Genomic DNA, 55,988 nt, shown 5'->3' with positions numbered 1-55,988 from the left:
ACGAGGCGCGCGCACATTTGATCGAGGCCGGCAGCGATCTGTTCTTGATGCCCTCTCGCTTCGAGCCTTGCGGGCTAAACCAGATGTACAGTCTGCGCTACGGGACGGTGCCCATCGTGCGCCGCACCGGCGGACTCGCCGACACCGTGGTTGATACCACGCCAGAGAGCCTCGCCAGCAATGAGGCGACCGGTTTTCTGTTCGATGACGCGGATTCCGAAGCGCTTTGGGGCGCCATCGAGCGAGCTCTGAGGCTCCATCGCGAAGAGCCCGCAACCTGGCGCCGCGTGGTACAGAATGGGATGACAAAGGATCTGAGCTGGGAAGCCAGCGCCAACTACTACCAGGCCTTTTATGAAGAGGCGCTCGAGTCGAGAACGCAGCAGGCGGTCGCGCTTTCCGCTTAAACGATCATGGCGCGGCGCCACGCCGGACGATCAATCGCGTGAGATTCAGGTTCATTGCTCAAGCCGCCTGTGCCGGGATCTGATGCCCGAGTCGAATCACCTCATTGTTCTCGTCGCAGTAGACCAGCGTTGGCTCGAAGTGTGCCGCTTCCTGCTCGCCCATCCCGACATAACAGCAGATGATCAACCGGTCGCCGGGGCTGGCCTTGTGTGCCGCGGCGCCGTTGACTGAGATGACCCGCGAGCCAGCCTCGGCACGGATCGCATAGGTACTGAAGCGCTCGCCATTGGCCACGTTGTAGATATGAAGCTGTTCATATTCGCGGATGCCAGCCTGACGCATTAGGTTCTCGTCGATGGCGCAGGAGCCCTCGTAATCGAGTTCGGCCTGCGTCACGCAGACGCGATGAAGCTTGCACTTGAGCAGAGTCAGTTGCATCGGTAGTCGTCTCCCGGGGCAGCCGCGATCAACCATGCTGCTACCCTCTCGGTAATTAGGTGACCGGGCGGAGGCCATTACAATTCGCCGTCAAGATGGGGGCATGCTCGCACCGGCAGCTGAGCCTGGCAAGCCTCTCTGCTGAGCGATCCATCGTGATGAGTCTCATGTATGCTGCAGCGCAGCAATCCGTTAGGGTCTCAGATCCTGGGCTCGCTCGGCAAGTGGCGCATCGAGATCGCAGGCAAGATTGTCGATCAGTCGCGCCCGGCCGAGCTGCGCAGCGGCAAGTATCATCAAGGCCCGGTCCTGCGCTGTGCCTGAGCCAAGCTGGGTATCAGGCGCAGGCTCAGCAAGGTCAGCACGGCGCCGGACGCTGACATAATCCGGCTCGAAACCAGCCGCGGCCAGGGCGTTCTGGGCATCCTGCTCCACCTCAGCGAAGTTGGCACCAGAGCGCAAACGCGCTACGGCGGTGATCAGGCAGGCCCGCAGCCGCGGCGCTATGGCCCGCTCAGCAGCGCTGAGATAGCCGTTGCGGGAACTCATCGCCAACCCGTCCGGCTCGCGCACGATGGGTGCCCCAACCACTTCGACCGGTAGATTGAGATCCTCGACCATGCGGCGGATCACGAGCAGCTGCTGAAAATCTTTCTCGCCGAAGATCGCCACCTCCGGCTGAACCATATTGAAGAGTTTGGCGACCACGGTCGCGACGCCGCGAAAATGACCTGGCCGGCTCGCGCCGCACAGCTGATCAGAGAGCCCAGGCACCTCGACAAAGGTCTGCTGATCGCGCCCGCGCGGATAGACCTCAGCATCAGAAGGCGCAAAGAGCAGATCACAACCCGCGTCGCGGAGCATGTCAGAGTCGCGCTCTAGGGTGCGCGGATAGGCAGCAAAATCCTCGCCAACACCAAACTGCAGGGGGTTCACAAACACCGTCGCGACGACGCGATCGGCCGCTTCAGAGGCCGCACGAATCAATGAGAGATGACCAGCATGCAGGTTGCCCATGGTCGGCACCAACCCGACCCTCAAGCCCGCCTGGCGCCATTCCGCACGCTGCCGCCGCAGTGCCCGCAGTTGATCGAGAAATTGCATGGGTTTGGACCTCAGGCCAAGGTGTGCTCGGGCGCTGGAAAGGCACCGGACTTAACCGCTTCGACATAACCCTTGATCGCGGCGTCAATGCCGAACGCAGCGCCGCTGCCGCCGTCAGCATCAACGCCACCAGACCCTGCAACAGCCGCAGGCGCGAGCTCGGCGAGAAAATTCTTGCTGAAGCGCGGCGCGGTTCCGGGCGTGAGTCCGAGCACATCATGCAGCACCAACACCTGCCCATCGCAGCGGTTGCCAGCGCCGATGCCAATCACAGGAATCCTGAGCCGCTGCGCCAGTGCTGCCGCAAGCGCGCTCGGCACACACTCCAGAATCAGCAACGAGGCGCCCGCATCCTGCAGCGCCAACGCCTCGGCCTCGATACGTTCGGCATCTGCGGCCTCGCGACCCTGAACACGGTAGCCACCGAGCTGATGCACCGATTGCGGCAACAAACCCAAATGCGCGCAGACCGGGGCACCGAACGCGGTCAAGCGGGCGACGATCTCCACCAGTGGCTCACCGCCTTCGAGCTTGACCATCGCCGCGCCACCTTCGCCCATCAAGCGGGCCGCCGCCGCCACCGCCCGCTCCGGCGTTGCATAGCTCATAAACGGCATATCGGCGATGACCAGGCTACGCTCGGCCGCTCGAGTGACACAACGGCTGTGGTAGACCATCTGATCCAAGGTCACCGGCACGGTCGTCGGTTGCCCTTGGATGACCATGCCTAGCGAGTCTCCCACCAACAACACCTCGACCCCAGAGCGCTCTAAGACCCTGGCAAAGGCGGCGTCATAACAGGTCAGGCAGGCGATGCGCTCGCCACGCTGCTTGAGCGCAAGCAAGCTCGTCGTGGTAATGGTTCTCGCTGACATCGAACTCAGAGGCTCCAAAACGGGCAGATGCGGAAAAATAAGAGCGGCCCGAGTCATCGGCGCGCAGCCGAACCATGGTGCCTGCTTCATCGGCAACGGCGGCAAGCAGGTCATCCAAGCGGCCCTGACCGGGGATCTCGAGTCCTGGCGGTGCAATCTCGGCCAGCGGGCCTAGGACGAAGGCCCGACAGTGCATCTGTGGATGCGGAACGCACAGCTGTGGCAGCGCCAACACCTGCTCACCGATGAGCAGGATATCGAGATCCAAGGTGCGCGGTCCCCAGCGCTGGCCATTACGGATGCGGCCGTGCTGACGCTCGATCTGCTGCAGCGCCGTCAGCAGCACCAGCGGCTCGAGCTGGGTATCGATCCGCGCAACCGCATTGATGAAGTCGGGCTGATCCGCTGGACCGACGGGCAAGGTTCGATACAGCGACGACACCGCCGTCACCTCAGATCCGGGCAAGGTCTGCAACTGCAGCAGGGCTTGCTCGACTTGGCGGCGGGGATCGCTGAGATTGGCCCCGAGCCCAAGATAGACGGTCACGCGCTGCGTTGGTGTTTCGCTGGACGACTCAACCATCTGCTTTCTCTCTGCGCTGCGCGGCCCGCCCCGGCTGGACATCGGCCGGTCCAGCATCCATCGAGCCCGGCTGAACGGACGCGATACCCGCGCCTTCAGCGCCAGCAGATGGGGTTGCGGTCGCCCCGGCAGCAGCCGCAGCTCCCGCCGCGAGCGGGGCCGATTTCGGCTTGCGCCTCCTTCGCTTACGCTTGCGCTGCTGCGGGGTGCTGCCGAGCATCTTCGCGCGCTCTGCCGCATCGACAGCCTGAAAGCGCGTCCACCATTGCGCAAGCTCAGGATCGGTTTCGCCGGCCTCAGCGCGCAACAGCAGAAAGTCATAGGCGGCACGAAAGCGGGGATGACTCAGCAGCAGCATCGGCCGCTTGCCCTGACGTCGCTCCAGCCGCGGCTGCAGGGCCCAGATCTCGCGCATCGGCAAGGCGAAGCGCTTTTGGATGGCGACCCATTGCTGTTGCGCCGAGGCGACCTCGTGCGAGGCCAAGGCCATGGCATCGGCCGAGGGCATCCCGTCATCGAGCAAGGCTTGATAGCGAAGACGCACCGGCTCCCACAGCAACACCGCGAACAAGAACGCGGGCGCCACCGGCTTGCCTTCGAGGATACGCTGGTCGGTATTGTCGAGCCCGCGGCTGACGAAGGTGATCGGGAACGCATGATCCTCGCGCGCAAGGCACGCATCGGTCTCCGGGAAGAGCTGCGCGAACAGGTCGAAGTGGCGCAGCTTCTCGAAGGCTTGGAGTGCATAACCGCTATGAAACAGCTTCAACGTCTCCTCGAACAGACGCGCCGGCGAGATCTCTCTGAGCAGCTCCGCAAGCGCGCGGATCGGCGCTGCGCAGTCGTCATCGATGATAAAGCCCAGCTTGCAGGCAAAGCGCACTGCACGCAGCATCCGCACCGGATCTTCGCGGTAGCGCGCCACCGGATCATCGCCGATCAACCGCAACCGTCCCTGTTCGATATCGGCGAGACCGCCAGCGTAGTCGACCAGCGAGAAGTCAGCGATATTGTAGTAGAGGGCGTTCACCGTGAAGTCGCGGCGCAGCGCGTCTTCAGTGATGCTGCCGTAGACGTTGTCGCGCAGGATCATGCCCTGCTCGGTGACCTGTGCATCGCTGCCGCCGTCGGCATTGCTGCCGCGGAAGGTCGCAACCTCAACGATCTCGCGACCAAAGAAGACGTGTGCGAGCCGGAAGCGCCTTCCGATCAGACGACAGTTGCGGAACACGCTCCGGACCTCTTCTGGCGTCGCGTCGGTCGCGATGTCGAAGTCTTTCGGCTCATGGCCGAGTAGCAGATCGCGCACGCCACCACCGACCAGATACGCCTGAAACCCGGCCTGTTTCAGCCGATTGAGCACCTTTAGGGCATTCGGGCTGATGTTGGCGCGGGAGATCGGGTGCTCCGGGCGCGGGATGATGAGAGGCTCGGTGAGGTTAGCGGGAAGGTTAGCGGAGAGCAATCGAACCAGGCTTCCTAAGGTTTGGAGACAACTGAACCGAAAACGCTGAAAGAGACTTGAGCGCGCCGGCGACCTGCGTATAATACGCGATTCTGCACAGCGCTTCTGCTCCCTTCGTCTAGTGGTTAGGACGTCGGCCTCTCACGCCGGTAACAGGGGTTCGAATCCCCTAGGGAGCGCCATCTGTTCGACACCCGCATCAGCATCAGCAACCCAGAGCCGTCATCGTCATCCAGGGCGCTTGCGGTCAGGTTGGCGCTAGATGCGGCTATCACCCATCGCCCGCAATTCATCGTCTAGCGGCTTCGACTCGCCAATGGTGGTCGGCTGACCACGTAACGCGCGGTAGCGATCGCGAATCTCCAGCAGGCTACGCGCGGGCTCGGTGCGGCCAGCGGGTGTCAGGAATGACTCCAGCTTCCTCGCCAGCTTGATGGTGTTGTGCTCCTGCAAGATCGCCATCACACCGTCGCTGATCAGCGTCTGCAGCATCAATTCCTTCTCGGTCTTCGCGCTGATGTTCTCGGCGATCGGCGTGAGCAGGAAATTGCCGATCACGATACCGTAAAGGGTCGAGGTCAAGGCGATCGGTATCGTACTGACGATCACTTCCGGGTCGCCAATACCCGCCACCATACCGATCAATCCAACCACCGAGCCGGCGACACCAAAGGCCGGCGCCAAGCGGGCCATGTGCCGAAACAGCTTCTCATGCTGAAAACGACGCTGGCGGAAATAATGCATCTCCGTCGAGAGGATGTCACGAACCTCAGCAGGCTTGTAACCATCGACCAGCATGCCGAGCGCGGAGCGTAAAAAACTGATCGTCGTCTGCTCCTCGATGACTTCCAACGCCAGGATGCCACTGTGCCGCGAACGCACGGCCAGATCGAGCAGAGAGTCGATAATCTCATGCTCCGTGGGTGGCCGTTGCGTATAGCTGTTGCGCGCGACAAAGAAGGCCGCACGGATATCACTGGCTGGATAGCTGAGAAAGGTCGCGCCCAGGGTGCCAGAGACGACGATCGAGATTGCGACCAGATTGAGAAAGAGAGCGACGTCGCTGCTGAGCATGAAGCTCGCGACAAAAATCCCGCCAAACAGAATAACGGCCAGGTAATTGACTCGGGTCATCTCCGCATCTCCGTGCTAGGCATTTCGCCGTTCGAGAAGCTGTCGCTCCGAATGTCGCCTGCCGGCAGATTGCCGTTCGGCAGGTCGCCACGAGGGATATCGTCGCTCAGCAAGGTTGCGGGAACGATCTCCATCGCAGAGGCCGTAGCGTCCGATGATCCGGTGCTCGGCATCAACGGACCGGTCACAACGCTAACAGGGTCCGGGGTCGGCAGCATCAGATCCCGCACCGGAGCCTCGCTAGCCGGCATGTCCGCATCAGCCGGCCCAGAGGGCTCCAAGGGCTCTATCTCGGTGCGGGTGATGATAATCTCCACGCGTCGATTGAGGGCACGGTTGGCGTCACTCGTGTTGCCCACCGCCGGCTCGAATTCGCCACGCCCCATCACCGTAAACCGACGCGGATCGATGCCGGCGCTGTCGATGAGATAGCGGGCCACACGGGCAGCACGCGCCGCGGACAACTCCCAATTGCTCGGGAAGACCTCGGTATCGACTGGATAGTCGTCGGTGTGGCCGATGACCTGCACTGCGAATGACGTCTGCCCGATGACGCGGGCCAAGCGGTCGAGAAACTCCCGCACCTCGGTCCGCAGCGTCGCTTCGCCGAGTTCAAAGAGCATGGGTCCTTGCACGCTGACCTTGACCGACTGGTCGCTCATGAGCACGATCTCGACATTGTCGATACGCGCATCACGCACGGCGTCTTGGCTGCGCTGAAAGACATTCACCCGCATCAGCGGCTCGAAGCTCGGCACGCGTGTGGGGGTCGGCTTTGGGCTCGGGGTTGGCACCGATATCGGGACCGGTTGTTGCCGCTCAGCAGCTTCGACCAGCTCGCGATTCTCACGCATCAGAATCGCCACCAGGACCGCGAACAGCACGAACATCACCATCATGAGATCGGACCAGGGCACCGCCCAATGGCTGCCGAGGTAGGCATCGGCCTGAGCGAGCGCCAACCCATCATCGCGGCGCCAGGCCAGTGGACCACCTGGCATCGGTTCTTGATGCACTGGCGGCGGAGCATCAGAGGGCTCAGGTTCTGCCGAGGACTCAGGCTGCGTCTCTACCTTAGGCTCCGCTTCTGCCTTAGGTTCCGACGCGGACTCAGGCTCAGCTGGAGCAGGCGCCGTGCTCGGAGCCGACTCGTCCACAATGTCGTCTTCGACCTCGGTCTGAGTGTCGGAATGTTTCAGCGTATCGGCCATACAAACAGACGGCCCTGCAAGCAGATCAAAGATCCAGACATCGACGCTTCACTGCGGGCACGCCTATGAGCTGTCGTTCTGAGGGGTTAGTATGCGTCAGAATTAGTGCTTACAGCCGGATACCGCAAGCGAAGAGGGAAGAAAATGGTGGGCCGTGTAGGATTCGAACCTACGACCAAGGGATTAAGAGTCCCCTGCTCTACCAGCTGAGCTAACGGCCCTTTGCAGCGTAAACATCGCTTTGCAGCGTCAGTGTCGACAGAGCAGGCTAACTTGATCTGCTCCCGACCAAGCCCTTTATGATAAATCAGCGTCATCCGTGGCGTCCACCCCAAAATCGCCCGATCAAAATCGTTAACAGACCAATCATTCGCATGATGTGCCACCGAACACCGCCACCAGCCGACCAGCAAGACACCATGCGTCACCATCGTTGCAGCCCTAAGGCCAGCGCACCGCGTCGAGGCTGCCAACGCCAGGAGGCAGGCGATGCATGAGCTTTCGATCTGCATGTCTTTACTCGACCAGGTCGAGCGTATCGCGAAGGAGCACCGCGCCGAGCGCGTTGAGCGCATCCTACTTCGCATCGGACCTCTGTCCGGCGTCGAGGCGCCGTTGCTCATGAACGCCTATCCGCTCGCCGCTGCTGGCACCATCGCCGAGCACGCGCAACTGGACATCGAACCCGCCTCGGTTCGGGTCCATTGCGTTGACTGCGGCGCGGAGAGCCCGGCCACACCCAACCGACTACTCTGCGCAAGCTGCAGCAGTTATCACACCAAGCTCATCAGCGGCGACGAGATGCTGCTTGCCAGCCTCGAAATGAGTCTTCCAGAAGACGCGAGCGAACCCCTCTAACCGAGCGCGTGGCTTAGCCCTTGCCGTCATGCGTTAGCTTGAAACAAGCCCATCATCGTTCAGATTGAGGTCGCGCTGCTATAGTCGTGCTTACACCGTTGGGCTTGCCCAATGCGACCATACCCAATGCTTGGAGACCATCATGTGCGAGACCTGTGGCTGCAACATCACGCCTGGCAATGAACATCTCGTCCGTGGCGACGGCAAACACAGCAAAACCACCGACGGCCGAGCCGCCGTCGAGGTGCTGACCGGCCTGCTCGACGAGAACGACCACCAAGCCTTACACAATCGCGAACATTTCGACCGCCACAACCTGCTTGCGCTGAATCTGATGTCATCGCCCGGAGCGGGCAAGACGAGCCTGCTCGAGGCCACCATCGAGGCGCTTCAGGGCGAGCTGCGTATCGCGGTGATCGAAGGCGATCTCGAGACCGAGAATGACGCCGAGCGCATTCGCGCCAAAGGCGTGCCGGCGATCCAGATCGCCACCGGCAGCGCATGCCACCTGGACGCACACATGGTCCACGATGCGCTGCACCAGTTAGATCTTGCCGACATCGACATCCTCTTCATCGAGAACGTCGGCAATCTCGTCTGCCCCGCCAGCTTCGACCTCGGCCAGCATCGCAACGTCACCCTGCTCTCGGTTCCAGAAGGCGACGACAAACCGGCCAAGTATCCCGTCATGTTTCGCGCCGCCGATCTCGTGCTGCTCAGTAAGGCGGATCTCTTGCCGGTGCTCGACGACTTCGATCCGGCACGGGCCGAGCGCTATCTGCGCCACCTCGCCAGTAGCGTTCCCTTCGAGCAGGTCGCGATCCGCGGCGAGCAGAAGGCACTCTCACCCTGGCTCGACTGGCTGCGAGCGGAAGTGGCCGCCCAGGGCCGGCGTCGCGCTGCTGGTAAGACCGCACGTCCAAGTGTGCAGCCCGACGGGGCGCGCCTGCATACACACCAACATGCGAGCACGTACTCGACTAGCACAGTCGAAACAGTCGAAGCGGGAGGCTGAATGCGACCCAGACAGACCGCGATGATCGCGCTAGTATCTCACTCAGCTCAACGCGACATCGGTTGCCGTGCTGAGCTGCCATAGACCAATAGCAGACCTCATGACCAAAACAATTCCAGCTCTGTGACTCAGATGGAGGATCTCGATTTGTTCACTGCAGTCAACCCTGTTCGCAAGGCTATCACGCTCGCCGCGCTCTTGACGGTGTCCAGCCAAGCCGCTCACGCGGTGGGCTTCGGCGACATGTTTAATCCCGGCCGCTGGTTTGGCGGCGACAGTAATGACTCCTACTACGACGAAGGTCCATGGGGACCCTATGCCCCAGGCCCTTACGGCGCTCCCGGCTACGTCCCCTATGGAGGTCCTGGGTACGGCTACTCTCCTTACGGCGCTCCGGCCTATGGCACCCAGGGACCAGCCTATGGGGCACCCGCCTACACGGCACCCGCACTGCCCCAAGCAAGCGAGTCGACACCCGAGACCAGCAACAGCGCCAAAGATCGCGAGATCGAGGCTCTGAAACGACGCATCGAACAGCTCGAATCGCGTAACCTGCCACCAAGCCGCTCCCAGCCACCCCAAGGTCAGGGTTCTGGCGAGGGTTGGCCGTCAGCGCCGGCCTTCCGTCCCATGGACCAATACTAAACCAGCCCAGAGACCCAGCCCGCGGCTGCTCACCACTGCGGGCTGATGACAGAGGAGCAGCACAGATGAAGAGGTTCCAGGCGTTCATATTGAGCCTGTTACTGCTATGCGCAGCCACGCAAACCGCGGCCGAAGACTACGTCGTATACGAAAGTGACAGCAGCTTTTCCGACGTCATGGACGGACTCAAGCTCGCGATCGAGCAACGCGGCATGTTCATCAACAACGTGATGCACATGAACGACATGCTCGAGCGCACTGGCACCGACCTCGGCCTCGGCGGCCCCCTATTCGGCCAAGCCGACTCGGTAGAGTTCTGCAGTGCGGTCTTATCACGCAAGATGATCAGCGAAGATCCACGCCGAATCGTGAATTGCCCCTTTATCATCGCTGTCTACACCCTGCCCGACGAGTCTGAGACGACCTATGTCGCGCATCGCAAGATTTCGGCCGCTGAAACCGAGCAGAGTCCGGCCATGCGGGAGGTTGCGGCCATGCTCGAACAGATCGCTGGGGACGCCGTGAGCTGGTAGATCAGCAGGCGCAGGATGCGCCAGCAAATCTAGGGCCACTGCGCAAGCATCCGACGGTCAATTGACTCAGATCCTGGTTTGCAGGGTTTCGTTATCGGAATATAGGGCTATATTTCCTTGACAGCCGAAAAGAATGCTGTTCCACGAACCACTAATACAACGATAAGCCGATATACCCATGGCGCCTTCAGACCCTGCCAAGGACTGAAGCCGTCATCAACGGCAAGCGCATACCGAGAAACCAGGATATCCACCGATCTTAAGGTGGAGGAGTAAACCAAATGACTGCGATGAATGTTGTTGGAGAGATCGCCGGGCGCGAGGTCCAGTTCAACAAGAAGGGCTTTATCGCCCGCTTCGAAGATTGGGACAACGACCTCGCCTATGCCATGGCGCAACAGGAAGGCCTCAGCCTCACCGAGTGCCACTGGACAGTGATTGAGTTCTTACGCGAGTACTATGCCTTTCACGAAATGCCTCCGTCGCCGAAGGTGATCATCCGCACCATCGGCGAGAAGGTCTCCGAGCACACCCCCTGCACACGCAAAAAGCTCGAAGGCCTATTCCCGAATGGCGGCTGCAAACAGGCTTGCCGCATCGCCGGCCTGCCTGATCATTACTGCCATTCCTGCTAAGACGTTTCTGCCCAACCGCATACCGCCTAGCTGGTCTGTTCACCTGCCGACCGCCTCGCCGGCGCGCCGAGATCAACACCTCGGTCGCCTGGCGAGGCATCACCGCGTACAATCCTGGCGAAGATCCAAACGAACGGACATGGCGCATCGCCACCCCAGACGATGAAGCGCCCATTTCACGGTCACCCTGTTTCACGGTCACCCTATTTCACGGTCACCTAGGCCACTTGACGCCCAATGACTCGCCTGCTTGCTACGATCGGCGCCTTGTTCGGACTCGGTGCCGTCATCCTGGGTGCCTTTGGCGCTCATGCGCTAGAAGGCCGCGTTACCCCAGAACGGGCCGAGGTCTGGACAACTGCGGCGTACTACCTCGGCTGGCAGGGCACTGTGCTGCTCGCGCTTGCCGCGCTGACCTGGTCAACAAACACGCCCGCCGCTGCGCTGCGCTTGCTCGGCATCGCCGGCTGGCTACTGGCAATCGGTACCTTGATCTTCAGCGGTAGCCTGTTCCTGCTCGTGCTCTCCGGGATCGGCGTCTTCGGGGCGATCACCCCGATCGGGGGGCTTCTCTTGGTCGCCGGCTGGGGCGTCGTCGTCGCCGCGGCCTTACAGCTCAAACCGAGCAACTGAAGACGATCCAGCCGATGCTGTCGGATATCGCCAACCCGAGTTCGCCCGGGCATGCGTGAGAATCGCCTTTACACCGACCAACCGCTCAGCGTCGGCGGGCAGATCGAACTCGAACCGCGGCCGGCCAAGCATGCCGCTCAAGTCCTGCGGCTTGGTGCTGGCGACCCACTGACGCTGTTCAATGGCGATGGCCATGACTATCGCGCCGAGATCCTGTCCAACGCGCGTCATCAGGTCAGCGTTCAGGTCCTCAGCGTCGGCGCGCCCGAACCAGCGCCGTCCTTGGCGATCAGCCTCGCACTCGGCGTCTCCCGTGGTGAGCGCATGGATCTGGCCCTGCAGAAGGCCGTCGAGCTTGGCGTCAGTGCGATCCAACCCCTGTTCACGAACCGCACCCTCGTGCGCCTGAGCGGCGAGCGCCTCGCCAAGCGCGCGCAGCATTGGCAAGGCGTGGTCATCGCCGCCTGCGAGCAAAGCGGCCGGCGGCGGCTGCCAACCCTGGCGCCCGTCGCAGACCTGCCCGACTGGCTCCAACAGCAGCAGCCTGGTGGCATTCTCCTGCATCACGAAGCTGCGAGAGCGATCACCGAGCTGCCGGCGCCAGTTGAACGCCTCAGCTTGCTGATCGGCCCGGAAGGCGGACTCGCACAGAAAGAGCGCGACCTTGCACAGGCACAGGGCTTCACGCCCGTGCGGCTCGGCCCCCGAGTGTTGCGCACCGAGACCGCCCCACTCGCCGCCATTGCCGCCATTCAGACCCTCTGGGGAGATTTTCGCGCAACCTAAGGCGCATGGCGCGGCGCCATCCTAGACAATGCAGCGCGTGAGATTCAGGTCAAGCAAGTACCCGCTGTCCCGACGCACCATGAACGTTAGCCTGACACCCGCAGTCGAAAGCCGTGCTAACGTTCCCGCTCAAGCCACCCTGCCGCATAGACCAACCTCCCCATCACCATCATGCAAGCTCAGTACGCTGTCGTCCTCGTCGATGCCTCCGGCTACCTCTTTCGCGCCTACCACGCGCTGCCCAAGCTGACCAATTCCAAAGGCGAGGCCACTGGCGCCCTGATCGGCGTGCTGAACATGCTGCGCAAACTCATCGACGAGACCGCGCCGGCCTATATTGGGGTCGTCTTCGATGCGCCGGGGCCGACCTTCCGCGAGGCGATCTACAGCGAGTACAAGGCCAATCGCCCACCGATGCCGGACGAACTGCGCGAGCAGCTCGACCCGCTCAAGGCCATCATTCGCGCGATGGGCCTGCCGCTGATCGAGATCCCCGAGGTCGAAGCCGACGATGTGATCGGCACCCTCGCCACCCGCGCCGCGCAGGAAGGCCTGAGGACGCTGATCTCGACCGGCGACAAGGACATGGCGCAGCTGGTCGAGGAGCGCATTACGCTGATCAACACCATGACCGACAGCCTGCTCGACCCCGCCGGCGTCAAGACCAAGTTCGGCGTGCCGCCAGAGCGGATCATCGATTATCTGAGCTTGATGGGCGACAGTATCGACAACATCCCAGGGGTGCCCAAGTGTGGTCCGAAAACTGCCGTGAAATGGATCAATGAATACGGCAGCCTCGATGGCGTGATCAGCCACGCCGACGCGATCAAGGGCAAGGTCGGCGAGAACCTGCGCGCAGCACTCGACCAGCTCCCGCTTGCACGCGAGCTGACCACCATCAAGCGCGATGTCGCGCTGGATCTGGCGCCGACCGACCTGCAGCCGAGCCCAGCCGATGAGGAGACACTGCGCGCCTGGTACGAGCGCATCGAGTCCAAACGGCTGCTGGCGACGCTCACTGAAGGCGAACGGCAAGACAGTGCTGGCGGCTCGGATGGAAACGGAAACACCTCGGGCCAGCCTTCAACGAATCAGCACGCGCTTGGCCGCTCACAACGATCCACGGCCGACTATCAGACCATCCTCAGTCAAGCCCAACTCGATGACTGGCTCGAGCGCCTGCGCCAGGCCGAGCTGTTCGCCTTCGATACCGAGACCAATGCGCTGGACTACATGCGCGCTGACATCGTCGGCGTCTCGGTCGCGGTCGACCCGCACCAGGCCGCATATATTCCGCTCGCCCACGATTACCCGGGCGCGCCCGATCAGCTCGATCGCAACCAGGTCTTGAACGCGCTGAAGCCGTTGCTCGAAGACCCCGGGCGCCCCAAGCTCGGCCAGAACCTGAAGTTCGATATGAGCGTTTGTGCCCGCACCGGGATCACGATGCAGGGCATCGCGCACGACACCATGCTGCAGAGCTATGTGCTCGACAGCACCGCCACCCGGCATGACATGGACTCGCTGGCGAAGAAATACCTCGACCAGGACACCATCAAGTTCGAGACCATCGCCGGCAAGGGCGCCAAGCAGCTGACCTTCAATCAGATCCCGCTCGAGACCGCGGCCCCCTATGCCGCCGAGGATGCTGACGTCACCCTGCGGCTGCACCAAAGCCTCTGGCCGCGCATCGAGGCGATACCGAGCCTAGCCCGCGTCTACCGCGAGATCGAGATCCCCCTCGTACCGGTGCTCTCACGCATCGAGCGCACCGGCGTGCAGATCGATAGCGACGAGCTCGGCGCCCAAAGCCGCGCCCTCGCCGAGCGCGCTGCTGAACTCGAGGAGCGCGCCTATGCCGAGGCCGGCAGCCGCTTCAATATGGGCTCGCCGAAACAGATCGGCGCCATCTTCTTCGATCAGCTCAAGCTGCCGGTCGTCGCCAAGACCCCAAAGGGCGCCCCCTCAACCTCCGAGGCCGTGCTCGAGAAACTGGCCGAAGACGGCTACGAGCTACCGCGCCTGATCCTCGAGCATCGCGGCGTGAGCAAGCTGCGCTCCACCTATACCGACAAGCTGCCAACGATGGTCAATCCGCAGACCGGCCGGGTGCACACCAGCTATCACCAGGCGGTCGCGGCAACGGGTCGGCTATCCTCCAGCGACCCCAACCTGCAGAACATCCCGATCCGCAGCGAGGCCGGCCGCCGCATCCGCCGCGCCTTCGTACCCGAGCCGGGCTTCCGCATGCTCGCCGCCGACTATTCGCAGATCGAGCTGCGCATCATGGCCCACCTCTCGGGTGACGAGCGCCTGCTCGCCGCCTTCGCCGCTGGTCAGGACATTCACCGCGCCACCGCCGCTGAGATCCTCGGACTGCAGCCCGAGGAGGTGTCCAACGAGCAGCGCCGCTCGGCGAAGGCGGTCAACTTTGGCCTCATCTACGGCATGTCGGCGTTCGGACTCGCGCGCCAGCTCGGCATCGAGCGGCAAGAGGCGCAGGACTATGTCGACGCCTACTTCGCCCGCTACCCCGGGGTGCGCGACTTCATGGACAAGACCCGAGAGCAAGCGCGCAAGGACCGCTATGTCGAGACCCTGTTCGGCCGCCGGCTCTACCTCACCAATATCGGCCACAGTAACCATCAACTGCGCAGCGCCGCCGAGCGCACCGCGATCAACGCCCCGATGCAGGGCACTGCGGCGGACATCATCAAGCGCGCGATGATCCAGGTCGACAGCTGGATTCAGACCGAGCAGCCGCCGGTGCGAATGATCATGCAGGTGCACGATGAGCTAGTGTTCGAGGTCGCTGAGGAGGCCGCGGATGCGGTCTCCTCGCAGATCTGTGCACTGATGCAAGGCGCCGCCGAACTGGCAGTCCCGCTGCTGGTTGAGGCCGGCATCGGCGACAACTGGGACGAGGCGCACTGATACCAGTCCCAGCGCCGCCGCAGTCGGTTGACTCGCTCGACCTCGAGACCCCGTCACTGGAGTGACAGGCGAGTCAGCAAACGACCTAACGTGCATGGCGCCGCGCCACCCCGGCAGATGAATTGCGCGGGATTCACGTTAAACCACCAACGAGGAAGCGATTGCAATGAAGCAATCATCAACTGCCGACAGAACCGGCGACATCATCGCCGACACCATCGCTGATAACACCCCAGGGCGCCCCTGCCAATGCATCCGATCGTTGCCTTTGACAGCCAAGGGAGCAACTACTGCTCCGTCGTTAGCGAGCGTCGCACCAGCCAGATTGCGGATGGCTGCTCCGCAGCTGGTGATGGTCATGCTGCTAGCGACCATCGCCGCAGCGACGACAAACGCCGATGAAGCGCTGGTCGACGTGCCCGACCCGCTCAGCCTAGAACAGGCGCTTGGCTTCGCCGAGACCCATCCGCGCGTACGCGCCGAGCAGGCTTCAACAGCCCCCACAGTCGACCTCCCACGCGCTCAGCCCCTCTATCTCGGTTGCCATTCACTCGCCTTCAGTGGCGCACGCGGCAACGACGCCGAGCGCGATGTCGCCTGGTCCGCGTTGCTGAGCAGCGCCGATGCCCAACGTCTTGAGATCATGCAGCGTTTCTATGATGTGCTGCTGGCCGACCTCAGCTTCGCGCGCGACAACGAGGCGATGGCCGTCGCCTTCATTCAGTTCGACCGCGCCGAAGCGCGCGAAGCGCTTGGGCAATTCTCACCACTGCGCACCGCCGAGCTGCAAGCCGATTATCAGCTGATCCGACGTCAGCGCGCCGCCAGCGAGGCCGCGCAGCGCGTCACCCGTGCCATGCTCGCAACGGCGATGGGACATCCAACTTCCTTGCCCCGCCAGCTGATCACACCCACGCTTGATACCTCTACGCCGGAGCCGATGGACCTGGAGGCAGTCGTCAACGCGGCCATCGAGCACAACCCAGAGGTCAAGACCTTGATGCAGGGCCGCAGCGATGCCGAGCAAGCCCTGGTGCGGATGGCCGTGCGCGAGCGCGCCCTTGAGCTGCTGACCCGTCTGCAACTTCTGCAGGTGATCGCCGAGCAGGCCCGCAGTGAGTCCGATTGGCGCGATCTGAAGCTCGACGAGAGCCGCACCATGTACGAACTCGAAGCCAAGGCCGACCTCGGCTTCTCGATGAGCCAGCAGACCAAGGCACGGCGGGATGAGCAGGAGACCGCCTTCTGCCGCGCGCTCACCCAGGCCGAGCTCAATGCACTTCGAGGGCAAACGCCATGATCGAGCGCCGTGACGCTTCACTCTCAAGCACTTCACTCTTAAGCGCTGCAAATCAAGCACCGACGCCGTCTTCCTGGTCGCGGCACGCACTGGCTCCGGCCCTGAGGCTGGCGCTCAGCGCGCTCCTGCTGTCGCTCCTGGCGAGCAATGCGGCGGCCGCGCTGCAGCTCAGCGGCCGACTTGAATGGGTGCGCAAGGTCGAGATGCGCGCGGTCGAGAATGGTGTCATTGCCGAGGTCCTAGTCGCGCCAGGCGAGCATGTCGATGAGGGCAAGCTGCTGCTGCGCATGGATCAGCGCGAGGCGCAGGCGACCAGCCTTGAGGCCAAGGCTGGCGTCGCCCGCCAGCAGATTGCACTCGACAGCGCCGAGCGCGAACTCGGGCGGGCGCAAGAACTGTTCGACCGCGGGCTGATCGCCAGCGAAGAGCTCAAAGACGCTGAGCTGCTGATGGCCGCCGCCGAGGCCGAGCTTGAATCGGCCAAGGCCAAGCAGGCTGCGGCCGACGTACTGCTTGAGCGCACCGAGCTGCGCGCGCCCTTTGACGGGATCATCGTCGCACAGAACGGTTATCAGGGCGCGGTGATCTACAAGACCCTGCAGCAGCAACCCTTGATCGCCGTTGCCCCAACGAGCCAGATGCTCGCGCGGGTGCTCGTCACCTCCGACATCCTGCGCCGTTATCGGCCTGGACAGTCGGCCAAGATCAATGTCCGTGGCCAGATGCGCACCGGCACCATCTACAGCCTGGGAGTCGAAGCGGTGCGCATCGACCCAGACGGCGCCGTCTATGAGTTGGACGTGATCTTCGACAGCAGGCCAGACGAGATTCTCAGACCCTCGGAATTTGTCCAGGTCACACTTCCATAAACTTGCCCTAGCGGAACTCCAATCAACTGCTACACTCTTAAATTGCAAGCGCAACAATGCGCTAGGCCGCAATGGGCCCCCCTCCCTAGCGGCTATGTCTCCCGGCTCCCCACAACCGGGAACAGTTACCCCGGTGCTTCCCCCGATCGCCGGGGTTTCTTTTGTGACAAGAAACGGCCTCGCAGACCAAAGCCGTCAAGGGGTACACTGGCGAGATGAAGTACAAGCTTGGTGTCGTCATGGACCCGATTGGGTCTATCAAGATCAGCAAAGACAGCAGTTTTGCCATGCTGCTCGCGGCGCAGGAGCGCGGCTGGTCGCTCTATTATCTAGAGATCGCCGACCTGTTCGTCGCTGGCGCAGAGGTCAGAGCCCGCATGCGCCGACTGCGAGTGAAGGATGATCCCGCCGGTTGGTTTGAGTTCGAGGACAGCGAAACACTGGCCCTCTCAGCGCTCGATGCGGTGCTGATGCGCAAAGACCCGCCGTTCGACATGGAATATGTCTACGCGACCTATCTGCTCGAACTTGCCGAGGCTGCCGGTTGCCTGGTGGTGAACGCACCGAGGACCTTGCGCGACGCCAACGAGAAGGTCTTTACCACCCATTTCCCACAATGCTGTCCGCCACTCGTGATCAGTCGCCATGCCGATGTGCTGCGAGAGTTCCTCGTCGAGCATGAGGAGATCGTGCTCAAGCCGCTCGATGGCATGGGTGGGCGCTCGATCTTCCGCGTCCGCCGTGGCGACCCCAACACCTCGGTGATCATCGAGGCGCTGATCGGCGTCAGCCGCGGCGCCGGTCAGCGCTTCTGCATGGCGCAGCGTTTTCTACCCGAGATCGCTGATGGCGATAAACGCGTGCTGATCGTCGATGGCGAACCGGTGCCTTATGTCCTAGCACGCATACCCGCCGCTGGCGAATCGCGCGGCAACCTGGCGGCAGGCGCCAGTGCGGAGGTCAGGCCGATCAGCGAGCGCGAGCGCTGGATTGCAACACAAGTGGCACCGGAGCTGAAGGCCCGCGGGGTGCTCTTTGCCGGGCTCGACGTTATCGGCGACTGGCTCACCGAGATCAATATCACCAGCCCAACCTGTATCCGAGAGATCGACCGTGCCGCTAGTACCGATATCGCCCAAGATCTGATGGCCGCCATCGAGAGCCGACTCGATGCGCGCTAATCGCTGCCCGCGGCAGGCACCTCGCCGGCCCACGCTGAGGACGCTCCGGCGCACGGCCGTCTTGCTCCTCATCACCGCGCTCACGGTCGCTTGCAACACCACGGAAGTCCCCGTCTATACGACCCAGTTTCCCGCCTTCGGCACCGCGGTCGATCTCAGCATCGTCGGCATCCAACGTGAACGCGCTGAGACAGCGGCAACGGATGTCGAACGCGACCTGCTCTTCTTCGACCGCGCCCTGTACAGCGACAACTCAGACCGATTGTTACGGATAAACGAACGGCTCGCCAGTGGCGAGCCATTTGCGGCCCCACCATCGCTGTTACCGCTGCTGACGCATAGCCAAGCGCTCTTCCACCTCAGCGATGGCCTATTCAATCCAGCCTTAGGCCGGTTCACCCGGCTGTGGGGGCTCGACCAGGCTCGCCCGCAATCAAACCCTCCACCCAGCCAGGCGGCGATCGACGCCCTACTCGCCGTGCAACCGAGCATGGACGATCTCTACCTGGACGGGATTCAGCTGCAGAGCGACAACCCTGCGGTCCAGCTCGACTTCGATCCGGTTGCAACCGCCTATGCGATGGAGGTCGCCATGGATGCGCTGCGCGCTCAAGCGGTTCGCAGTGCGCTGATCAACATCGGCGGCGATGTGCGCGCGATTGGCAGCCGCTCCGGACGCGCCTGGCGCCTTCCTGTGCCACGCGCCAGCGGAACCGGCGTGATCGGCATCATTGATGTTAGCGGCGATATCAGCCTGTTCACTGCGAGCACCCAACGCCGCAACTTTGTCTATCAGGGCGAGGTCTATCATTCAGTGATCGATCCACGAAGCGGCCGCCCAACCGACGATCTAGCCTCAGCAACGGTTCTCTACGAGGGTGATGCACTCACCGCTGCAGCTGCGGCAAACGCCTTGATGATCGCTGGCGCCCAGGACTGGCCACGCATCGCCGGGCGCATGGGCATCCGCTACGCACTGCTGATCGACACTCTTGGTCGGATTCAGATGACACCAGCGATGGCAGGGCTGATCGAACTGCTCGACACAAAAGCAGAGCAGATCATCCGCGTCCCGGAGGAGGACGAGCCAATCGCAACACCCTGAGACAAGCCATGACCACAGTGGCCGCGGCTGTTCGCGCATCATCCAGCCCCAACCCCGGACCAGCCCTCGAGGGCTGGTCGATGCCAGTCGCGATTGCCATTGCCATCACGATGCACGCTGCCCTTCTGATCGGCCTCGACATCAAACCACCAGGACCAAGCAAGAGCCCCACCCAATCGCTCGAACTGATGGTTGTGACCCAGCCTAGCCTCGACTCGCCCGCCGCGGTGACCGCACTGGTAGCCGCGCAAACCGACCGGGCTGGCGAAACCCAAGCCCTCCTGCCCGAGGTCGAGACCATTGCCGCCGGGGTCGCCGACACCGCCGAGCGACCGCAGCCGCCGGAACCCGCAGCGCAGGTCGCCCCCCCTTTAGAGGCAATCCCTGCCAACACAGCGACGGCGTCGCAGGTAACCGCGGCTAGCGTCGACGTGGACGCGGCGCCCGAGCCGGAGACGATTCAGTCAACCGCGCTATTGACGACAACACAAGACGGCACCGAACTCGACCTGCCGCAGCGCTCAGCGATCTCAGCTGCGGATATCTTTGCCAGCCGCAACGCCGAAATGGCCGACCTCAGCGCTCGCATCGAAGAGCGCAGCCATGCCTACGCAAACCGCACCCGACGCAAGGCGATCAGCACCGCAACCCGCGAATATCTCTACGCCAACTATATGGAGGCCTGGCGGCGCAAGGTAGAGCGTATCGGCAATCTCAACTACCCCGCCGAGGCCAGAAAGCTCGGCCTGTTCGGCAGCCTCATCCTGCATGTCGCCGTGCGCGCCGACGGCAGCCTGGAAGGCATTCGCGTGGTGCGCTCGTCCGGCCATGAGGTCTTGGATCAGGCCGCGATTCGCATCGTTGAGCTGGCGGCGCCGTTTGCCCCCTTCCCACCCAACATCAAACGCGAAACCGATGTCCTCGATATCACCCGGACCTGGCAGTTCCAACGCAACAATGCACTCGGCTGGGGCAACTGAGCAGGCCGCTCGAGGACGACAACCTAAATCAGCGATGACCTGACACCCATGCGCGCCCCAGCAAACCAAGGCCGAACAAAAAGCAATGGCTTGCCAGGCGCTCGAGCCGGCTTGATACTATCCCAATGACTCATACTACCTTGCTGACGAACCATTTCCTGATCGCGATGCCGGGTCTTCAAGATCCGAACTTTTCGCGCACGGTCACCTATGTCTGTGAGCACTCCGAAGAAGGAGCCATGGGCATTGTGATTAACCGGCCGATGGAGATTCAGCTCGGTGAGATCCTGGAACAGCTCGATATCGAGCCTGAGGTCAGCAACGTCAGCAATGCGCCCGTCTATCTCGGCGGGCCTGTCCAAACAGATCGCGGCTTTGTCATCCACGACGGCCATTTCAACTTTGACTCCACCCTCAGCGTCACCGATCAGATTCACGTCACCACCTCGCGCGACGTGCTCGAGGCCATTGCCAAGGGCCAGGGTCCGGCGAATCGGCTGATCGCTCTTGGCTATGCCGGCTGGGGCAGTGGCCAGCTCGAGCAGGAGATGATCGCCAACGCCTGGCTCAACGGTCCAGCCGATGCGCAGATCCTGTTTTCGACCCCCTCCGCCCACCGCTGGCAGTCGGCCGCGCAGCTGCTGGGCATCGATCTCAATCTCCTCAGCGGCCAAGCCGGCCACGCCTGATTCGGCATCGGGCAGACCGACAGGCAGCAGCAAGCGTGGCGACCCTGCTCGGCTTCGACTTTGGCCCGCGTAAGATCGGCGTTGCGGTGGGCCAAACCGTCACCGGAACGGCAACGGTGCTCGAGACGGTTCGCGCTCAGGGACAGCGTCCCAACTGGAAGCGACTCGAGGCCATCATTCGCGAATGGCAGCCGGATGCCGCGGTGGTCGGTCTGCCGTTCAATATGGACGACAGTGAGGAAGCCTGGAGCGAGCGCGTCCATCGCTTCGCGCGCCAATTGCAGGGCCGGTTTGGCCTTCAAGTCCATCTCATCGATGAGCGTCTGACCAGTCTTGAGGCGCGGCGTCAGCTCAAGGTCAGCCAACACACCGCAGACGACCGCATCGACGCGCAAGCCGCCAAGCTCATCTTGGAGACCTGGCTCGCCGATGCCCAATCATCCGCGGCGGCAGCTGCTCAAACAGCGGCACAAACAGCTGCTCAAGCAGCCGTTGAGCCGCCGTCACCATCCGCCTCCGGCGCATCCTAAGGAATCCTTCGCCATGACTAGCATGCATACCTGGCAGTCTGCCGACGAGGTTGATACCGCCATCGGCAAGATGGCCGATCAGCTCGGCGCCCTGTTGGCCGCCCGCGCCATCGACCACCCGCTGATGGTCGGCATCCACAGCGGCGGGGTCTGGGTCGCCGAGCGGCTGCACCAGCGCCTTGGCCTGCAAGAGCCGATGGGCCAGCTCGATATCTCCTTCTACCGCGATGACTTCACCCGCATCGGCACGCATCCGCAGGTGCGCCCGTCGGACCTCCCGGTGCCGGTCGATGATCGGCACATCGTACTGATCGACGACGTGCTGCAAACCGGGCGCACCATCCGCGCCGCGCTGAATGTGCTGTTCGATTACGGGCGCCCGGCCTCGGTCGTGCTTGCCATCCTCGCCGGTCGCGATGGCCGTGAACTGCCGATCGAGCCGGATGTGGTCGGCCTCTACGCCGAGCTTGAGCCGGGCGAGCAGATTAAGCTAACCGGCCCCGAGCCACTGACGCTGAAGCGTGGCCGGGTCGATCCCGGCAGTCATCAAGACGGCGCGGCCTTCGACGCTGATCCAACCATTCACTCAGGCCTCGACCCGAATGACCAGGCTAGCAGCCAGACGAGTGGCCATTCCAGCGGTCAGGCGAGCGGCGATTCCAACAGCCACGCGAATGACGATGGCAACGGTCACGGTCACGGCAACGTCAACGGCCCTACCAGCGGGGCCGGCTGATGGACCCCCGCCAGCTGCAACTCGACGACCAGGGCCGACTCAAACATTTCCTCACCATCGACGGACTCGACCGCGCCCTGCTCACCGAGATCCTCGATCGCGCCGAAGGCTTTCTCGGCGTCGCGCGGCAAGCGGTGAAGAAGGTGCCGCTCTGTCGCGGCAAGATCATCGCCAACGTCTTCTTCGAGAACAGCACCCGCACCCGCACCACCTTCGAGCTGGCGGCCAAGCGGCTCTCCGCCGATGTGCTGAACCTGAACATCAGCACCTCGGCCACCGCCAAGGGCGAGACGCTGCTCGATACCCTGCGCAACCTCGAGGCGATGAACGTCGACATGTTCGTCGTGCGCCATGCCGACAGCGGCGCCGCGCAGTTCATCGCCGAGCATGCCGCCCCCTTTGTCAGCGTCATCAACGCCGGCGACGGCAGCTATGCCCACCCAACCCAGGGCATGCTCGACATGTTCACCATCCGCCGCCACAAGGGCGCCTTCGAGCCGCTGATCGCGGTCATCGTCGGCGATGTCTTGCACTCGCGGGTCGCGCGCTCGCAGATCGGCGCCCTGCGCACCCTCGGTGCCGCTGAGGTGCGGGTGGTCGCCCCGCGTACCCTGATCCCGGCCCTGGCCGAAGAGGCGCTCGGGGTGCGGGTCTGCGCCAACCTCGACGAGGGCATCCGCGACGCCGACGTGATCATCATGCTGCGGCTGCAACGCGAGCGCATGAACGGCGCCTTCCTGCCCAGCGAGCACGAATACTTCCAGCTCTTCGGCCTCACCGAGCAGCGCATCGACAAGGCCAAACCCGATGCCATCGTCATGCACCCCGGGCCGATCAACCGCGGTGTCGAGATCGACTCCGCAATCGCCGACGGCCCGCGCTCGGTGATCCTGGAGCAGGTCAGCAATGGACTGGCGGTGCGCATGGCGGTGATGTCGATGTGCATCGGCACCCAGAATCTGGCGCTCGCCAGCGCCAACCGACCCGCGGAGATGGCCGAGGGCGGTACTGGAGCGGCGACAGCGACCGGCGCCAAGCTGGAGGCTGAGACCGCGGCGCAGATCGCGACTGACGCCAAGTTGCTCGAGCCTGGGCTCGACGCCGACCTGACCGGCCAATCGCGCCTGCAACGCTGGCGCCAGCTCGGCCCACAGCTCGCCGGCCAGTCGGAGCCAGACTCGGGGCGTGATGCCAGTCTCGACCAGACTGGTCTCGACCAGCCCCGCAACCAGACCAGCCCCGATCAGAACAGTCTCGATCAGACCAGCAACCAGACCAGCAGCAACCAAGACGGCACAGTGTATGGCTGAGCGGCGCCTGAGCATCCAGCACGGCCGGGTCATCGACCCCGCCAGCGGTCTCGACCAGATCATCGACCTGCATCTGATCGGCGGGCGTATCGTCGCCCTCGGCGCCATGCCTGAGGGGTTTGAGCCGCAACGCATCATCGACGCCAGCGGCCTCGTCGTCAGCCCCGGCCTGGTCGACCTCTGCGCCCGCCTGCGCGAGCCTGGGCTCGAGCACAAGGGCACCATCGAGAGCGAGACCCGCGCCGCAGTAGCCGGCGGTATCACCACCCTCTGCTGCCCGCCGGATACCAACCCGGTGATCGACACCCCAGCGGTTGCGCAACTGATCCGCCGCCGCGCCAAGACCCGCGGTCAAGCGCGCGTCTTGCCCGTCGGCGCCCTGACCAAGGGCCTAGCCGGGCTGCAGATCAGCGAGATGGCCGCGCTCAAGGAGGCTGGCTGCCCAGCCGTCGGCAACGCCGATCGCACCATCAGCAACACCCGCGTCAAGCGCCGGGCGCTGGAATACGCCGCCACCTTCGATCTCACCTGCTTTCTGCACCCGGCCGATGATGATCTCAGCGAGGGCGGCCTCGTCCACGAAGGCCGCGTCAGCACCCAACTCGGCCTACCCGGCATCCCCGAGGCCGCCGAGACCGTCGCCGTCGCCCGTGATCTGGCGCTCGCCGAGCAGACCGGCGCCCGTGTGCACTTTCGCGGCCTCTCCACCGCCCGCGCCACCGAGATGCTCGCCGAGGCCCGCAGCCGCGGCATCGCCGCCAGCGCCGACGTCAGCGCCCATCAACTCTTCCTGACCGAAGACGACCTCTACGGCTTCAACGCCAACGCCCACGTGATCCCACCGTTGCGCACTGCGCGCGATCGCGATGCCCTGCGCGCGGCAGTCGCCAGCGGCGCCATCTCAGCGATCTGCTCCGATCATCGCCCGCACGAGCCCGACGCCAAGCTCGCCCCCTTCCCGCAGACCCGCCCCGGTATCTCCGCGCTCGAGACCCTGCTCGCGCTGGTGCTTGAGCTGGTCGCGGATGGGGTGATGGACCTCAGCAGCGCCCTCGCCCGAGTGACCTGCAATCCAGCGGAGATTCTAGGCCGCGCAACGCTCGGTCGCATCGAGATCGGCGCCCGCGCCGACCTCTGCCTGTTCGACCTCAAAGAGCGCTGGCGTCCGACCCCCGAGCACTGGCTCAGCCAAGGCCGGAACACACCGTTCTTTGGCCGCGAACTGCAGGGCCAAGTCCATTACACGCTGAGCAATGGTCGGGTGGTCTACCAGCGCGATTGATTGGTGGGTGGGATCAGAGGTACGCCGCGCTCAACTTACTGAAAGCTCTCCTTATTCTGCGCCTTGCTGCGCGCATCCGACTTCGAGATCAGTCCGCGCTTGAGCAATTCACTCAGGTTCTGATCCAGCGTCTGCATGCCGTGCGCCTGGCCGGTCTGGATCGAGGAGTACATCTGCGCGATCTTGTCCTCGCGGATCAGGTTACGAATCGCCGGGGTGCCGATCATGATCTCGTGGGCGGCGACGCGACCGCCGCCGGTCTTCTTCAGCAGGGCCTGGGAGATCACCGCGCGCAGGGATTCCGAGAGCATCGAGCGCACCATGGTCTTCTCGGCAGCGGGAAAGACATCAACGATGCGGTCGATGGTCTTGGCCGCTGAGCTGGTGTGCAGGGTGCCGAAGACCAGATGGCCGGTCTCGGCGGCGGTGAGTGCCAGACGAATGGTCTCGAGATCGCGCATCTCGCCGACCAGGATGATGTCGGGGTCTTGGCGCAGGGCTGAGCGCAGCGCCTCGCTGAAGCCGAGGGTGTCGCGGTGCACCTCGCGTTGGTTGATCAGGCAGCGCTTGCTGATGTGGACGAATTCGATCGGGTCCTCGATGGTGAGGATATGGCCGTATTCCTTGTCGTTGACATAGTCGACCATCGCCGCCAGCGTGGTCGATTTGCCGGAGCCCGTGGGTCCGGTCACCAGCACTAGGCCACGCGGCACGTCGACAATGCGCTTGAAGATCTCTGGCGCCTTGAGATCATCGAGCGTCAGCACCTTCGAGGGAATGGTCCGGAAGACCGCGGCAGCACCGCGCTTCTGGTTGTAGGCGTTGACACGGAAGCGCGCGACGCCGGGGATCTCGAACGAGAAGTCGGTCTCAAGGAACTCCTCGTAGTCCTTGCGCTGCTTGTCGTTCATGATGTCGTAGATCAGTGCATGCACGGCACGATGATCCAGCGCCGGCACGTTGATCCGACGCATGTCGCCATCGACCCGAATCATCGGCGGCAGACCGGCCGAGAGATGCAGATCCGAGGCGTTGTTCTTGGCCCCGAAGGCGAGTAGCTCAGCGATATCCATGAAGTACACCCCAGCAGCGATGCGACCCGAGCATCAACATTCCTCGCGTCGCGGGAACAAGGCCATCGCCGGAAACTCGCTTAGGAGCTGTCAACATTCTACTTCCCGATGATCGCCTTACAGTGGTACTTAAATCGGGAAGAAGTTGATGGACAGTTTCTTACCGCGTAGCGGCCAACTTTCAGGCTCGTCAGGCGATGACAGCAATGACGCTAAAAAAGCCCTAACGGCGGGCGGCCCTGACCGTATCGGCGGTGATCTCGCCCGCTTCGAGCCGTTCCGCCTTGGTAAGTACCTCCGCCTCGAGGCGATCCTTGAACCGCTGCACGCGTTGGCGCAGCTCGAGGTCGGTGACACCAAGGATCTGGGCGGCCAAGAGACCCGCGTTCTTGGCACCATTGATCGCAACCGTGGCCACCGGCACGCCAGCCGGCATCTGCACGATCGACAAGAGGGAATCCTGGCCTGATAGTGCTGACGACCTGACCGGCACGCCAATCACTGGCAACGCGGTGATCGCGGCGACCATCCCGGGCAGATGCGCCGCACCGCCCGCACCGGCGATGATCACCCCCAAACCACGATCGGCCGCCTGTTCAGCATAGCTGTAGAGACGCCTCGGGGTTCGATGTGCCGAGACAATCGTCACCTCATAGGCCACGCCAAGCTCGCCAAGCACATCAGCAGCCGCCTGCATCACAGGCAGGTCAGAATCGCTACCCATGATGACGCCAACCCGTGGATTGCCTCTTGCCATCCCCATCACCCCGTCTCGCTTTCGCTTCCGATCTCGATCAATGCACGCACCTGCTCGGCCTTGCGCCGCGCAGACTCGATCTCGGCATCCAACACCGTGACATGGCCCATCTTGCGAAATGGCCGGGTGGACGCCTTGCCGTACAAGTGTACCGAAACGCCGGGGATCGCGAGCGCCGCGCGTAACCCGCGGATCACTGGCGGTCCTGATTGCCCCGACGCGCCGAGCAGATTGATCATGGCCGCCGGGATCAGCTGATCGGTGGCGCCGAGTGGCAACCCGGTAATCGCGCGCAGATGTTGCTCAAACTGGTCGGTGATGCAGGCCTCGATGGTGTAGTGTCCGGAGTTATGAGTACGCGGCGCGACCTCGTTGACCAACAGCGCAGCATCCTCGGTCAGGAACAACTCGACGCCGAAGATGCCAACACCCTCGAGACCAGTCACCGTCTCAACCGCCAGGCGCCGCGCAGCGGCGGCCGTTTCCGGCGATATCCGCGCCGGCGCAAGCAGCATGTCGAGAATATTCTCGCCCGAGCGGAAGCACATCTCCACCGGTTGATAGCTGCGCACCTCGCCATCTTGACCGCGCACCACGATCACCGCCAGCTCCTTCGCCGCGGGGACGAAACGCTCGATCAGCGACGGCACCGGTAGCGCTTGCGCCGCGTCCGCCGCGGACTGCATGACCACCACCCCACGACCGTCATAACCACCTCGCCGCGCCTTCTGTACTAGCGGATAGCCGAAACGCGCAAACTGCTCGGCATCCGACGCATCGACCTCAACGAAATCAGCGGTCGGGATACCCAAACTCGTCAGCAACTGCTTCTGCCGCAGCTTGTCCTGAATGTCACCCAAGAGGGTCGCGGAGGGCAGGATCTGGTGACCCGCTGCCGCAATCTCTTCGAGGATGCCAGCGTCGATATCCTCGATGTCGAAGGTGATCACATCGACCTGCTGCGCGAGCTGCTGCAGCGCATCAGGATCATGCGAATCAGCGACGATCTGCTGCCCGGAGACCTGGCCAGCCGGCGAGCCCGGGGTCGGATCGAGGACGACGCAGGTACAGCCGAGACGCTTGGCTGACTTCACCAGCATCCGCCCAAGCTGCCCGCCGCCGATGATGCCGATACGCGCGACGGGGTAAGAATACTGGTCCGGCCACGCATGCTGCTTAGACATAGTTTGAAAACCCTTGCAAGCTCCTTGAAGACAAGCGAAGTTCCTGCGCAATTCGGTACGCGATTTTCCGGCAATCGCCTTCACTTGGATCTCACGCGATGCATTTTCCGGGGTGGCGCCGCGCCATGAGCCTTAGGGCGACTGCGCAACCAGGCGATTGCGCAGGCTGGCAAAGTTTTCCTCAGCCTCCGCTAGGCGGGCGCGAATCTCAGGTTCGTAATCAATCGCGAAATCCAGAAAGGTGCGCGCCACCAGAGACAGTTCGCGCGCCCGCGAATAGACCAGATGCCAACGGCGCATGATGGGAAAACCCTCGACATCGAGTAGCGCAAGACGTCCACCCCCGCTCTCGAGGGTCAGCGAGTGCAGGGACAACACGGCAATCCCCAGGCCGCCGACAATGGCGCGCTTAATCGCCTCGTTACTGCCCAGTTGCATCCTCACGCGAGGCACCAATCCCGCCGTCGCAAACTGCGCCAGCACCGCATCACGGATACCCGAGCCAGGCTCGCGCAGGATAAGGTTCTCGTCTGCAAGAGCGCTCAAGGGTATCGAGCATCGCCCCGCGAGCGGATGCTCGACACTCGCAACCATCACCAGCGGGTTCGGAGCGAACGGGATGGTCTGGATCTGATCGCTGGTCTCGCGCGGCTGTCCCATCACATAGAGGTCATCGTCGTGACCCATCAGCCGTTCCAGGATATTCTCGCGATTCGTGACCTTGAGCGAGACATCGATGCCTGGATAGACCTGACAAAAGGCACCCAAGATCTCCGGTGCAACGTATTTCGCCGTGGTCAAGACGCCAAGGCGCAGACGGCCACGCTTCAGACCTTTTAGGTCGGCAAGCTTGATCTCGAGATTGGACAGTGTGCTCAGAATATCCCGACAGGCGGCATGCACCTCACGACCGGCGTCGGTCGGCTCGATGGCTCGCCCCACTTGTCGGAACAGCGGCGAGCCGATGGCCTCAGACAACTTCTTGATCTGCATCGAGACCGTTGGCTGAGTCAGAAAAAGCTCTTCGGCGGCGCGGGTAAAACTGCCGAGACGCACGATCGCTTCGAGCAGTTGCAACTGGCGCAGCGTGGTATGTCGGATCAGATAATCCGAGCCGTTGCTGCCCGTGCTGGTTCGGGTATCCGCGGCGTCTCTAGTCGGGATCTGCGGCATCGCGCTGTGACGGCTGCTTCCAGCCGGTACGCCCTTAGGCTTACGTCCGGCCATGTAACCAAGTCCCTAGTTTGATAAGCGCTGTGCCAAGTTTCGCCTGCTGGTTCATCGCGGGACTTGGACCAGCTGAACAGGATGCAACGGTTGCATCAACGGCTGGCACCGAGTCGCGGAATTGGGCACCCTGCCTTCAATACCGGAGACACCCCCGAGGGGGTTTAATCCGGCCAGATCCGTTGACCACTCTGGAAGGGATCATTGGTCGAGGGATTTTGCCTTCGCGACTCACTCTCCAGTACCGCCGCGCCAAAGCCTGCTGGCGTAGTGGCCGCAGATGACGGCCGGCTGCTGCGCCGCGCTGTCGCCGCAGCCTTGGTCGGGGCCTTCTTGCGGGCAGCAGAACCCGACGCCGTCGTGCTAGCACCACCCGCAGCCGAGGCTGACGGCTCAGCAGGCGCGGATACGATCGTTTCTTCACTCATCATCCATCCTCCAACGGATACAAGAGGGACCGCCGTTCGGCGCCAGAAAGGCCCCGGCGAGCAGACTGTGCGCTAAGAACTAGGTGGGCCTTCGAGCAAGGCGTCGACCTCTCGCGCAAACGCCTGCAGCGGCTCCTCGATCTGCTGTGCCCCTTCTTCAGCAAAGAGCGTCAGATTGGCATAGGTGCGACCAAAACTCAGGTTTGGATAGACCTCGGTCGCCTCGGATAGCTCCGCAAGGCGGTCGAGGAACTCTCGCAGCGGCTCATAGTCGCCGAACTCGACGCGTCGCTCGAGCCGCAATGGACGCCCGCGCTCGCGCCAAGGATGGCCGCCCGTCTCAGAAGCCGCTGCAGACATCAGAAATAGGCCCGCTCATTGGGTGCTTGCTGCCGCGGCACCCCAAGCGCCTCCAGCCAGGCCTCGATCTCGGCCGCGTGATGGAGTTCGTCCTGCAGCAGTCCGTTAAAGAATTCAGCGTTCTCGTGATCCTGAATTCGACGACAGAACTGCGTCGCCTCGTTGTACAGGGCAACGATCTCAGCCTCGAGCACGGCGTCTTGACGCAAGAGGTCGACCAGGTTGCGCGCGACATTCGCCGGCCGCAGTTGAGAGGCGTTCGGTGATACGCCCAGGCCCAGCATGCGCTTGACCAGGCGTTCCGCGTGCTGCATCTCTTCGACGGTTTCCCGACGGAATCGATCAGCCGCCTCGGCCAGGCCCCAGGCCTCGGTGAGCGCCGCCTGTGTCATGTACTGCTGGACGGCCGAATACTCAAGGCTCAAGGCTCGGCCAAGGTAACCGAGCGTGCGCGGATGGACGGTTGCGTGACGCATGCGTCGTCTTAGTCAGCCGCACCACCGCCGGTTGGCAGCACCGGCTCTACCTCGCGATGCGGGCGGGCGATGATGTGCGCAGCCACCAGGCCGTCGCCAACGCGCTCGCAGGCGTCGGCGCCAGCACGCACCGCGGCGTTGACTGCACCAGTCTCGCCACGCACCAGCACGGTGACATAACCACCACCGACGAACTCACGACCGATCAGCCGAACCTCGGCTGCCTTGGTCATCGCATCAGCGGCTTCGATCGCCGGCACCAGGCCGCGCGTCTCAATCATTCCGAGGGCAATGCCCATCGTCTCATGTGCCATGGAACTTCTCCCAGTGTTGACGCGCCGGGCTCAGATCACCCGTTTCGCGATCGTATGAATTGCGCTTATGCCGAGCCACTCGGAGCAAGGACTTAAGCGCAGCTAGCCGCCCTCAACCAGGTCGGATGCTAAGCAGGCGGAGGCCTCGCTTAGTCCGCAGCAGCACCGCTACCGGTTGGCAGCACTGGCTCCACCTCTCGGTGTGGGCGAGCAATGATGTGCGCGGCAACCAGGCCGTCGCCAACGCGCTCACAGGCGTCAGCGCCAGCACGTACGGCCGCGTTGACGGCACCGGTTTCACCGCGCACCAGCACGGTGACGTAGCCACCGCCGACGAACTCACGGCCGATCATCCGCACCTCGGCGGCCTTTGTCATCGCATCAGCGGCCTCGATCGCCGGCACCAGTCCGCGCGTCTCGATCATGCCGAGCGCAATACCCATGGTCTCGTTCGCCATCTGTCTTTCTCCGTCTGTCTACTGTCTTTGAAAACCTTGCTATCGAGCACTGACGCCGTCGTGCTTAGCGACCAGGCTGCCCGGGCTTGAACCCTTCGCCGGTATTTTCGAGCACTGGCTCGACCTCGCGATGCGGACGGGCAATGATATGTGCCGCCACCAAACCGTCGCCGACCCGCTCGCAAGCGTCGGCGCCAGCACGCACGGCAGCATTGACAGCACCCGTTTCACCGCGCACGAGCACAGTGACATAACCGCCGCCGACAAACTCACGGCCGATCAGCCGAACCTCGGCAGCCTTCGCCATCGCATCCGCGGCCTCGATCGCCGGCACTAGACCACGGGTCTCGATCATGCCCAGCGCAATGCCAAATCTTTCGCCTGCCATTTCTGTCGTCTCCGTTAAAGACTTTTACGCCGCTTTGGTCGCGGTTGGGGGTTTAACTGGCCGAGCCTAGGCCGCCTGATCGCGTTGTTCCGTTGGCTGCTCGTCGCCACTGCTACTGTCTGGCTTTGCCACCTGCTTGGGCTGCCAAAAATCGATGATCCCGCCGATCGCGAGATCAGTCATGACCTTCGGATCATCCATCGCAAGCCGCCCAGCCGAGCCGCTCACGGTGAAGACCCAGTTGCCGGGCCGCACGCCAACAGGATCGGTGGCCACCAGCAGATTGCCCTTGCGGTCCTTCAAGATCTGCAAGCTGCAATGCCTCAGACCTTCGATCCGCTCGGTGCAGTACAGGGTGCCCACGACCTGGTTGATCTCCATCCCAACCGCCTCAGCGCTCTGCGTCCGGGTCCCAATCGTCGATGATGCCGACGATGGTCAGATCACTCGGATATTCTTTACTTCCAGCGGCCTCGCGCGCGGCTGAGCTGCCGACGCAGATCACCCAGTCGCCTGGAACTGAGCCCACCGCATCAACCGCGACCAGCTGCGCACTGCCGTCCTGCACTACCTGCAGATGCTTGTGCCCGAAGCCCGCAATGCGGTTGGTCGACACCAGTGGTTTGAGGACCTTGCAAATCTTCATCGCCTTAAGGCCTCAGTGCCCGACCGAGGCCGCAGGCTGCAGCGACGAACCAACGATCTCGATCGGCGCTGCCGCATCGCAATCGCGCACCGCACGCAAACAATGCAGCATGCCGTCGGCGCAGAGCTGCGGGTAACGCGCCTTCAAGGCTGCAGCAATCCGCTCGCAATGTTCGACCGCCCGCTCACGCGCACCCGGCACACCGCCGTGGTAGTCGTGGCGCACGATGACCGGCACCGGCAGCCCACGATTGACATTCAGGCCGGTAAAGATCTTGATCCCGACGTCGATGTCGTTCGCGCCCTCCTCGATGGTGCTGAGGTAGGCAAAATAGGTCAGGTTGCGCAGCTGAATCTCTTCGAAGCCGATGCCAGCGCCGATAAAGCGCTCGGCATGTCCGATGTCCGCATAGCTACCGCCGTGGTATTGCCGCACGTAGTCGATCTGCGACAGGTTGTTCTCGATCAGCCCCACGATCAATCGCACCAAGCCATCCGACAGCGCTGCTCCGGCGCTCTTGCTCGGCGCGTGCGCCCGAACCAACTCTTTGATCCGTTCCCGCGCCTGCGCTGGCGACAGACCCCGTGTGATCTCGTAGACCTTGGCAGCATCGAGCCAGTGCTCGAGATCGCAATAGCCGTCGGCATCCGGGACATGGACGCGGATGGCATCGGTGTCGGTGTCTAGCCCAACCAGCAACAGATCGACCGACGCGCCGCAGCAAAAACTGTTCTCGATCGCCTGCCGGAACGCCCGCAATCGCTCCAACCCGGCGTTGGCGGCAGCGGCATCATCGGAGCCATGTGCAGCGCAACCCTGATGGACCGGATCAACCGAGCTGCCGTGATACATCACCACCTTCAGGTAGCGCGTGGGCTCGTCCGCCGTATTCGGCCGCCCTTCACGGAAGCGCATCAATTCGGTCTCGACCCATTTTTCGACCGTGTTCTCGATATCGAACAGGGAGCCAGCGTAGGACTTCCGACGCACGCGCCCATAGGGCAGCCGCAACACATAGCTGATGGCATGCGCAAGGCGGCCGTCCGCACAGGGCGTCACATCCATCAGATGGAAACCGCAGTCAAGCAGGAAGCGCTCAAAATCCGCGCCATCACGCCCACCGAGCGGGTCAGCGGTGAAGAACCGATCACTGACCCGGTGATAGGTCTCGAACACACAGGCGGCGAACAGACGGCGCATGTCGAGCCCAGTCACCCAGGTGTCTTCAAGGACATAGGCCGGCAGCTCGAAACCGAGTTCAGCGCGGGCAATCGATTGTGCCCGCGCCACGAAATCAGGCTCGCAGCGCTCGCTCGCAATCTGCTTCAGCACCGGCACCAGATGATCGAAGGCATGCTTCACCGACGATTCATAGTCGTACAGTCGAGCGTTCGCCGCAGCATCCGTCAGCGGATGCAGGCCATGGCCGCTGCTAGCAGTCAATGCCGTCGAGCCGAAACCAAACGGCTGCGGCTTGCTCTGGCTCCAGTCCTGCTTGCTCTCGAGCGATCTGCTTGGCATCTGTTCAGGGCGCGCCCCAAGTGTGGTCGATGGGCTGCTCGCATGGCGGGCCTTCGCCTTCACCTTTGCTAGTCCTGGCGGCTTCGGCCGTGGCGGCCGAGTTGGCCGCACAGGCCCCCGCCCGACATTCGCCGGCCGCTCGGGCCGTGCCGTTGCAGCGCGCTGCGACTTCTCCGGAGACGCCGTTGTTCCAGGAGATGCCGCCGACCCAGGCGCGCTCAATTGCACAGCTTTGGTCGCTGGTGCTGAGGACGCGGCTGGATCTGCAGCCCGCTTCATGGGCGACAGCCCACGCGGGCTTCGGCCCAAGCTCTGGCTGCGCGGCGATTGTCGACTTCGGATCGGCATGATCTAGCTGCTCAGCCGCGGGCGCCGCCCGAATAGGTGATCAAGGCACCGCGATCGGTACTGCCAGCGCTGCCCGTGACCCGGCTTGTCGGCTGAGGTGCATCCTCATTTCGCTTCGCCTCGACGCGAGGCATCACGCTCATCGGACCTGGCCGGGTCGGATTCCGACGACGCGCCGAACTCCCCTCAGTGCCCGTGACGCGTTCGCCGCGATCCCAGTCGTCACCGGTGATCTTACTGCCAGCGGACTGACCTTCCCCAGTTACCCGCGACCGTTCGGCCGCTACAGTAGCCGCTCCCTCAGCGACATCCTCCTTGGGCTGCGGGGTCAGCAGGCTCGTTCGGGGACGCCGGCTGTCGAAACGAAACTGTTCGGTGCCAGTAATCTTGCCAGTTCCCATCCCGAACGGTCCGGTGATATGCCGATTCGACTCGTAGCTGGTTCCGGTCACGTTGCCCGAGCGACTTTCGCGCGCCGCACGAGCAGGCGAGCTGACACTGAAGCCTTGACCGGGTATGGGCTCCGCATCGTCGAGCGGGCGCGGGAAGTCAGGTTGTCCAGGTTCGGCAGCATGACTCGCCTCGGTGTCACAGACACTGGCGAACTGATCCGCGCCGACGTAGGGCGTGCCGGTCAGTGGCTCGCAGGCCCCCTTGGAAGCACCGGTCATAACACCGCCAATCCCGGGCTGGATACCCGTCATCACCCGGCCAGGGGTTGCCGACATCACCGGCGTGCGTGCCTTGATCTCGCGCCGCTGATTGGGGGCACAGTAATCCGCAGCCTGCTCCAATCCCGCGTAGGGCGTGCCAGTGACCGCCTTGCAGGTACCAGGCTCATCGCCCGTCACCTTGGCCGAGCGACCGGTCTGCGTGCCAGAGACACGATGGCCCTTGTTGGTCACCGAGAAGCCGACCTTGGGCGGCTCCGGCTGCGGGCTGATCTCGCAGAATTGCTCGTACTGCTCGCGAGAGGTGTACTCATCGCCAGTCACCAAGCGGCAGCTGCCAGGCTCATCGCCGGTCACGCTCGAGGCACGGCCGAGACGGGTTCCGGTTACAGTACCGCCAGACAAGGTCCCGGAGGTCGCGACCTTAGGTGGCACCGAGCGATCGGTCGGAATCTCAGAGGCTGCGGTGTACTGAGTGCCGGTTGGCACAACATTAGCCCCCTGTTCATCGCCGGTGACCTTGATCGAACGCCCAACCATGGTCCCTGATAGGCCCTGGCCATGGAGGGTCTCGGCAATGCCAGTCTCGCGCGGCTCAGGGGCCGGACGTGTATTGCAATAGCTGACGTATTGATCAGGCGATAGGTATTGAGTACCGGTCACGGTTTTACAGGTACCAGGCTCATCGCCAGTCACTTTGGGCGAGCGCCCGACCTCATTACCGGTCACAAAATTACCGTAACCCGTAGAGCTTGCGCCGATCTTGCTGACCGACGGGGCCGGATCGGTCTGACAGAATTCACGGAAGATGTCGGCACCCATGTATTCAGTGCCAGTGATGGTCCGGCAGGTGCTAGGCTCATCGCCGGTCGTCTTCAGGCTGCGGCCAACAGTGGTACCCGTGACGAATTGACCTTGGGATGTCTCGCTGACGCCAACCTTCCACGGCTGATCCGCAGCGCTGACTCTGGTCGGCCGCATCCGACCGCTAGGCTGAGACTTACGTTCCCCGGCGCCACCGTTGCTGCTGCGCTGCGCGCGAACCCGTTGTGCAAGCTCGCGGCCCGACAACTTAGGATTGGCTTGGCGAGCGATCCCGGCCACCGAATGGGGAACATTGGTCGCAGCCTTACCGCGGCTGCTCAGCGCAGCCCGCCGCGCGAGGACGACGGCCCGTCCGGCGGGCTTGTTGGCTAACACCGGATTTGGCTTACGCTTGCGATTGGTTGCTTGCGGCTGGTTGGAGGTCGGCGATACCGACAGCGATAGGGTCGTTGACCTCGGCGCGCTCTGCTTGACCGCATCCAAGGCTGCACGATTGCCGTTGCCGTTGCAGCCACAACCGCAGTCGGGCTTCGCTTGTGCTGGCGACTTGCTAGCGCCTGTGCGCGTCTTGAGGTCGCGAACACGATCACCGCTGCGCTGTGCGCGACGACCATCGCGGGCCAGCTTCGCCCGGCGCTGACGCGCGAACTCGCGGCTCGACTGCGCCGGACTTGGGGGCGCGGCACGATGCCGTTGGACGCCAGCCGAAGGAGACAGATCGAGACTCCGCGTTTGCGCCTGAGCCGACGCTGGGGCAGATACGGACGCAGATGGCCGGGCCGTAACACTGTTTGCGACAGGCCGTTCAGGCCGCGCGCGAACAGGCCGCGGGCTACGATTACGCTCCGGCGTGGTTTGCACCAAACCCTGCTTGCCCTGGTTCGACAGGGCACGCCGGCGGGCCAGGGCCGCCTCGCGGCCACTCGATCTCAGGTTCGCTTTGCTTGCCATGGGTAATTCCGTGGGGCTGTCGGGTTGGCTGTCCGTCATCGCCGGGCGGGCGGGCAGCTCGGGATAGTGCATCGCTTGCCGGCCTCCGGCACCCGCGAGGTGCTGAAAGACCGGAAAGACGGAGAACGACATCGTCGACGCCTGCGCTCCAATCTAGCGCCGGCTACGGGCACGAGTCCCGCAACCAGATCAGCTAGAGACAGAAGCCATCTGGCGATCGATCTAGCCGCGCCCGTGGAAGACCACGAAGCAGGAGCCCTGACTCTGAGTGTAGTTGTCGTAGCCGGTCAGGCGAACGTGATGATCCGGATAAGAACGATGACAGGCCTCGAGCTCGGCAGCGACGTTGCCGAGATCCTGCTCGCCGAAGAACGGCAGCTTCCACATGGTCCAGTAGTCATCCATCTGGCCGGAGGGATGCACGTGCTCGATGGCCGGCGTCCAGCCCTGGGCGATGATGTAGGCGATCTGGTCGTAGATCTCTTGTTGCGAGAGCGGCGGCAGGAAGCCGAAGGTCTCAAGGGTCTTCTTGGTCTGGTAGTCGCCCATGGTTGCTTGCAAGGACATGGCGGATACTCCTAATAAGATGCGGTTCGGTCGTGAGGTGGCTAGCGCCAGCGGAGACGGTCCGGGCTCGGATCAGGCGCGCTGCTCGCGCCTGATCCTGGCAGCGATGGCCGATCAGGCATCGAGCTTATCGACGGTGTCGAACTCGAACTTGATCTCCTTCCAGGTCTCCATCGCGATGGCCAGCTCTGGGCTGTGCTGAGCAGCCTCGGTGAGGATGTCGCGAGCCTCTTTCTCGATCTCGCGGCCTTCGTTGCGGGCCTTGACCGAGGCCTCAAGGGCGACACGGTTGGCGGCGGCGCCAGCGGCGTTGCCCCAAGGGTGACCCTGAGTACCACCACCGAACTGCAGCATGGAGTCATCACCGAAGATGGTCACCAGGGCCGGCATGTGCCAGACGTGGATACCGCCAGAGGCAACCGCGAAGACGCCCGGCATTGAGCCCCAGTCTTGATCGAAGAAGACGCCACGCGAACGGTCTTCCGGCACGAACGACTCACGCAGCTGGTCGACGAAGCCAAGCGTCGACTGACGGTCGCCTTCGAGCTTACCGACCACGGTACCGGTGTGCAGATGGTCGCCGCCCGAGAGACGCAGACACTTGGCCAGCACGCGGAAGTGGATACCGTGCTTCGGATGACGGTCGATGACCGCGTGCATCGCTCGGTGGATGTGCAGCAGCATGCCGTTCTCACGACACCAGTTGGCCAGGCCGGTGTTGGCGGTGAAGCCACCGGTGAGGAAGTCGTGCATCATGATCGGCGAACCGACTTCCTTGGCGAACTCGGCGCGCTTGTACATCTCTTCCGGCGTCGCGGCGGTGACGTTCAGGTAGTGACCCTTACGCTCACCGGTCTCCTGCTGCGCCTTCTGGATGGCCTCACCGACGAACTCGAAACGATCACGCCAGCGCATGAACGGCTGCGAGTTGACGTTCTCGTCGTCCTTGGTCATATCCAGACCGCCACGCAGGCACTCGTAGACCGCACGGCCGTAGTTCTTCGCCGACAGACCCAGCTTCGGCTTGATGGTGGCGCCGAGCATCGGGCGACCATACTTGTTCAGACGGTCACGCTCGAGCTGGATACCGGCCGGCGGACCACCGCAGGTCTTGATATAGGCGATCGGGAAGCGCAGGTCTTCCAGACGCAGATGGCGCAGGGCCTTGAAGCCAAACACGTTACCGACCAGCGAGGTCAGCACGTTGACGATCGAGCCTTCCTCGAACAGATCGATCGGGTAGGCGACGAAGGCGTAGAAGGACTCGTTGTCGCCCGGCACATCTTCGATGCGATAGGCGCGGCCCTTGTAGTACTCGAGATCGGTCAGCAACTCTGACCAAACGGTCGACCAGGTACCGGTGGAGGATTCAGCGGCAACCGCAGCGGCAACCTCTTCACGCGGAACGCCGGGCTGTCCGGTGACCTTGAAGCAGGCCAGCAGATCGGTGTCCAACGGGACATAGTCGGGGGTCCAGTACATGTCCCGGTATTCTTTTACACCGGCGTCGTACTTTTTAACGCTCATGCTCAGCTCCTGTGGGTCTGTTCTGCGTCTGCTTCGCTTGATCCGGGTTGCCTAACTCTGGATCGTGTTCTAGATCGTGTTCGGAGGGCCTCGGCAATGATGCCGCTGATAACCCGATAACCATACGCCCCGTGCAGTCTTCAGTGGAAATCGATTGTTTCGATCGACGGAATCGATTTCCGTCTATGGCGAGAACCGTCGACGGCGCCGTTTTAGTGCGCTCGGCAAGATAAACGACCCGTCACGGTGCAGCAATAGCCACTATGAGTTGGCGAGCATCACATTGATCCAGATCAACCAAGAAGACAGTTACCGGGGAACTTGTCGGTCAAGAGGGAGATGAACCCGCTGCAGCGGGCAGCGGGCAGCGGGCAGCGGGCAGCGGGCAGCGGGCAGCGGGCAGCGGGCAGCGGGCAACTAGTAGCGGACGCGCACTCGGTAGCTCAGGCGCGCTTCCGACTCGGCGGGAACCTCCAACCGCCAGACTGCCGTATTGGCATTCCCTTTCTCATGCGGAGCACTCTCCTCCAGCATGCTCCAGTCGCCCGGGATGCGCTCCTGAATCACCACCGTCTCCGGCTCCGACTTGGCATTCTTGACCAGCACCTCAAAGGCGCTTTCGAACTGATACTGCCAAGGTCCCGAGCCCGACAACTTCTTGAAATCGGTCTGCTTGCGCTCCGCAGTCACATCGAATGACTGACCAAGCTTGAGGCGGATGGCCTCGTTCTTCGGCGTGTGGTCGATGCGGTCCTCACCGATGAACTGCGCATTACCTTGGCTGTCGCGCTGATAGATGCGCACGATCCCCGCCGGCAGCGGGAGCCCCAGATTCGACGCCTCATCGTTGGTCGCGGTGAGGTACACGTTCACCGCCAGCTCCTGCGCCAGACCGCCGCGCGGCTCGTGAAACGCCCGTTGATCGCCTTGGATCAGCAGCTCCTTGCCAACCGTCACGCCCGGCGCATCGAGCAGCGCGACTTGCTTGGTCTGGTTATCGGCAATCGTGGTCGAATGCGCGAGCGAGTAGAGGTGATACTCGAACAAGCGCTCCTCGCGCATGTTCGGTGCTGGCGCGGCAGAGCGCATGACCATCGCCTCATATTGCGGCGCCTGCATCGCCTCCTCGACCTGATTCACCTCGCCAGCCACCAGCTGCAGCTGAGCGTTCTGATAGGTTGTCCCACTGCGGTTGGTCAAGGTCACCCAGCCAGCAAGATCGAGCCGCTGCTGATCCACCGACAACTCGCCCACATAGTCCGCCTTCCAGCCGAGCCCACGGCTCAGATAGCTCAGCTCGAGCTGCCGGGGACCCGCCTCTGCGCTCTCCAAGGCCAGCACCAGCGTTGGCCGGTCACGCAAAGTAGACGGGATATCCCGGTAGACGATGCGCCCTGGCGCCTGGCCAGCCTGGAAGGTCTCGATCCGGTCGCCGACGCGCAGCACCACGCCATTGCTCGCGGCAAGCACGGTGGCCTTCTCCTCGGTCTCCTCGCCGGTCGTTGGATGGGTGCTCACCAGCCCGACCTGGCGGCCGACATACTTCTCGAGCAGCGCCGCCGGCGTCAGCAGGTCGAAGTCGAAGTTCTGCTCGACCACCTGCGGTGTCGAACCTTCAGTAGCCCGCAGCAGCGCCGTCTCCGGGCGGATTTGCGCGCTGACGTCGCGGAAGGCCAGTGCCGTGCGGCCCGCCGGCAGCTCAACCCGCCGGCTATCGCGGATCAGCGCCAGGTCGTCGTTGTAGATCGTCACCGCAACGGCGGTCTGATCTTCAAGCGTGCTGCGCTGCTCAATGGCGACTGGCGCAGCGGTTTCGTGGTCGATCTCGGCCATGCTTGTCTCCGCGACGAGGCTGGTTGCAAGCGCCATGGTGGCGGCATAGCCGAGCACGGTCGCCAAGGGTAGTCTCATCATGATCTCCTGGTTAAGTGGCTGCCCATTTTCTACTTCCCGATAATCGCCCGCTCTTTTTTGAGTCCGTACCCGCTATGCTAGTGGGTGAGTGCAGGATGCAGCCACGCCACATCAGGGGCAAGCGCCGCAGCCGCACGCGGCGGCGTGCCCCTCACCTTCCCGTCACGACGACAGCGGGTATCCGTTCAACCCGGTACGTTAGATTCTGAATCCCCTGAGCCCAGCTCGCCAGCCTTGATCAACGTTGTCAAACGCGCCCGCAGCCGCCTGTACTTGCGCTGTAACAGCGAAAAAGGCGCCGACTTGGCCACCTCCTCGAACTCGACCATCTGCTGCCTGACCGGCTCCAGCCCAAAGAAGGCGCAGAGCCCCTTCAAGTCGTGCACCCGCTCACGCACCGCAGCGCGCTCAGCGCCACTGATGGCAGCCTCCAGCTTGGCCAGCTGATCCAGCAGTTCCTGCTCAAGGCGCCCCTGCCCGTGGACATCGAGCGTCACCGGCCGCACGCCAGCTGGATCGATGGGCTGAGGCGCGAACCGCTGCGCCGTCGCCGACGACCGCGCCGGAGCGGTTGATCGCTGAGCGCTTAACAGACGCTCCAGGGTCTCATCCAACAACCGCTCTGAGAGCGGCTTCAGCAGAAAGGCATCGAACAACGGACTCAGATCATCAGTAGGTTCAGCGACAAAGGCATCGGCGCTCAGCGCGATGATGCGCGGACCCTGTCCCTGCGGCATCAGCGCCCGCAAGCGGCGCGCGGCCTCAAAGCCATCCATGCCCGGCATGTGCAGATCCATGAACACCAGCGCCGGCCTTTGCTTCTCGACTCGTTGCAGTGCCTCGTGCCCCGAGGCGCTCTCAGCCACCCGCATGCCGCGCACCTCACACAGCTCCCGCATCAACGACCGATTAAACGCGTTGTCATCGACCACCAACACAGGCACTCCGGGAAAGACCGGAGCCGATGCGACGCCCGACCCATGAGCCCGCTCGATCTCGTCAACGCCAAGAAGTCGGCCGAGCAGACTGAACAGCCGCTCGCGGCGCACCGGCTTTGGACACCAATCCACTCGTCCCAGCGCCTGCACCGCGGCGGGCAACTGCCAGCGTTGCTCGTTGACCAACAACAGCAACGGGCCGCTGAACAGGTCGCAGACCTCAACGACCTTGCGCTCAATCTCGACCTGCGGCTCACCACGCACAGCGAGACCAAGGAGTAGAAGATCAAACCTGCGACCAACGCGCTCGGCTTGCCGCAACATGGTCTCGATGTGCTCGATCTGGCTGGTCGCGAAGACCTCGATACCCCAGCTCAACAGCACCGAGCGCAGTACCCGTACCTGAATGGGGGCGGGATCACACAGCAGCACCTTGCGCCCAGCCATGGACCGAGGCGCCTCCTTCCAGGCGCGGCAAGACAGGGCATCGCAGGGCAGTGAAAACGCAAAGCGTGACCCCTTGCCCAGCTGACTTCGCACCTCGATGCGGCCGTTCATCAACTCAAGCAAGCGTTTGCTGATCACCAAACCTAATCCGCTGCCTCCATAGCGACGGGAGATGGCCGAGTCAGCCTGTTCAAAGGGTCGGAACAACCGCTGCTTTTGCGCATCGCTCAAGCCAATGCCGGTATCGATGACCACCACCTGCAGCTCACCACCAACGCCATGATCGCCTCGCGCCAAGGACCGATAGCTCGCCTCCACAAACACATGACCCTGCTCTGTGAACTTGACCGCGTTATTGAGCAGGTTCAACAAGATCTGTCCAATGCGATTCGCATCACCGCGCAGCCGCTCCGGGACATCGCTATGCACCAGAAGCGCAAGCTCAATGCCTTTGGCCGCAGCCTCTGGGCCCAGAATGGCGACCACGTCTTCCAAGCAACGCCAGGGATCAAAAGGTTCCGATTCGATCGACAGCGCTCCAACATGCAGCTTCGCATACTGAAGAATGTCATCCACCACAGTCAGCAGCTGCTCCGACGCGCGCTCGATCGTTTGGCTATAGTCCCGCGACGCCTCCGTCTGTGCCTCCTGCTCAAGCAACCGACCAAAACCCACGACGGCATTTAAGGGCGTGCGCATCTCATGGCTGACACGCGCAATGAATTGATCTTTTGCCCGATTCGCCGCAAACGCCTCTTCGCGCGCTTGCTCCAATTGCAGATTGCGCTGCTCCAGCGTGCGCAGGCTATGACGCAACTCCTGCGTCGCCAGCTCGACCTGTTGTCGCATGGCTTGCTGCGCGCCCTCAAGCTCAGCGGCCATGAAGTTAAAGCCTCGGGCCAGTTGATCCAGCTCGACCAAAGACTGCCGCGGGACGCGAGCGCTCAGATCACCCTCTCGATACCGTGCAACGGTCGTGCTCAGGTCATGCAGAGCCCGCGACAACGCTGACCCGATCGAGAGCGCAGCCAAGATGCTCGCACCAAGACCAACCAGCAGCATCCAGAAGCCTTTGATGAAACGCGCTCGCTGCGCTGACAGCGTCGATGCCATCGACAGACGCACCTCAGCCCAACCCAGCAGACTGACGGCCGCAATGGGCTCCAATTGCTCAGGATGATCAGCCACGGGCGTAGCGGTGCTGCCCGCAATCGACGTAAACCGCAGTCCCGTCTGCTTTGCGATCTCAGTCGCACCGCTCTCAACCAGTAGCTCATGGCCTGGATCACGAATTCCCGCCCAAATCACGTCGGGCTGCAGAACAGCTGTCCGGCAGATCGCCCGCAACTGCGAGAGGTCTCCGACCAACAGCGGCAGTTCTGCCGCCAACGCCAAGTTGTCGGCGATCAGCCGACCGCGCGATTCGAGCGTTGCGCGAGCGTCTTCAGCACCGCGATAGACGTTGTAGCCACCGACCATGACCGAGGTCACCGCCAAGGGCACCAAGGCCAGCGCGATCAAACGCCCTTGGATGCTTTGCAGGACTGCGTATCGCGGCCGTCTCATCGGGAATCCCCGATCAGCCTATCGACACGCTCGGCCAACACCTCAAGAGAAGGGGCATCGATCCCCAAAGCGCTCGCAACCGAGGCGTTGATAGACAGCTCAAACTGCTCTGGATAAGACACCGGCGGGCGCCAGCGCTGCCGCTGTCGCGCCCAAGCCAGGACCGCGCCCGCGGTCTGCTCACCAATGGACTCGGGCGAACTGTAGATTGCTGCTAAGGCGCCCGCTTCGACGTAGGCTGCCGAATAGCCAATCACTGGGATTCGCCGATGATGGGCACCTTGGAGCAACCAGCGTGCGGTTGAGACACTCAATACCTCCGGCTCGAAGGCCGCAACAATCAATTCGGCCCGTTGCAGCAGCGCCCTGATTGCCGGCGCGACGTCTTTGCCGCCGTCACTCACCTCTAGGTTGACCCTGAACCCCAAGGCCAGCGCCGCACGGCGGAGCGCGACCTCGGCCTGACTCAACTGCGCCCCAGCCAGCAAACCAACCCGCTTAGCATTGGGCAATAGCGCCCGAGCAAGCGCCAGTTGGCGGACGATCGGCTGATCGATGAAGATCGCGCCGAGGAGCTGATCGGCCCGTTTTCGCGCTGCCAGGGTGCGAAACCGACCTTCGGGAATAAAGACACACAAGATCGGAACAGCCTGCTGCTCGAGCACACGCTCGCAGGCACGCGCCCCCACCGCGACCAATAACGCTGCTTCAGCGCTCGGCTCGCTTTCCGGCAGCTGTTGCTGAGCCACCCGCAGGCGCCGCCCAGCCGCTGTCCTCGTCAAGCCCTGCAGAAGCCCATCGGCAACCGCCTGATAGGCCTGATGCCGCCCACTCAGCAGCAGCTCGACAGGCGCCGGATCGGAATGTGAAAAGACGGACGTCGAGCACCCGATTCCAGCGGCCGCCACCGTTCTTAACCATCCCCTCACTGCCTTGCGCCGCAACCTGGTTGTGGCCTCTGCTGTCATGTTAATCACGCGCAGGAGGTTTAGAGGTCAATGCCAAGGCGACTCGCGACCAGCGCGGCTTCAACGCGGTTTGCGACCTGGAGCGTTCTCAATATCGACGCAACATGGGTCTTCACCGTGAATGCGGATAAACCCAACTCACGTGCGATCATCTTGTTGCTTCGGCCTTTCGCCATCAACGATAGCACTTCGAGCTGTCGGTCGGTCAGCCCTAGAGTCGGATCGGGCGGCAGCTGATCGCAACTGGCTGGCGAGTGGGCTGTGGAGACAAGCTCGACCGGAAAATACATACCGCCTTGCAAGATCAAGCGAAAGGCCTGAATCATGAGCGCTGCTGGCGTCGATTTTGTAATATAACCACAGGCGCCACAATCCAATGTCTTGCGGATATGCGATCTGTCTTCACTTGCCGACAAGACCACGATCGGTATGCCATCAAGTCGTGCAGTCAGATCACTGAGTAACTCGAAACCATCGGCGCCGGGCATAAAGAGATCCAAGATCGCCAGATCGAGATGGATACCCGAATCGATCACGCCAAGAACCTGATTCGCATCCTCTGCCTCAATGAACTCCGTACCCTTCTGACAGAGTTGGTCGAGGACAGCGATGAGTCCAGCGCGGACAAGTTCATGATCGTCTGCGATGAGCACTCTCATGTTGTTCTCACGCCAAGCGGGTGGACCACACCCGACACCATGATCGACTCCAATAGCTCATCAGCGCTTCTCACCGACGAGATCACGGAAGCCCAAGACTGACTTGCAAGAACGCCCTACGATCGAAATGATTACCTTGGCGCTCGTAAACACCATCATCTCGAAACTCCTGATAGGGCGTGTTTGCCAGATTCTGCACAATCAGCTCAATGTTGACCTCAGCATCGGACAGGCGAAAGCGCTTGGCGAGCTTGGCGTCGAGCCGGATGTAATCGTCAATCGGACCGCCATCACCCAACCAGCGCATCTCGTCCAGATGGAAAATCGCGAGGGTTCCGCTCCAGCCTCGGCCAAAACGGCGACTGGCTTGCAACGCCAGGGTATGCTCAGGCGTTGCATCATTAAGCGACTGCCAATCGACCATGACCCCATTCTCATCCAAGCGCGTCGGCTCGCTCCCCTTGGTTTTGGCCCAAGCGTAGCTGCCGAAAATCAGCATCTTTGCATCCGGCTGGTAGCGCACCTGCGCCTCAAAGCCGCGCGTCGTCCAACCGCCGCCTCGATCTGTTCTAATACGAACGCGACCTGGGGCGAGCAATTCAGCGCCCGCGCCTTTTAGACGCTCATAGAAGAGTGAGAAGTCAAAGCTCAATCCCATCAACGGCTGGTCAAAGAGATAGCCAAACTCCAGGCTATCCACTTGCTCTGGAGCTGCATCCGGCCCTGTTGCCAAGAACAGCTGTCGCACAAAAGTGCCGTCTGATAGGTAAATCGGGTAATCAACGAACTGTTCAGCAGCACTAAACAGTCGATAGTTTCGACTCGCGCTTGCGCGCAATGCCTGCCCCTTGGCAAGACGCCAATTGACACCCAAACGGGGCGATAGTTTACTGTCAGCAGACTCGGAAAACTCACCTAAGGCGTTCAAACTAAAAGTCAACCGCTCGCTAGCATACCATTCAGCAGAGCCAAGAACGCGTCCGGTCCATTCTCCGATCTCGCCATTGGTTCGAGCAAGGTAGAGGTCAGATTCTACGTGATCATAGCGAACGCTAGCACCCCACAACAAGCGCAGTGACGGATGAGGCTTCAACCATTGCTCAAACTCAACGTCAATACGGCTCCCATCGCTATTAAAATAACCAAGCTCAATCGATAACTCAGGGGCGACATCGACTTGGTAACGATCATCTTCCCGAGAAAACTGATGGGAGACCGAGAGCTTCATGCCCTGATCATTAGACGCATTCCTGCGCCAAGTGAGAACCTGATAATGTCCCAATAGCCGACGATCGCGAAAGGGAGAAAACTCGGAACCTTGACCATCGGCGCCCGTCTCGCCGTCGGTATAACCAAGCTCAATAGAGAGGGTATCGGAAAGCCCTAAAGGAAGCTGACCATGAAATCGAAGGCCTGTAATTCGCCGATGATCATTGACCGCATCGAAGCCGTCAGCTTCATCATACTGAACCGTCGCAACCGCATCCATTCCAGCAAACTGAGTACCCAAGCGCGCAACCCCCTGCCGAGTGTCGACCGACCCTAGGGTACCCCGCAAATATTGACCTCGCAGTTCAAAGGGCTCTCTGGTGATGACATTGACGCTGCCGAATGTCGCATTGCCGCCAAAGGCCGGTGCATTCGGACTACGAATGACCTCAATCTGCTCAATGTTTTCCAGCGGAATGCCAAGCAAATTCCAATCTGTAAAGGCATGAACCGGAGAATAGACCGCATGACCATTGACCATCACTTCAAGCCGACGCTCCAAGGCGTCAGCAACGCCATGTCGAGTCGCTGTTGTGACTGCGCCTGATGCCAAGGCCACCTGAAAGCCAGGGACAAGTCGCAACAATTCCGGGACACTGAGCAGGGTTGACGCATCGATCAAGTCGCGATCAATGATGGTCACGGCAGCCGGCGTATTGAGCACTGAGTCAGTCAACCGCGTTGCCGAGGTGACTTTTGGTATCTTGGCGAGAAACTCACGCTCATCAGCCGAGGTCTCGGGCATCGCCTGCGCGACCGAACCCGTCGCCAGTAGGAGCAGAGAGCAAGCGCCTTGTGAAAAGCCGTTAGCCAAAGCATTACCCATGGTTATTAGAAGTCACATCACCGCAATGAGTCACCCCAAGGTGATTGCAATCAGCAGCATCACCATTGTCGTCGCCGGCAGTCCCATTGACCTTGGCGCATCTTGACCTTGCCGATTCAGCAGAAGCCGAGAGAATAGTCTGCTGAGCGAAACGCGCCTCAGACATCGAACCCCTGCTCGCGCGCGAGCATCACGGCTTCGATGCGGTTTGCCGCCCCCAGGGCGCGCAGGATGGCAACGACATGTGACTTCACCGTGTACTCAGAGAGCTTGAGCTCACGCGCGATCATCTTATTGCTCCGGCCCTTGGCGATCAGCGCTAGCACCTGCAGTTGTCGGCTGGTCAGCACCAGATCGGTCGCCGATGGCGGATGCTGAGGCTTAGGCGGGTCCTGAGGCTGAAGCAGGTCTGGCAACTGATCAGCGGCGGCCACCTCAGGTGGCACCTCTGAACGCTCGATAGGCTCTGGCAGGCAGCGGGTAGCCTGCGCTGGGATGGTCTGAAACAGCTCAGCCGGACAGTACACCCCGCCCTCCAAGACCAGCCGAATCGCCTGCAGCATCAGTGCAGGATCGGTCGATTTGGGGATGTAGCCCGAGGCGCCACTATCCATCGCCTTGCGCGCATCGGCCAGATCTTCACTGGCCGTGAACACAACCACCGGACAGCCATCGAGCCGCGCGCAGAGATCGCTCAGCAGTTCGAAGCCATTCGCACCCGGCATAAACAGGTCGAGGATCACGAGATCCAGATGCAGGCCAGAGTCCAGCACCCCGACCACCTGATCAGCATCCTCTGCCTCAATGCACTCGATCTTGAGCTGGCACAGCGCACCTAGGACTGAGATCAATCCTGCGCGAACCACTGCATGATCATCTGCAATGAGGATTTTCATCCTACTAGTATACAAAACGCATTCTAGCAGCGGTCACTCATGTTCGACTTTTTTCCGGTTGAAGGCGACAACTGGCCCGAAGGGAGTACTCCAAAAGGACCATAGAACTTTTTTGCATTTCAACATTTCAACCAAGCTTGCAGGAGGAAGCCCATTGGGGTTACTGAAACGGTTGTTTAATACAGCCGTTTGACTTGGCTCACAGCGCAATTAAGGCCAAGGATACTGTGATGATGAAACCGACCCCAAGGCCCGTAAAATTCTCGCCGGCATAGGTTATAGCAACGACCCGAAGTCACTGCCTGGCGGCACTGGATACCCCGCCCAGACAGGGCCAACGCGATCAACATACGAAACCTCGCCTCCTACAGGTTAGACCTACAGGGCTAGCCCATTAAAACGATAGAATTCGACGTTAATCGGCTACATCCTGTTGATCAAGCAACAGCGCCATCGTCACGGGGCCTGTGAGCAATGCCATTAAGTTAAGCCCCACCTACCGGCAGCGCTTGTAGTTGGGGTGGAAACGCTTTGGCTTCGTCGACTTGATGTGACGCGGGAAGGTGCGATCAGGCCGGATCGGCTCCACCTCAGAGGCGATGGCGCAGAGCAACCGCTGAAGCAAGCCCGGTGGAGGGTCCAAAGTCAGCAGGCGCACCACATTGTCCTTCATCTTCGAGAGGGCATTGGCGAAATTGACCTGATAAGCGTGTCGTCGTTGTTGGTACAGACGCTTGGTCATCCACTGTGCCACCCAGAAGCAGGCATCACTAGGCCGCAGAGGACGCAGACGGCCGTGTCGAGTCGCGGCCGAGCTTGGCGTCGATCGCCCGCGCGATCATCGGTGAACGAAACCAGCGCGCCTCCGATGTCAAGCAGATTCTGGGCTTGCTACTGCGGTTAGTCCTGGCAGCAGTGCTGAAAAATCCTCGATCGCATCGAACTCCTCACAGGCGCGCGCGGGCTGCGTCGAGTCTGGCGCCAAGATCGCCAGCAGCCAGCGGAAGCCATACTGACGAGCAGCCCGCAACACCGGGAGACTGTCGTCAACGAACAGCGTGCGCTCGGGATCGAAGGGCTCGATCTTCTGGACTCGCGGCCAAAACTCCGGAGACTCCTTCGCGGCGTGCAGGTCATGGGAACAGACGATGTGCTCCAGATGGCCATCGAGGCGCGTCTTGCTCATCTTTAGCTCGATCGATTTCTGGTGCGCATTGGTCACCAAGACGCGCCGCTTGCCGGCAGCAGCCAACGCCTCAAGGAAGCTCAGCACATGCGGATGAATCGCAATCAGATGCTCGACCTCAGCCTTGAGCATGGCGATATCGAGCGCGAGCGCTTGCGTCCAGTGATCAACGCTGTACCACTGCAGCGAGCCTAGCAGCGCCTGATAGCGCGCATAGAGGTCGTCCTTCGAGGCCGCCAGCGAGATCCCTCTCGACTCGGCATAGCGCAGCGGGACGTGCTCGAGCCAGAAATGGTTGTCGAAGCGCAGGTCCAGCAGTGTGCCGTCCATGTCGAGGAAGACGGTATCGATGGCGTTCCAGTCCAGCATGTGTTGGCTCAGCTGTTTCTCGGCGTTAACGGCCATTCTACAGACCGCGATGGCCAAGGATCAGTCGCATCTAGCGATCGGTCGCAGGGCTGACCGAGGGCGTCGATCAGCCCTGTGCGAATCAGTGCGTGACATCAGAGACGAGAATTCCCGTGCCCTGAGTATACGAAAAAGCTCAACGGTCGGTGCCCAGTCATCAGTGCCGAACCTGGACAACAGGATGGACTAGTCCAGTTGCACTAGGCCATCCGAGCTATAGACCGATTCGCCATTGTCGCCAACCATGCCTCTATCAGCAGTATCGTGCGAAATCGCATTGTTATCAGCCGTGCCTCAGCACGACCGACAAGGTTTCGCAAAACGTCGTCCAGCTCCTCTGCCCACTACGTGAGATAGGTTCCGTCATGAAACACACTGCCCTAACCGCCAGCCTACTGACCCTATTGCTCAGCACGCACACCGTTGTTCAGGCTGAGGATGCCAACGAGAATGCTGGCGCGGAGCTGTTCAAGTTCCATGGCTGTGTCAACTGCCATGGCGCCGACGGCAAGAGCCCAGTCAGCAAAATGGTTCCTGAACTCGCGGGTAAGCCGGCCGACGAGCTCTATTCGAAAGCCACTAAGATTCTCGCTGGCGAAGGCAGCAACGATGAGGCGAAGCTGATGCACGCCGCGTTCTATTCCCCATCGAGCTGCGACGCGCCTCCGAGTGACGAGCAGGTCAAATCAATCACCGAATGGCTTTCGATGCAGTAGCCACCCCTCCCCCCGTCACCCCACGTCATGCTTGGAGGCTGCAACCTCTGCGCAGCCTCTAAGCGGTCCCTACCGGCGACCATCTCAACAGCCTGCGCTCTCGTTTCCACCTGCGGTCTTGACTGCTGTGGCAAACACAGCCTTCAAGCCAGCGCTTGAAAGTGGCGTTGCTTCCCAATGGAGAATGCTGTGACCACGAACGTTGATGTCGCCATCATCGGTGCCGGTCACGCCGGTCTGAACGTCGTCAACGAGGTTCGCAAGGTCACGGATCGTTGGATACTGATCACCTGGCGACGGCTGACTCCCAGCCCATCTAGCGCCTGAGGAGCCAGTGCGACCTAGATTTGACAGCTCCGAATACTACAGATGCGTCAGATCTTGTGTGCAGTTTCGAATCAGTCGACCTGCGAGTAGAACTGGCTCAGCAGATCGATTTCCTCGTCGCTCAGATCTTGAACCCGCTCTCGCATTTTCTCAGGCTGCGGTAGCCTAGAACCGAAAGCCGAACCTTCGGCTGAGCCGGAACCAGCATCCCGGTAATCAGTCAGCATCATGCTGAGGTACGCTGGCCACTGACCTGCGAGGCGCGGGATCTCCTTATCCTGAAACCGCCCTTCATCATCATGACACTCGGCGCACAGGTCATCATGCAATTCCAAGGCGCGCTCACGATCAATCTCCAAACTTGCCCCTAGGCCCTCCCCGCGCGCCCCTCGCCAAGGCCGACCTTCGAAATAGTCAGCCATCGCGCGAAGTTCTTTCAGGCTATAGCCCTTGGCGATGCGGCCCATGATGGTCGATGGGCGCTCATCCAGCTTATAACCACGCATAATGTAGAAGAATAGGCGGGCGTTCATCGCCGCAATGCTCGGCACCAGAGGCCCTTCGCTCACACCCTCGAAGCCATGACAACCGCTACAGTTCCAGCTCAATGCTGGCGAGAAGGTTGAGCCGATGGCTTGCTGGGGGTTAACCACCAATAGACTACCAAGTAGTGCGAGTCCGAGATGAGATGAGGGCATAGCAGCGGGACCAAGTCGCTTGGACGAGTCATCGCGAGCATAGTCAAAGTCTCCAGTCAGGTCTACCAAAAGCAAAGCGAGCGTTTCTTCAACGGGAAGGAAGGCGCGCTGACAGCCGACCATGACCGACCAGCTGCATGAATCCATCAAGACGATGGATGTCTCCACCAATCCGTCATAAGCCTATTTCTCGCCCATCTGCGTTCACGGCTGAATTCTTAGGCTGAAGCGCCCCAGCCCAATCATGCTGGTGGCAAAGAGGCTGCACTCCCAAACCGACGCTCAGCGGGCGGGCGACATGCTTGACCGGGACTCGGCATCGCTCTAGCCTCTGGCCAGGGTCAAGCTAGTACGACCTCGCGCTTGGTCAAGCCAGTACGGCCTCGCTCTTGCCGTCAACAAGACGGTATCTGCGGGTTCGCAAGACGTTCATCCATATTCATGTCTATATCCATACGCAAACTCACGCTTGCGCTCATCGCTCCTGCCCTCATCGCTGGCTGCATGGACACCGAGCAACCGCTCGCCCTCGGAACCCTGGAGCGCGATCGCGTCGCCCTCACCGCCACCGCCGCTGAGATCATCCTCGCGCTGCCCGTCGCCGAAGGCTCGCCGGTGACCAAGGGCACCCTGCTCGCCCAGCTCGACGACCGCCAGCAGCGTGCCGAGGTCGAGCGCGCCAAGGCCCAGGTGGCGCAGGCCGAGGCACATCTGCAGCAGTTGCGCAACGGCCCGCGCGACCAAGATATCGCCACAGCCCGGGCGCAGGTCGCGGGCGCAGAGGCGAATCTACGCGAGGCCGAGATCACCTACGATCGCAATGCTGAGCTGCTCGGCCGCAAGGCTGTCAGCCAGGCCGAGGTCGATCGGACCAAGGCACTGCGTGATGCCGCCAGCGCGCGGCTTGATGAGGCCAAGGAGAAGCTCGATGCATTGCTCGCTGGCACGCGACCGGAGGAGATCAGCCAGGCCGAAGCCGAGCTGAATGCGGCACGGGCGGAACTCGACTACAAGCAGGCGTTACTGGCCGAGCTGACCGTCGTCGCCACCCGCGACGGCGTGCTCGACAGCCTGCCCTGGAATCTCGGCGAGCGCGTCACCATCGGCAGCCCAGTGGCCGTGATGCTCGCCGGCAAGGCGCCCTACGCTCGTGTCTACGTGCCGGAGCCCTACCGAGTCAAGATCAACCAGGGCGATAGGCTCAAGGTGCGGGTCGATGGCCTCGAGCAGACCTTCGATGGCAACGTGCGCTGGATCAGCTCCGACCCCGCCTTCACCCCCTACTACGCGCTCAATGCCAGCGACCGCGCACGCCTGATGTACCTGGCCGAGGTCGAGCTCCCAGACAGCGCCGCCGAGCTGCCGAATGGCGTGCCAGCGCAGGTCGAGCTACCGTGACGGAGCCGATCATCGAGGCGCGGGGACTCACCCGCCGCTTCGGCACGCTGACCGCCGTCGACGCCCTGGATCTGACCGTCGAGCCGCAGACCATCTATGGCTTTCTCGGCCCCAACGGCTGCGGTAAAACCACCACCGTGCGCATGCTGACTGGCCTGCTGACACCCTCCGCCGGCACGGTCAGCGTGCTCGGCCATCAGCTGCCGCGCGACGCTGAACGCCTCAAGCGTCGGATCGGCTACATGACCCAGAAGTTCTCGCTCTACGACGACCTCACCGTCGCCGAGAACCTCCGCTTTGTCGCCGAGATCTATGGTCTCAGCCAGCGCATCGCGCGCCAGCGGATCAGCGAGCTGCTGTCGACCTATGCGCTGGAGCCGATGCACAATCGCCGCGCTGGGCGCATGAGCGGCGGGCAGCGTCAACGCCTAGCCCTAGCGGCAGCGACCATCCATCAGCCGACGCTCTTGTTCCTCGACGAGCCAACCTCGGCCGTCGACCCCGAAAACCGCCGCGATTTCTGGGAACGACTATTCGACCTGATCGACGCCGGCGCCAGCATCCTGGTCTCGACCCATTACATGGACGAAGCCGAGCGCTGCCACCGGTTGGCCATCATGGAGTCGGGTCACAAGCGCGCTGATGGCTCGCCGGCGGAGCTGATGGCGGCGATGGGCGCCCATGTGGTTGAGGTCGAGGCGCCCAACCTGCGTGCGCTGAAGCAACAACTTGCGACGCTGCCGGAGGTGATCTCGGCGGCCCAGCTCGGCAGCCGGCTGCGGGTGTTGGTGCAAGAGCGCATCGATGATCCGATCAACTGGCTCAAGGCGCAGTCGCTGAGACCCGTACCCACTGGCTTGGAGCTGGCACGGCCAAGCCTAGAGGACGTATTCGTCACCAGCACTGGTCATCACGCGGGGTCAAGTACAAGCCAAGCGCGGCAACAGGAGATTGGCGATAGGGACGCTGACCATGAGAACCATCGAGCGCAAGCTGGAACCAGGCTCAAGGCGAGCGACCGAGCCAACAAGGGCACCGACCTCGAGCACAGCGGCACCACTGATAACGCCAGCCTGCCCGCAGGAGGCCCTCCTGGGGCTCGCGCTGAAGACCGCTCTGGGAACAATCCACGGTGAACGGCTTGCTGCAATCGGCCCGGCGCATCCTCGCCATCCTCTCCAAGGAGCTGACGCAGCTGCGGCGCGACCGCACCACGCTGGGTATGGTCATCATGATCCCGCTGATCCAGCTGCTTCTGTTCGGCTATGCGATCAACACCAACGTGCGTCATATCCCGGTAGCACTGGTCGATCAGGCCAACAGCGGACTCAGCCGAGTGCTGACCCAGACGGTAGAAGCCACCCAGGTGGTCAGTTTCACCGAACGCTACGCCGATATCACGTCGGCGCAGAACGCCATCATCGAGGGCCGAGTGCGCGCCGCCTTCATCATTCCACCGGATCTGAGTCAGCGCGTCGCCCGCAGCAGCAGCGTTGGCGCGGGACTTCAGACCCCAGCCTCCACCGACGAGCAGACCAGTCGACCGGTCGCACAATGGATCGTCGATGGCTCCGATACCATGATCGCCGGCGCCATCAAGAGTCTCCGCGCGATGCCACTGACGGAGCTACTGCGCCGACCCGCCAACCGCAGCACGCCCACCTTCGCCGTCGCACTCTTCTTCAATCCAGAGCAGCGCACCGCGATCAACATCGTGCCCGGCCTGGTCGCCGTGATCCTGACCATGACCATGGTGATGTTCACCTCAGCGGCCATCGTACGCGAGCGCGAGCGCGGCAACATGGAGATGCTGATCAACACCCCGGTGCGGCCGCTCGAGCTGATGCTCGGTAAGATCGTGCCCTACATCGCCATCGGCCTGGTGCAGACCACCATCATCCTGCTGCTTGGCCATCTGATCTTTGGTGTACCGCTGCACGGCTCACTCTTGGCACTGGCGATCGCTACGCTCGCCTTCATCGGCGCCAGTCTCGCCCTCGGTCTGGTGCTCTCGACCATCGCCAGCAACCAACTGCAGGCGATGCAGATGACCGTTTTCATCCTGCTGCCCTCAATCCTACTCTCCGGCTTCATGTTCCCGTATGAAGGCATGCCGATCCCAGCTCAATACATCGCCGAGGTGCTACCGGCAACCCACTTCATGCGCGCCATCCGTGCCGTGATGCTGCGCGATGCCAACCTCGACCAGGTTGCCGAAGATACGCTCTGGCTGCTCGGCTTTATGCTGTTGGGACTCCTGCTAGCCTCTTTGCGCTTCAAGAAACGGCTGGATTAGGTCTGAAACAAGGGATGCGTCGGCCACCCGTCTGCGTGCGCTCGGAGGAGATCAGGACTGGGAGATCAGAACCCGACCACCAAAATTGGAGATCACGAGCCTGGTGCCGGGGTCGATCAGGAGCCGATCGCTTGAACTGGAAACGCGCTGGTATAGAAGACCAAGCAGCGACTCGGCGAGCGGGTCGCGTCGGAGGCTCAACACACGCTGCAGCGCCTGCTCCGCAGCCGCTGACTCATCCTTGACGAACTCGGCGATGCCGATGCGCAGCCAGTGCTCTGCGGCACGCTCGGTCGCCAACAGTAGACCGAGCTCCATGCCGCAGCGGCGGCAGATCTCGGCCTCATCGAGGCGCGCACGACAGTTAGGACAGCGTTCCATGGTGGCTCTGATCGCTCGTTCTAACATTGAGTGGGTCATCGACGCCCGCAGCTCAAGTGCCTAAGCGCCGTGGCTCAGGCTCAGGTCTCCAGGTAATAGATCAGATCGGCCAAGGCGTCGGTCGAGCGCTTTAGC

General features: G+C 62.3%; 58 protein-coding genes, 2 tRNA genes and 2 pseudogenes (2 of these 62 cut by a window edge). 27 read left to right on the top strand and 35 right to left on the bottom strand.

The features are described 5' to 3' along the window. Positions 1-407: the 3' end of a glycogen synthase GlgA gene (gene glgA / locus CCR96_RS05565; protein ID WP_201218652.1), read on the top strand. It extends 1,105 nt beyond the left edge of the window; only the last 407 of its 1,512 coding nucleotides appear in the window; the start codon falls outside the window, past its left edge; the stop codon is at positions 405-407. A gap of 58 nt (positions 408-465) precedes the next feature. On the opposite strand, the gene panD is transcribed toward glgA, so the two are convergent. The 5 genes from panD to pcnB form a co-directional block, all read right to left on the bottom strand. After that, a complete protein-coding gene (gene panD, locus CCR96_RS05560) occupies positions 466-846 on the bottom strand; it encodes an aspartate 1-decarboxylase (RefSeq protein ID WP_201218650.1) in 381 nt (126 codons plus the stop codon). Between the two features lie 192 nt (positions 847-1,038). Next, positions 1,039-1,950 (bottom strand): pantoate--beta-alanine ligase, encoded by a 912-nt coding sequence (panC, locus tag CCR96_RS05555; protein WP_201218648.1) that lies wholly within the window; start codon positions 1,948-1,950, stop codon positions 1,039-1,041. 11 nt (positions 1,951-1,961) lie between these two features. Next, complete coding sequence (gene panB, locus CCR96_RS05550; RefSeq protein ID WP_201218646.1) at positions 1,962-2,825, bottom strand: 3-methyl-2-oxobutanoate hydroxymethyltransferase; 864 nt, start codon at positions 2,823-2,825, stop codon at positions 1,962-1,964. Further along, complete coding sequence (gene folK, locus CCR96_RS05545; RefSeq protein ID WP_201218644.1) at positions 2,743-3,408, bottom strand: 2-amino-4-hydroxy-6-hydroxymethyldihydropteridine diphosphokinase; 666 nt, start codon at positions 3,406-3,408, stop codon at positions 2,743-2,745. Before folK ends, panB begins: the two co-directional genes overlap by 83 nt. Continuing rightward, entirely contained in the window at positions 3,401-4,873 is a 1,473-nt protein-coding gene (pcnB, locus tag CCR96_RS05540) for a polynucleotide adenylyltransferase PcnB (protein WP_242518581.1), read from the bottom strand. Before pcnB ends, folK begins: the two co-directional genes overlap by 8 nt. Before the next feature lie 107 nt (positions 4,874-4,980). On the opposite strand from pcnB, the gene CCR96_RS05535 reads away from it, so the two are divergent. Next, positions 4,981-5,055 (top strand) — tRNA-Glu (locus tag CCR96_RS05535). A gap of 76 nt (positions 5,056-5,131) precedes the next feature. Here CCR96_RS05535 and CCR96_RS05530 read toward each other — a convergent pair. The 3 genes from CCR96_RS05530 to CCR96_RS05520 all read right to left on the bottom strand — a co-directional run bounded on the left by CCR96_RS05530 (position 5,132) and on the right by CCR96_RS05520 (position 7,439). Beyond that, the gene (locus CCR96_RS05530; protein WP_201218641.1) at positions 5,132-6,007 is read right to left on the bottom strand and encodes a motility protein A; all 876 of its coding nucleotides are present in this window, start codon (positions 6,005-6,007) and stop codon (positions 5,132-5,134) included. Next, complete coding sequence (locus CCR96_RS05525) at positions 6,004-7,008, bottom strand: OmpA/MotB family protein (RefSeq protein WP_201218640.1); 1,005 nt, start codon at positions 7,006-7,008, stop codon at positions 6,004-6,006. The genes CCR96_RS05530 and CCR96_RS05525 overlap by 4 nt, the downstream gene beginning before the upstream one ends. A 355-nt stretch (positions 7,009-7,363) precedes the next feature. Continuing rightward, a tRNA-Lys gene (locus CCR96_RS05520) sits at positions 7,364-7,439 on the bottom strand. A 268-nt stretch (positions 7,440-7,707) separates the two neighbouring features. Between CCR96_RS05520 and CCR96_RS05515 the strand changes: the two genes are divergently transcribed. The 8 genes from CCR96_RS05515 to polA all read left to right on the top strand — a co-directional run bounded on the left by CCR96_RS05515 (position 7,708) and on the right by polA (position 15,257). Further along, the gene (locus CCR96_RS05515; protein ID WP_201218638.1) at positions 7,708-8,076 is read left to right on the top strand and encodes a hydrogenase maturation nickel metallochaperone HypA/HybF; all 369 of its coding nucleotides are present in this window, start codon (positions 7,708-7,710) and stop codon (positions 8,074-8,076) included. A gap of 142 nt (positions 8,077-8,218) precedes the next feature. Beyond that, complete coding sequence (gene hypB, locus CCR96_RS05510; protein ID WP_201218636.1) at positions 8,219-9,091, top strand: hydrogenase nickel incorporation protein HypB; 873 nt, start codon at positions 8,219-8,221, stop codon at positions 9,089-9,091. Positions 9,092-9,223: 132 nt separating this feature from the next. Beyond that, the gene (locus CCR96_RS05505; RefSeq protein WP_201218634.1) at positions 9,224-9,736 is read left to right on the top strand and encodes a hypothetical protein; all 513 of its coding nucleotides are present in this window, start codon (positions 9,224-9,226) and stop codon (positions 9,734-9,736) included. Between the two features lie 65 nt (positions 9,737-9,801). Next, complete coding sequence (locus CCR96_RS05500) at positions 9,802-10,269, top strand: DUF302 domain-containing protein (RefSeq protein WP_201218632.1); 468 nt, start codon at positions 9,802-9,804, stop codon at positions 10,267-10,269. 281 nt (positions 10,270-10,550) lie between these two features. Beyond that, entirely contained in the window at positions 10,551-10,904 is a 354-nt protein-coding gene (locus CCR96_RS05495) for a TusE/DsrC/DsvC family sulfur relay protein (RefSeq protein ID WP_201218630.1), read from the top strand. Between the two features lie 237 nt (positions 10,905-11,141). After that, positions 11,142-11,537: a DUF423 domain-containing protein gene (locus CCR96_RS05490; RefSeq protein WP_201218628.1), complete on the top strand. Its 396-nt coding sequence runs from the start codon at positions 11,142-11,144 to the stop codon at positions 11,535-11,537. Between the two features lie 51 nt (positions 11,538-11,588). Next, complete coding sequence (locus tag CCR96_RS05485; protein WP_201218626.1) at positions 11,589-12,323, top strand: 16S rRNA (uracil(1498)-N(3))-methyltransferase; 735 nt, start codon at positions 11,589-11,591, stop codon at positions 12,321-12,323. A 171-nt stretch (positions 12,324-12,494) separates the two neighbouring features. After that, complete coding sequence (gene polA / locus CCR96_RS05480) at positions 12,495-15,257, top strand: DNA polymerase I (protein WP_201218624.1); 2,763 nt, start codon at positions 12,495-12,497, stop codon at positions 15,255-15,257. A gap of 138 nt (positions 15,258-15,395) precedes the next feature. On the opposite strand, the gene CCR96_RS05475 is transcribed toward polA, so the two are convergent. Then, complete coding sequence (locus tag CCR96_RS05475; protein ID WP_201218622.1) at positions 15,396-15,617, bottom strand: hypothetical protein; 222 nt, start codon at positions 15,615-15,617, stop codon at positions 15,396-15,398. Here CCR96_RS05475 and CCR96_RS05470 point away from each other — a divergent pair. The 10 genes and pseudogenes from CCR96_RS05470 to CCR96_RS05425 all read left to right on the top strand — a co-directional run bounded on the left by CCR96_RS05470 (position 15,610) and on the right by CCR96_RS05425 (position 25,239). Beyond that, positions 15,610-16,557, top strand: coding sequence for a TolC family protein (locus tag CCR96_RS05470; protein WP_242518575.1), 948 nt, complete (start codon positions 15,610-15,612; stop codon positions 16,555-16,557). The two genes, CCR96_RS05475 and CCR96_RS05470, sit on opposite strands and share 8 nt — an antisense overlap. Beyond that, positions 16,554-17,426 (top strand): efflux RND transporter periplasmic adaptor subunit, encoded by an 873-nt coding sequence (locus tag CCR96_RS05465; protein WP_201218620.1) that lies wholly within the window; start codon positions 16,554-16,556, stop codon positions 17,424-17,426. Before CCR96_RS05470 ends, CCR96_RS05465 begins: the two co-directional genes overlap by 4 nt. A gap of 215 nt (positions 17,427-17,641) precedes the next feature. Next, positions 17,642-18,607 carry a glutathione synthase gene (gene gshB / locus CCR96_RS05460; RefSeq protein ID WP_201218618.1) on the top strand — a complete coding sequence of 322 codons (966 nt, stop codon included), beginning with the start codon at positions 17,642-17,644 and terminating at the stop codon, positions 18,605-18,607. Between the two features lie 61 nt (positions 18,608-18,668). Continuing rightward, entirely contained in the window at positions 18,669-19,712 is a 1,044-nt protein-coding gene (locus CCR96_RS05455) for an FAD:protein FMN transferase (RefSeq protein WP_201218616.1), read from the top strand. 8 nt (positions 19,713-19,720) lie between these two features. Further along, positions 19,721-20,692, top strand: coding sequence for an energy transducer TonB (locus CCR96_RS05450; protein ID WP_242518572.1), 972 nt, complete (start codon positions 19,721-19,723; stop codon positions 20,690-20,692). Between the two features lie 125 nt (positions 20,693-20,817). Further along, the gene (locus CCR96_RS05445) at positions 20,818-21,381 is read left to right on the top strand and encodes a YqgE/AlgH family protein (protein WP_201218607.1); all 564 of its coding nucleotides are present in this window, start codon (positions 20,818-20,820) and stop codon (positions 21,379-21,381) included. A gap of 35 nt (positions 21,382-21,416) precedes the next feature. Beyond that, on the top strand, positions 21,417-21,911 hold the full coding sequence (gene ruvX, locus CCR96_RS05440) for a Holliday junction resolvase RuvX (RefSeq protein WP_201218605.1): 495 nt from the start codon (positions 21,417-21,419) through the stop codon (positions 21,909-21,911). A 13-nt stretch (positions 21,912-21,924) separates the two neighbouring features. After that, a pseudogene (gene pyrR, locus CCR96_RS05435) lies at positions 21,925-22,449 on the top strand (bifunctional pyr operon transcriptional regulator/uracil phosphoribosyltransferase PyrR); the annotation flags it as partial. Positions 22,450-22,646: 197 nt separating this feature from the next. Beyond that, a pseudogene (locus CCR96_RS05430) lies at positions 22,647-23,609 on the top strand (aspartate carbamoyltransferase catalytic subunit); the annotation flags it as partial. A 340-nt stretch (positions 23,610-23,949) separates the two neighbouring features. Beyond that, positions 23,950-25,239, top strand: a complete 1,290-nt coding sequence (locus CCR96_RS05425; protein ID WP_201218601.1) for a dihydroorotase — start codon at positions 23,950-23,952, stop codon at positions 25,237-25,239. Positions 25,240-25,274: 35 nt separating this feature from the next. On the opposite strand, the gene CCR96_RS05420 is transcribed toward CCR96_RS05425, so the two are convergent. The 4 genes from CCR96_RS05420 to CCR96_RS05405 form a co-directional block, all read right to left on the bottom strand. Next, positions 25,275-26,312: a type IV pilus twitching motility protein PilT gene (locus CCR96_RS05420; RefSeq protein WP_201218599.1), complete on the bottom strand. Its 1,038-nt coding sequence runs from the start codon at positions 26,310-26,312 to the stop codon at positions 25,275-25,277. Between the two features lie 223 nt (positions 26,313-26,535). Continuing rightward, complete coding sequence (gene purE, locus CCR96_RS05415; protein WP_420827250.1) at positions 26,536-27,069, bottom strand: 5-(carboxyamino)imidazole ribonucleotide mutase; 534 nt, start codon at positions 27,067-27,069, stop codon at positions 26,536-26,538. A 5-nt stretch (positions 27,070-27,074) separates the two neighbouring features. Next, positions 27,075-28,253 carry a 5-(carboxyamino)imidazole ribonucleotide synthase gene (locus CCR96_RS05410; RefSeq protein ID WP_201218595.1) on the bottom strand — a complete coding sequence of 393 codons (1,179 nt, stop codon included), beginning with the start codon at positions 28,251-28,253 and terminating at the stop codon, positions 27,075-27,077. Between the two features lie 132 nt (positions 28,254-28,385). Then, a complete protein-coding gene (locus CCR96_RS05405) occupies positions 28,386-29,480 on the bottom strand; it encodes a LysR family transcriptional regulator (protein ID WP_242518563.1) in 1,095 nt (364 codons plus the stop codon). 270 nt (positions 29,481-29,750) lie between these two features. On the opposite strand from CCR96_RS05405, the gene CCR96_RS05400 reads away from it, so the two are divergent. Beyond that, the gene (locus CCR96_RS05400) at positions 29,751-29,984 is read left to right on the top strand and encodes a hypothetical protein (protein WP_201218593.1); all 234 of its coding nucleotides are present in this window, start codon (positions 29,751-29,753) and stop codon (positions 29,982-29,984) included. Here the strand turns inward: CCR96_RS05400 and CCR96_RS05395 are convergent. The 15 genes from CCR96_RS05395 to CCR96_RS05325 all read right to left on the bottom strand — a co-directional run bounded on the left by CCR96_RS05395 (position 29,981) and on the right by CCR96_RS05325 (position 45,404). Beyond that, complete coding sequence (locus CCR96_RS05395) at positions 29,981-30,268, bottom strand: 4a-hydroxytetrahydrobiopterin dehydratase family protein (RefSeq protein WP_201218591.1); 288 nt, start codon at positions 30,266-30,268, stop codon at positions 29,981-29,983. The two genes, CCR96_RS05400 and CCR96_RS05395, sit on opposite strands and share 4 nt — an antisense overlap. Further along, positions 30,268-30,744, bottom strand: coding sequence for a ferritin-like domain-containing protein (locus CCR96_RS05390; RefSeq protein ID WP_201218589.1), 477 nt, complete (start codon positions 30,742-30,744; stop codon positions 30,268-30,270). The genes CCR96_RS05395 and CCR96_RS05390 overlap by 1 nt, the downstream gene beginning before the upstream one ends. Positions 30,745-30,752: 8 nt before the next feature. Further along, on the bottom strand, positions 30,753-31,058 hold the full coding sequence (locus CCR96_RS05385; protein WP_274601076.1) for an alpha-carboxysome major shell protein CsoS1: 306 nt from the start codon (positions 31,056-31,058) through the stop codon (positions 30,753-30,755). Between the two features lie 149 nt (positions 31,059-31,207). After that, the gene (locus CCR96_RS05380; RefSeq protein ID WP_274601075.1) at positions 31,208-31,516 is read right to left on the bottom strand and encodes an alpha-carboxysome major shell protein CsoS1; all 309 of its coding nucleotides are present in this window, start codon (positions 31,514-31,516) and stop codon (positions 31,208-31,210) included. Between the two features lie 64 nt (positions 31,517-31,580). After that, positions 31,581-31,904: an alpha-carboxysome major shell protein CsoS1 gene (locus CCR96_RS05375; protein WP_201218587.1), complete on the bottom strand. Its 324-nt coding sequence runs from the start codon at positions 31,902-31,904 to the stop codon at positions 31,581-31,583. 66 nt (positions 31,905-31,970) lie between these two features. After that, positions 31,971-32,285 carry a carboxysome peptide B gene (locus CCR96_RS05370; RefSeq protein WP_201218585.1) on the bottom strand — a complete coding sequence of 105 codons (315 nt, stop codon included), beginning with the start codon at positions 32,283-32,285 and terminating at the stop codon, positions 31,971-31,973. Between the two features lie 10 nt (positions 32,286-32,295). Next, a complete protein-coding gene (locus CCR96_RS05365; RefSeq protein ID WP_200241214.1) occupies positions 32,296-32,550 on the bottom strand; it encodes an alpha-carboxysome shell vertex protein CsoS4 in 255 nt (84 codons plus the stop codon). Positions 32,551-32,562: 12 nt separating this feature from the next. Continuing rightward, a complete protein-coding gene (locus CCR96_RS05360; protein WP_201218583.1) occupies positions 32,563-34,071 on the bottom strand; it encodes a carboxysome shell carbonic anhydrase in 1,509 nt (502 codons plus the stop codon). A 359-nt stretch (positions 34,072-34,430) separates the two neighbouring features. Then, positions 34,431-36,998 carry a CsoS2 family carboxysome shell protein gene (locus CCR96_RS05355; protein ID WP_242518561.1) on the bottom strand — a complete coding sequence of 856 codons (2,568 nt, stop codon included), beginning with the start codon at positions 36,996-36,998 and terminating at the stop codon, positions 34,431-34,433. Positions 36,999-37,088: 90 nt separating this feature from the next. Then, complete coding sequence (locus CCR96_RS05350) at positions 37,089-37,433, bottom strand: ribulose bisphosphate carboxylase small subunit (protein ID WP_201218581.1); 345 nt, start codon at positions 37,431-37,433, stop codon at positions 37,089-37,091. A 114-nt stretch (positions 37,434-37,547) separates the two neighbouring features. Continuing rightward, entirely contained in the window at positions 37,548-38,960 is a 1,413-nt protein-coding gene (locus CCR96_RS05345; RefSeq protein ID WP_201218578.1) for a form I ribulose bisphosphate carboxylase large subunit, read from the bottom strand. A gap of 417 nt (positions 38,961-39,377) precedes the next feature. Continuing rightward, entirely contained in the window at positions 39,378-40,871 is a 1,494-nt protein-coding gene (locus tag CCR96_RS05340) for a DUF4139 domain-containing protein (RefSeq protein ID WP_242518559.1), read from the bottom strand. A 188-nt stretch (positions 40,872-41,059) separates the two neighbouring features. After that, positions 41,060-43,825 carry a hybrid sensor histidine kinase/response regulator gene (locus tag CCR96_RS05335; RefSeq protein ID WP_201218574.1) on the bottom strand — a complete coding sequence of 922 codons (2,766 nt, stop codon included), beginning with the start codon at positions 43,823-43,825 and terminating at the stop codon, positions 41,060-41,062. Beyond that, positions 43,822-44,733, bottom strand: a complete 912-nt coding sequence (locus CCR96_RS05330; RefSeq protein WP_201218572.1) for an ABC transporter substrate binding protein — start codon at positions 44,731-44,733, stop codon at positions 43,822-43,824. The genes CCR96_RS05335 and CCR96_RS05330 overlap by 4 nt, the downstream gene beginning before the upstream one ends. Before the next feature lie 80 nt (positions 44,734-44,813). Next, on the bottom strand, positions 44,814-45,404 hold the full coding sequence (locus tag CCR96_RS05325; protein ID WP_338035818.1) for a response regulator transcription factor: 591 nt from the start codon (positions 45,402-45,404) through the stop codon (positions 44,814-44,816). Here CCR96_RS05325 and CCR96_RS25300 point away from each other — a divergent pair. After that, the gene (locus CCR96_RS25300; RefSeq protein WP_338035819.1) at positions 45,309-45,554 is read left to right on the top strand and encodes a hypothetical protein; all 246 of its coding nucleotides are present in this window, start codon (positions 45,309-45,311) and stop codon (positions 45,552-45,554) included. The genes CCR96_RS05325 and CCR96_RS25300 overlap by 96 nt on opposite strands. On the opposite strand, the gene CCR96_RS05320 is transcribed toward CCR96_RS25300, so the two are convergent. From CCR96_RS05320 to yrfG, 4 genes are all read right to left on the bottom strand, one after another. Next, complete coding sequence (locus CCR96_RS05320; protein ID WP_201218568.1) at positions 45,535-47,547, bottom strand: TonB-dependent receptor plug domain-containing protein; 2,013 nt, start codon at positions 47,545-47,547, stop codon at positions 45,535-45,537. The genes CCR96_RS25300 and CCR96_RS05320 overlap by 20 nt on opposite strands. A 158-nt stretch (positions 47,548-47,705) precedes the next feature. Then, on the bottom strand, positions 47,706-48,443 hold the full coding sequence (locus CCR96_RS05315; protein ID WP_274601073.1) for a response regulator: 738 nt from the start codon (positions 48,441-48,443) through the stop codon (positions 47,706-47,708). A gap of 496 nt (positions 48,444-48,939) precedes the next feature. Further along, complete coding sequence (locus tag CCR96_RS05310; RefSeq protein WP_242518546.1) at positions 48,940-49,185, bottom strand: hypothetical protein; 246 nt, start codon at positions 49,183-49,185, stop codon at positions 48,940-48,942. A 129-nt stretch (positions 49,186-49,314) separates the two neighbouring features. Next, the gene (yrfG, locus tag CCR96_RS05305; RefSeq protein ID WP_242518544.1) at positions 49,315-50,034 is read right to left on the bottom strand and encodes a GMP/IMP nucleotidase; all 720 of its coding nucleotides are present in this window, start codon (positions 50,032-50,034) and stop codon (positions 49,315-49,317) included. Positions 50,035-50,402: 368 nt separating this feature from the next. Here yrfG and CCR96_RS05300 point away from each other — a divergent pair, with 368 nt between their 5' ends. Further along, positions 50,403-50,753: a c-type cytochrome gene (locus CCR96_RS05300; protein WP_201218563.1), complete on the top strand. Its 351-nt coding sequence runs from the start codon at positions 50,403-50,405 to the stop codon at positions 50,751-50,753. A gap of 189 nt (positions 50,754-50,942) precedes the next feature. Next, positions 50,943-51,080 (top strand): hypothetical protein, encoded by a 138-nt coding sequence (locus CCR96_RS05295; protein ID WP_201218561.1) that lies wholly within the window; start codon positions 50,943-50,945, stop codon positions 51,078-51,080. Positions 51,081-51,151: 71 nt separating this feature from the next. On the opposite strand, the gene CCR96_RS05290 is transcribed toward CCR96_RS05295, so the two are convergent. After that, positions 51,152-51,778 (bottom strand): c-type cytochrome, encoded by a 627-nt coding sequence (locus CCR96_RS05290; protein ID WP_201218559.1) that lies wholly within the window; start codon positions 51,776-51,778, stop codon positions 51,152-51,154. Between the two features lie 441 nt (positions 51,779-52,219). Here CCR96_RS05290 and CCR96_RS05285 point away from each other — a divergent pair, with 441 nt between their 5' ends. From CCR96_RS05285 to CCR96_RS05275, 3 genes are read left to right on the top strand one after another with little or no spacing between them, the layout of a single operon-like run. Continuing rightward, positions 52,220-53,176 carry an HlyD family secretion protein gene (locus tag CCR96_RS05285; protein WP_207191870.1) on the top strand — a complete coding sequence of 319 codons (957 nt, stop codon included), beginning with the start codon at positions 52,220-52,222 and terminating at the stop codon, positions 53,174-53,176. Beyond that, positions 53,173-54,312: an ABC transporter ATP-binding protein gene (locus CCR96_RS05280; RefSeq protein ID WP_338035816.1), complete on the top strand. Its 1,140-nt coding sequence runs from the start codon at positions 53,173-53,175 to the stop codon at positions 54,310-54,312. Before CCR96_RS05285 ends, CCR96_RS05280 begins: the two co-directional genes overlap by 4 nt. Continuing rightward, positions 54,309-55,472 carry an ABC transporter permease gene (locus CCR96_RS05275; protein WP_201218557.1) on the top strand — a complete coding sequence of 388 codons (1,164 nt, stop codon included), beginning with the start codon at positions 54,309-54,311 and terminating at the stop codon, positions 55,470-55,472. Before CCR96_RS05280 ends, CCR96_RS05275 begins: the two co-directional genes overlap by 4 nt. A 51-nt stretch (positions 55,473-55,523) precedes the next feature. On the opposite strand, the gene CCR96_RS05270 is transcribed toward CCR96_RS05275, so the two are convergent. Beyond that, entirely contained in the window at positions 55,524-55,853 is a 330-nt protein-coding gene (locus CCR96_RS05270) for a hypothetical protein (RefSeq protein ID WP_201218555.1), read from the bottom strand. A gap of 80 nt (positions 55,854-55,933) precedes the next feature. Beyond that, positions 55,934-55,988 carry the 3' end of an Hsp70 family protein gene (locus CCR96_RS05265; RefSeq protein WP_201218551.1) on the bottom strand. 1,694 nt of this gene lie beyond the right edge of the window, so only the last 55 of its 1,749 coding nucleotides appear in the window; its start codon lies off the right edge, out of view — the gene reads right to left on this strand; the stop codon is at positions 55,934-55,936.

This window comes from Halochromatium roseum (assembly GCF_016653315.1).
Classification (GTDB): domain Bacteria; phylum Pseudomonadota; class Gammaproteobacteria; order Chromatiales; family Chromatiaceae; genus Lamprobacter; species Lamprobacter roseus.
This window is presented reverse-complemented; position numbering and strand designations above follow the sequence as displayed.

Bases quoted from the DNA above. Each gene is read 5' to 3' on its own strand.
- CCR96_RS05360 (WP_201218583.1), bottom strand. From the start codon at position 34,071: ATGCCAAGCAGATCGCTCGAGAGCAAGCAGGACTGGAGCCAGAGCAAG.
- CCR96_RS05395 (WP_201218591.1), bottom strand. From the start codon at position 30,268: ATGTCTGCAGCGGCTTCTGAGACGGGCGGCCATCCTTGGCGCGAGCGC.
- CCR96_RS05290 (WP_201218559.1), bottom strand. From the start codon at position 51,778: ATGCCCTCATCTCATCTCGGACTCGCACTACTTGGTAGTCTATTGGTG.
- yrfG (WP_242518544.1), bottom strand. From the start codon at position 50,034: ATGGCCGTTAACGCCGAGAAACAGCTGAGCCAACACATGCTGGACTGG.
- purE (WP_420827250.1), bottom strand. From the start codon at position 27,069: ATGGCAAGAGGCAATCCACGGGTTGGCGTCATCATGGGTAGCGATTCT.
- CCR96_RS05445 (WP_201218607.1), top strand. From the start codon at position 20,818: ATGACTCATACTACCTTGCTGACGAACCATTTCCTGATCGCGATGCCG.
- CCR96_RS05490 (WP_201218628.1), top strand. From the start codon at position 11,142: ATGACTCGCCTGCTTGCTACGATCGGCGCCTTGTTCGGACTCGGTGCC.
- CCR96_RS05505 (WP_201218634.1), top strand. From the start codon at position 9,224: ATGGAGGATCTCGATTTGTTCACTGCAGTCAACCCTGTTCGCAAGGCT.
- CCR96_RS05525 (WP_201218640.1), bottom strand. From the start codon at position 7,008: ATGCCAGGTGGTCCACTGGCCTGGCGCCGCGATGATGGGTTGGCGCTC.
- CCR96_RS05425 (WP_201218601.1), top strand. From the start codon at position 23,950: ATGGCTGAGCGGCGCCTGAGCATCCAGCACGGCCGGGTCATCGACCCC.
- CCR96_RS05410 (WP_201218595.1), bottom strand. From the start codon at position 28,253: ATGTCTAAGCAGCATGCGTGGCCGGACCAGTATTCTTACCCCGTCGCG.
- folK (WP_201218644.1), bottom strand. From the start codon at position 3,408: ATGGTTGAGTCGTCCAGCGAAACACCAACGCAGCGCGTGACCGTCTAT.
- CCR96_RS05470 (WP_242518575.1), top strand. From the start codon at position 15,610: ATGGTCATGCTGCTAGCGACCATCGCCGCAGCGACGACAAACGCCGAT.
- CCR96_RS05405 (WP_242518563.1), bottom strand. From the start codon at position 29,480: ATGGCCGGACGTAAGCCTAAGGGCGTACCGGCTGGAAGCAGCCGTCAC.
- CCR96_RS05270 (WP_201218555.1), bottom strand. From the start codon at position 55,853: ATGGAACGCTGTCCTAACTGTCGTGCGCGCCTCGATGAGGCCGAGATC.
- CCR96_RS05310 (WP_242518546.1), bottom strand. From the start codon at position 49,185: ATGACCAAGCGTCTGTACCAACAACGACGACACGCTTATCAGGTCAAT.
- panD (WP_201218650.1), bottom strand. From the start codon at position 846: ATGCAACTGACTCTGCTCAAGTGCAAGCTTCATCGCGTCTGCGTGACG.
- CCR96_RS25300 (WP_338035819.1), top strand. From the start codon at position 45,309: ATGGATACCCGAATCGATCACGCCAAGAACCTGATTCGCATCCTCTGC.
- CCR96_RS05285 (WP_207191870.1), top strand. From the start codon at position 52,220: ATGTCTATATCCATACGCAAACTCACGCTTGCGCTCATCGCTCCTGCC.
- CCR96_RS05355 (WP_242518561.1), bottom strand. From the start codon at position 36,998: ATGTCGTTCTCCGTCTTTCCGGTCTTTCAGCACCTCGCGGGTGCCGGA.
- CCR96_RS05380 (WP_274601075.1), bottom strand. From the start codon at position 31,516: ATGGCGAACGAGACCATGGGTATTGCGCTCGGCATGATCGAGACGCGC.
- CCR96_RS05370 (WP_201218585.1), bottom strand. From the start codon at position 32,285: ATGGAGATCAACCAGGTCGTGGGCACCCTGTACTGCACCGAGCGGATC.
- CCR96_RS05335 (WP_201218574.1), bottom strand. From the start codon at position 43,825: ATGAGACGGCCGCGATACGCAGTCCTGCAAAGCATCCAAGGGCGTTTG.
- CCR96_RS05340 (WP_242518559.1), bottom strand. From the start codon at position 40,871: ATGAGACTACCCTTGGCGACCGTGCTCGGCTATGCCGCCACCATGGCG.
- CCR96_RS05495 (WP_201218630.1), top strand. From the start codon at position 10,551: ATGACTGCGATGAATGTTGTTGGAGAGATCGCCGGGCGCGAGGTCCAG.
- CCR96_RS05385 (WP_274601076.1), bottom strand. From the start codon at position 31,058: ATGGCACATGAGACGATGGGCATTGCCCTCGGAATGATTGAGACGCGC.
- CCR96_RS05390 (WP_201218589.1), bottom strand. From the start codon at position 30,744: ATGCGTCACGCAACCGTCCATCCGCGCACGCTCGGTTACCTTGGCCGA.
- polA (WP_201218624.1), top strand. From the start codon at position 12,495: ATGCAAGCTCAGTACGCTGTCGTCCTCGTCGATGCCTCCGGCTACCTC.
- CCR96_RS05320 (WP_201218568.1), bottom strand. From the start codon at position 47,547: ATGGGTAATGCTTTGGCTAACGGCTTTTCACAAGGCGCTTGCTCTCTG.
- panB (WP_201218646.1), bottom strand. From the start codon at position 2,825: ATGTCAGCGAGAACCATTACCACGACGAGCTTGCTTGCGCTCAAGCAG.
- CCR96_RS05530 (WP_201218641.1), bottom strand. From the start codon at position 6,007: ATGACCCGAGTCAATTACCTGGCCGTTATTCTGTTTGGCGGGATTTTT.
- CCR96_RS05465 (WP_201218620.1), top strand. From the start codon at position 16,554: ATGATCGAGCGCCGTGACGCTTCACTCTCAAGCACTTCACTCTTAAGC.
- CCR96_RS05485 (WP_201218626.1), top strand. From the start codon at position 11,589: ATGCGTGAGAATCGCCTTTACACCGACCAACCGCTCAGCGTCGGCGGG.
- panC (WP_201218648.1), bottom strand. From the start codon at position 1,950: ATGCAATTTCTCGATCAACTGCGGGCACTGCGGCGGCAGCGTGCGGAA.
- CCR96_RS05475 (WP_201218622.1), bottom strand. From the start codon at position 15,617: ATGACCATCACCAGCTGCGGAGCAGCCATCCGCAATCTGGCTGGTGCG.
- CCR96_RS05420 (WP_201218599.1), bottom strand. From the start codon at position 26,312: ATGGATATCGCTGAGCTACTCGCCTTCGGGGCCAAGAACAACGCCTCG.
- CCR96_RS05500 (WP_201218632.1), top strand. From the start codon at position 9,802: ATGAAGAGGTTCCAGGCGTTCATATTGAGCCTGTTACTGCTATGCGCA.
- CCR96_RS05345 (WP_201218578.1), bottom strand. From the start codon at position 38,960: ATGAGCGTTAAAAAGTACGACGCCGGTGTAAAAGAATACCGGGACATG.
- CCR96_RS05350 (WP_201218581.1), bottom strand. From the start codon at position 37,433: ATGTCCTTGCAAGCAACCATGGGCGACTACCAGACCAAGAAGACCCTT.
- CCR96_RS05300 (WP_201218563.1), top strand. From the start codon at position 50,403: ATGAAACACACTGCCCTAACCGCCAGCCTACTGACCCTATTGCTCAGC.
- gshB (WP_201218618.1), top strand. From the start codon at position 17,642: ATGAAGTACAAGCTTGGTGTCGTCATGGACCCGATTGGGTCTATCAAG.
- CCR96_RS05515 (WP_201218638.1), top strand. From the start codon at position 7,708: ATGCATGAGCTTTCGATCTGCATGTCTTTACTCGACCAGGTCGAGCGT.
- CCR96_RS05450 (WP_242518572.1), top strand. From the start codon at position 19,721: ATGACCACAGTGGCCGCGGCTGTTCGCGCATCATCCAGCCCCAACCCC.
- CCR96_RS05315 (WP_274601073.1), bottom strand. From the start codon at position 48,443: ATGAAAATCCTCATTGCAGATGATCATGCAGTGGTTCGCGCAGGATTG.
- hypB (WP_201218636.1), top strand. From the start codon at position 8,219: ATGTGCGAGACCTGTGGCTGCAACATCACGCCTGGCAATGAACATCTC.
- CCR96_RS05365 (WP_200241214.1), bottom strand. From the start codon at position 32,550: ATGAAGATTTGCAAGGTCCTCAAACCACTGGTGTCGACCAACCGCATT.
- CCR96_RS05375 (WP_201218587.1), bottom strand. From the start codon at position 31,904: ATGGCAGGCGAAAGATTTGGCATTGCGCTGGGCATGATCGAGACCCGT.